General features: G+C 72.7%; 41 protein-coding genes and 1 rRNA gene. 28 read left to right on the top strand and 14 right to left on the bottom strand.

The window, feature by feature from the left end; translation table 11 throughout:
- The first annotated feature begins 32 nt into the window (after positions 1 to 32).
- The 4 genes from rrf to GQS09_RS07500 all read left to right on the top strand — a co-directional run bounded on the left by rrf (position 33) and on the right by GQS09_RS07500 (position 2,586).
- Positions 33 to 150: ribosomal RNA gene (gene rrf / locus GQS09_RS07515) — 5S ribosomal RNA — on the top strand.
- 92 nt (positions 151 to 242) lie between these two features.
- Complete coding sequence (locus GQS09_RS07510) at positions 243 to 1,415, top strand: acetoin utilization protein AcuC (RefSeq protein WP_165985205.1); 1,173 nt, start codon at positions 243 to 245, stop codon at positions 1,413 to 1,415.
- Between the two features lie 670 nt (positions 1,416 to 2,085).
- Positions 2,086 to 2,295, top strand: coding sequence for a helix-turn-helix domain-containing protein (locus tag GQS09_RS07505; RefSeq protein WP_093841768.1), 210 nt, complete (start codon positions 2,086 to 2,088; stop codon positions 2,293 to 2,295).
- Between the two features lie 192 nt (positions 2,296 to 2,487).
- Positions 2,488 to 2,586, top strand: coding sequence for a 30S ribosomal protein bS22 (locus tag GQS09_RS07500; protein WP_003948845.1), 99 nt, complete (start codon positions 2,488 to 2,490; stop codon positions 2,584 to 2,586).
- Positions 2,587 to 2,893: 307 nt separating this feature from the next.
- On the opposite strand, the gene GQS09_RS07495 is transcribed toward GQS09_RS07500, so the two are convergent.
- The 3 genes from GQS09_RS07495 to GQS09_RS07485 form a co-directional block, all read right to left on the bottom strand.
- The gene (locus GQS09_RS07495) at positions 2,894 to 4,228 is read right to left on the bottom strand and encodes a DUF5667 domain-containing protein (protein ID WP_399552437.1); all 1,335 of its coding nucleotides are present in this window, start codon (positions 4,226 to 4,228) and stop codon (positions 2,894 to 2,896) included.
- A gap of 165 nt (positions 4,229 to 4,393) precedes the next feature.
- Positions 4,394 to 5,185, bottom strand: coding sequence for an ECF subfamily RNA polymerase sigma factor, BldN family (locus GQS09_RS07490; RefSeq protein ID WP_165985203.1), 792 nt, complete (start codon positions 5,183 to 5,185; stop codon positions 4,394 to 4,396).
- A 345-nt stretch (positions 5,186 to 5,530) separates the two neighbouring features.
- Positions 5,531 to 6,451, bottom strand: coding sequence for an HAD family phosphatase (locus GQS09_RS07485; RefSeq protein ID WP_165985202.1), 921 nt, complete (start codon positions 6,449 to 6,451; stop codon positions 5,531 to 5,533).
- Between the two features lie 74 nt (positions 6,452 to 6,525).
- Between GQS09_RS07485 and GQS09_RS07480 the strand changes: the two genes are divergently transcribed.
- The 7 genes from GQS09_RS07480 to GQS09_RS07450 all read left to right on the top strand — a co-directional run bounded on the left by GQS09_RS07480 (position 6,526) and on the right by GQS09_RS07450 (position 14,366).
- Positions 6,526 to 6,822, top strand: coding sequence for a glutaredoxin family protein (locus tag GQS09_RS07480; protein ID WP_165985201.1), 297 nt, complete (start codon positions 6,526 to 6,528; stop codon positions 6,820 to 6,822).
- Between the two features lie 288 nt (positions 6,823 to 7,110).
- Complete coding sequence (locus GQS09_RS07475) at positions 7,111 to 8,004, top strand: redox-sensing transcriptional repressor Rex (protein WP_165985200.1); 894 nt, start codon at positions 7,111 to 7,113, stop codon at positions 8,002 to 8,004.
- The gene (locus GQS09_RS07470; RefSeq protein ID WP_165985199.1) at positions 8,001 to 9,467 is read left to right on the top strand and encodes a glutamyl-tRNA reductase; all 1,467 of its coding nucleotides are present in this window, start codon (positions 8,001 to 8,003) and stop codon (positions 9,465 to 9,467) included. The genes GQS09_RS07475 and GQS09_RS07470 overlap by 4 nt, the downstream gene beginning before the upstream one ends.
- Positions 9,464 to 10,495 (top strand): hydroxymethylbilane synthase, encoded by a 1,032-nt coding sequence (hemC, locus tag GQS09_RS07465; protein WP_165985198.1) that lies wholly within the window; start codon positions 9,464 to 9,466, stop codon positions 10,493 to 10,495. Before GQS09_RS07470 ends, hemC begins: the two co-directional genes overlap by 4 nt.
- Positions 10,492 to 12,279 carry a uroporphyrinogen-III synthase gene (locus GQS09_RS07460; protein ID WP_165985197.1) on the top strand — a complete coding sequence of 596 codons (1,788 nt, stop codon included), beginning with the start codon at positions 10,492 to 10,494 and terminating at the stop codon, positions 12,277 to 12,279. The genes hemC and GQS09_RS07460 overlap by 4 nt, the downstream gene beginning before the upstream one ends.
- 196 nt (positions 12,280 to 12,475) lie before the next feature.
- The gene (gene hemB, locus GQS09_RS07455) at positions 12,476 to 13,471 is read left to right on the top strand and encodes a porphobilinogen synthase (RefSeq protein ID WP_313896032.1); all 996 of its coding nucleotides are present in this window, start codon (positions 12,476 to 12,478) and stop codon (positions 13,469 to 13,471) included.
- Positions 13,472 to 13,616: 145 nt separating this feature from the next.
- Positions 13,617 to 14,366 (top strand): SDR family NAD(P)-dependent oxidoreductase, encoded by a 750-nt coding sequence (locus GQS09_RS07450; RefSeq protein WP_165985195.1) that lies wholly within the window; start codon positions 13,617 to 13,619, stop codon positions 14,364 to 14,366.
- A gap of 199 nt (positions 14,367 to 14,565) precedes the next feature.
- Here the strand turns inward: GQS09_RS07450 and argS are convergent, their stop codons facing one another.
- Positions 14,566 to 16,353 (bottom strand): arginine--tRNA ligase, encoded by a 1,788-nt coding sequence (gene argS / locus GQS09_RS07445; RefSeq protein WP_165985194.1) that lies wholly within the window; start codon positions 16,351 to 16,353, stop codon positions 14,566 to 14,568.
- A 234-nt stretch (positions 16,354 to 16,587) separates the two neighbouring features.
- Between argS and lysS the strand changes: the two genes are divergently transcribed.
- Positions 16,588 to 18,318: a lysine--tRNA ligase gene (gene lysS, locus GQS09_RS07440; protein WP_165985193.1), complete on the top strand. Its 1,731-nt coding sequence runs from the start codon at positions 16,588 to 16,590 to the stop codon at positions 18,316 to 18,318.
- A 106-nt stretch (positions 18,319 to 18,424) separates the two neighbouring features.
- Here lysS and GQS09_RS07435 read toward each other — a convergent pair whose 3' ends face one another.
- From GQS09_RS07435 to GQS09_RS07420, 4 genes are all read right to left on the bottom strand, one after another.
- A complete protein-coding gene (locus tag GQS09_RS07435; protein ID WP_399552436.1) occupies positions 18,425 to 19,867 on the bottom strand; it encodes a DUF2637 domain-containing protein in 1,443 nt (480 codons plus the stop codon).
- A gap of 162 nt (positions 19,868 to 20,029) precedes the next feature.
- A complete protein-coding gene (locus GQS09_RS07430) occupies positions 20,030 to 20,848 on the bottom strand; it encodes a DUF3558 domain-containing protein (RefSeq protein ID WP_165985192.1) in 819 nt (272 codons plus the stop codon).
- Between the two features lie 127 nt (positions 20,849 to 20,975).
- Entirely contained in the window at positions 20,976 to 21,896 is a 921-nt protein-coding gene (locus GQS09_RS07425) for a hypothetical protein (RefSeq protein WP_165985191.1), read from the bottom strand.
- A 74-nt stretch (positions 21,897 to 21,970) separates the two neighbouring features.
- Positions 21,971 to 22,411: a hypothetical protein gene (locus GQS09_RS07420; protein ID WP_243761196.1), complete on the bottom strand. Its 441-nt coding sequence runs from the start codon at positions 22,409 to 22,411 to the stop codon at positions 21,971 to 21,973.
- A 407-nt stretch (positions 22,412 to 22,818) separates the two neighbouring features.
- Between GQS09_RS07420 and hemL the strand changes: the two genes are divergently transcribed.
- The 6 genes from hemL (at position 22,819) to ccsB (ending at position 29,634) form a co-directional block, all read left to right on the top strand.
- Positions 22,819 to 24,165: a glutamate-1-semialdehyde 2,1-aminomutase gene (hemL, locus tag GQS09_RS07415; protein ID WP_165985189.1), complete on the top strand. Its 1,347-nt coding sequence runs from the start codon at positions 22,819 to 22,821 to the stop codon at positions 24,163 to 24,165.
- A 200-nt stretch (positions 24,166 to 24,365) separates the two neighbouring features.
- The gene (locus tag GQS09_RS07410; protein WP_165985208.1) at positions 24,366 to 24,995 is read left to right on the top strand and encodes a histidine phosphatase family protein; all 630 of its coding nucleotides are present in this window, start codon (positions 24,366 to 24,368) and stop codon (positions 24,993 to 24,995) included.
- Positions 24,996 to 25,173: 178 nt separating this feature from the next.
- A complete protein-coding gene (locus GQS09_RS07405; protein ID WP_165985188.1) occupies positions 25,174 to 25,848 on the top strand; it encodes a TlpA disulfide reductase family protein in 675 nt (224 codons plus the stop codon).
- An 11-nt stretch (positions 25,849 to 25,859) separates the two neighbouring features.
- Positions 25,860 to 26,630: a cytochrome c biogenesis CcdA family protein gene (locus GQS09_RS07400; protein ID WP_165985187.1), complete on the top strand. Its 771-nt coding sequence runs from the start codon at positions 25,860 to 25,862 to the stop codon at positions 26,628 to 26,630.
- Positions 26,627 to 28,522, top strand: coding sequence for a cytochrome c biogenesis protein ResB (locus GQS09_RS07395; RefSeq protein WP_165985186.1), 1,896 nt, complete (start codon positions 26,627 to 26,629; stop codon positions 28,520 to 28,522). Before GQS09_RS07400 ends, GQS09_RS07395 begins: the two co-directional genes overlap by 4 nt.
- Positions 28,523 to 28,578: 56 nt before the next feature.
- Positions 28,579 to 29,634: a c-type cytochrome biogenesis protein CcsB gene (gene ccsB, locus GQS09_RS07390; RefSeq protein WP_165985207.1), complete on the top strand. Its 1,056-nt coding sequence runs from the start codon at positions 28,579 to 28,581 to the stop codon at positions 29,632 to 29,634.
- A 132-nt stretch (positions 29,635 to 29,766) separates the two neighbouring features.
- Here the strand turns inward: ccsB and GQS09_RS07385 are convergent, their stop codons facing one another.
- Entirely contained in the window at positions 29,767 to 30,231 is a 465-nt protein-coding gene (locus GQS09_RS07385) for a PLD nuclease N-terminal domain-containing protein (RefSeq protein WP_165985185.1), read from the bottom strand.
- Between the two features lie 85 nt (positions 30,232 to 30,316).
- Here GQS09_RS07385 and GQS09_RS07380 point away from each other — a divergent pair, with 85 nt between their 5' ends.
- Positions 30,317 to 31,768: a menaquinone biosynthesis decarboxylase gene (locus GQS09_RS07380; RefSeq protein WP_165985184.1), complete on the top strand. Its 1,452-nt coding sequence runs from the start codon at positions 30,317 to 30,319 to the stop codon at positions 31,766 to 31,768.
- Positions 31,769 to 31,830: 62 nt separating this feature from the next.
- Positions 31,831 to 32,712 carry a menaquinone biosynthesis prenyltransferase MqnP gene (gene mqnP / locus GQS09_RS07375; RefSeq protein ID WP_243761199.1) on the top strand — a complete coding sequence of 294 codons (882 nt, stop codon included), beginning with the start codon at positions 31,831 to 31,833 and terminating at the stop codon, positions 32,710 to 32,712.
- On the opposite strand, the gene GQS09_RS28555 is transcribed toward mqnP, so the two are convergent.
- The gene (locus GQS09_RS28555; RefSeq protein ID WP_313896031.1) at positions 32,709 to 33,011 is read right to left on the bottom strand and encodes a DUF397 domain-containing protein; all 303 of its coding nucleotides are present in this window, start codon (positions 33,009 to 33,011) and stop codon (positions 32,709 to 32,711) included. The two genes, mqnP and GQS09_RS28555, sit on opposite strands and share 4 nt — an antisense overlap.
- 380 nt (positions 33,012 to 33,391) lie before the next feature.
- Between GQS09_RS28555 and GQS09_RS07365 the strand changes: the two genes are divergently transcribed.
- The 5 genes from GQS09_RS07365 to GQS09_RS07345 all read left to right on the top strand — a co-directional run bounded on the left by GQS09_RS07365 (position 33,392) and on the right by GQS09_RS07345 (position 39,559).
- Entirely contained in the window at positions 33,392 to 35,257 is a 1,866-nt protein-coding gene (locus GQS09_RS07365; RefSeq protein WP_165985183.1) for an ABC transporter substrate-binding protein, read from the top strand.
- Between the two features lie 4 nt (positions 35,258 to 35,261).
- Positions 35,262 to 36,365: an ABC transporter permease gene (locus GQS09_RS07360; protein ID WP_165985182.1), complete on the top strand. Its 1,104-nt coding sequence runs from the start codon at positions 35,262 to 35,264 to the stop codon at positions 36,363 to 36,365.
- The gene (locus GQS09_RS07355; RefSeq protein ID WP_165985181.1) at positions 36,362 to 37,282 is read left to right on the top strand and encodes an ABC transporter permease; all 921 of its coding nucleotides are present in this window, start codon (positions 36,362 to 36,364) and stop codon (positions 37,280 to 37,282) included. Before GQS09_RS07360 ends, GQS09_RS07355 begins: the two co-directional genes overlap by 4 nt.
- A 163-nt stretch (positions 37,283 to 37,445) precedes the next feature.
- Positions 37,446 to 38,489, top strand: coding sequence for an ABC transporter ATP-binding protein (locus GQS09_RS07350; protein WP_165985180.1), 1,044 nt, complete (start codon positions 37,446 to 37,448; stop codon positions 38,487 to 38,489).
- Positions 38,486 to 39,559: an ABC transporter ATP-binding protein gene (locus tag GQS09_RS07345; RefSeq protein WP_165985179.1), complete on the top strand. Its 1,074-nt coding sequence runs from the start codon at positions 38,486 to 38,488 to the stop codon at positions 39,557 to 39,559. The genes GQS09_RS07350 and GQS09_RS07345 overlap by 4 nt, the downstream gene beginning before the upstream one ends.
- 86 nt (positions 39,560 to 39,645) lie before the next feature.
- Here GQS09_RS07345 and GQS09_RS07340 read toward each other — a convergent pair whose 3' ends face one another.
- From GQS09_RS07340 to GQS09_RS07330, 3 genes are all read right to left on the bottom strand, one after another.
- Positions 39,646 to 39,987, bottom strand: coding sequence for a hypothetical protein (locus GQS09_RS07340; protein ID WP_165985178.1), 342 nt, complete (start codon positions 39,985 to 39,987; stop codon positions 39,646 to 39,648).
- 148 nt (positions 39,988 to 40,135) lie between these two features.
- A complete protein-coding gene (locus GQS09_RS07335; RefSeq protein WP_165985177.1) occupies positions 40,136 to 41,188 on the bottom strand; it encodes a hypothetical protein in 1,053 nt (350 codons plus the stop codon).
- A 294-nt stretch (positions 41,189 to 41,482) separates the two neighbouring features.
- The gene (locus tag GQS09_RS07330; RefSeq protein WP_165985176.1) at positions 41,483 to 42,193 is read right to left on the bottom strand and encodes a class I SAM-dependent methyltransferase; all 711 of its coding nucleotides are present in this window, start codon (positions 42,191 to 42,193) and stop codon (positions 41,483 to 41,485) included.
- Positions 42,194 to 42,331: 138 nt separating this feature from the next.
- Here GQS09_RS07330 and GQS09_RS07325 point away from each other — a divergent pair, with 138 nt between their 5' ends.
- Complete coding sequence (locus GQS09_RS07325) at positions 42,332 to 43,504, top strand: sorbosone dehydrogenase family protein (RefSeq protein ID WP_165985175.1); 1,173 nt, start codon at positions 42,332 to 42,334, stop codon at positions 43,502 to 43,504.
- Here the strand turns inward: GQS09_RS07325 and GQS09_RS07320 are convergent.
- Positions 43,501 to 43,809 carry a hypothetical protein gene (locus GQS09_RS07320; RefSeq protein WP_165985174.1) on the bottom strand — a complete coding sequence of 103 codons (309 nt, stop codon included), beginning with the start codon at positions 43,807 to 43,809 and terminating at the stop codon, positions 43,501 to 43,503. The two genes, GQS09_RS07325 and GQS09_RS07320, sit on opposite strands and share 4 nt — an antisense overlap.
- Before the next feature lie 268 nt (positions 43,810 to 44,077).
- Here GQS09_RS07320 and GQS09_RS07315 point away from each other — a divergent pair, with 268 nt between their 5' ends.
- Together GQS09_RS07315 and GQS09_RS07310 are read left to right on the top strand one after the other, a co-directional pair.
- Positions 44,078 to 45,073, top strand: coding sequence for a bifunctional lytic transglycosylase/C40 family peptidase (locus tag GQS09_RS07315; protein WP_165985173.1), 996 nt, complete (start codon positions 44,078 to 44,080; stop codon positions 45,071 to 45,073).
- A 185-nt stretch (positions 45,074 to 45,258) separates the two neighbouring features.
- A partial coding sequence (locus tag GQS09_RS07310; protein ID WP_165985172.1) for a hypothetical protein occupies positions 45,259 to 45,455 on the top strand: 197 nt, incomplete at its 3' end.

Below are 45,455 nucleotides of genomic sequence, written 5' to 3'. Positions count from 1 at the left end.
GTGCGTGTGTGTGGTGGTGTGGTTCATAGTGTTTCGGTGGTCATAGCGTGAGGGGAACGCCCGGTTTACATTCCGAACCCGGAAGCTAAGCCTTGCAGCGCCGATGGTACTGCACGGGGGACCGTGTGGGAGAGTAGGACGCCGCCGAACAAAACATGAGAAGAAGGGGCTCCGCCCGGTTTTACCACCGGGCGGAGCCCCTTCTTCTGTTTTCGGCCGGGGACTTCGTATAGCGTGGCCGCATGGGCAGCGGCAGATCCTGGCTCCTGTGGGACGAGGCGGTCACCGGGTACGACTTCGGCCCGGGGCATCCGATGGACCCGGTGCGGCTCGCGTTGACGATGCGTCTGGTGGAGGCTTTCGGCCTGGAGCGGGCGTGTGAGGTCCTGGCGATGAAACCGGCGGGCGAATCGACACTCAAGCTCGTCCACCGCGGCGACTATGTCGCCGCGGTGAAGCGGGCCTCGGCGATGCCCGCGAGCGCGGACGTGACCTATGGGCTGGGCACCGCGGACACTCCCGCCTTCCGCGGTATGCACGAGGTGTCCTCGCTGATCGCCGGACAGTCGATCGGCGGCGCCGAGGCGATCTGGGACGGAATCACCGATCATGCCGTGAACTTCGCCGGCGGCCTGCACCACGCCATGCCGGGCAGTGCGGCCGGTTTCTGCGTCTACAACGATGCCTCGCTGGCGATTGCCAGGCTGCTGGAACTCGGTGCCGAGCGGGTGGCCTACGTCGATGTGGACGTCCATCACGGGGACGGCGTCCAGGCGGCGTTCTGGGACGATCCCAGGGTGCTCACCATTTCCCTGCACGAGCACCCGAGGAGCCTTTACCCGGGCACCGGCCGGCCGGAGGAGACCGGGCACGGTGCCGGGACGGGATATGCGGTGAATGTGCCGCTGCCGCCGGGCACCGGCGATGCCGCATGGCTGCGCGCCCTGGACGCCGTGGTGCCCGAACTCCTCGCGGATTTCGCGCCCCAGGTGCTGGTGAGCCAGCACGGGGTGGACACCCACTTCGAGGATCCGCTGGCCCATCTGGCGCTCAGCGTGGACGCCCAGCGGACCGCCATGGAGCTCTGCCACTCCTGGGCCCACGACTTCGCCGGAGGCCGCTGGCTGGCCCTTGGAGGCGGCGGCTACGCCGTTGTGGACGTGGTGCCGAGGAGCTGGACGCACCTGGTGGCGATCGCCGCCCACGCGCCCATCGAGCCGGAGACGGCGGTGCCGGACGAATGGCTCGCCCAGGTCTACGCCCTGACCCGCATGCGCGGGCCGTCCCGGATGACGGACGGCCGCCGGCCCTCCTGGCGTGCCTGGGAGGACGGCTACGATCCGGCCGATCCCGTGGACCAGGCGATTCGGGCCGCACGGCAGGCGGTTTATCCGGCTCACGGCCTGCTTCCCTGACCACGCGGGGCGCACGCCCCTCGCGGTCTTCGCGCCCCGTACCCCGGTGTCGGGGGCGGGACCGCCGTATGCCTCCCCGGCTCCTACGCATCGTTGGCCGAGACGCCGTCGGCGGCTGATGGCCCCCTCTCCCCCCGCCGCAGGGGAGATCTATCGACATAACGACGAGATTCGGCGTACGTGGACCCGTCTGACGGACGATCAGCAAGTGACGGTTGTTGAAGTTCGGACCAACTCGTGCGCCTGCCACGTATCGGTCTGCGCAGACCCCGTGCGGAGCCCCGCACGGGCTGGGCCAGGGGCCTTTACCGACCGTTGCCCGGTGCGCGACGGGGCGGTGACGGCCGGCCAGGCCGGGCCCTGCGGTGCTGGTCAGCGGGGTAGTGACGGCTTCGGTCAGACGGGCGGGGACACGCTGGCGGTGTTCCTGGTGCGATGCGGGGGCATGGTCCCTCCGGCGGCGGCCGAGTGCGGGCCGTCCGGGGCCGCCTCCGGGGTGTCCAGACACCCGGTATGTGGCCAAACGTGGTTCCTGGCACGGGAAAAGCCAGTTCCGGCACCTCTTCCCCACTTGCATCATGCGCCCCTAACCTGGGGAGGAGCGCACATGCGAGAGGGAGTCACCGGAGGGGAAGCCGGTGTCCGACATGTGCGGAAGGTCAGGTGTGACATGGCAGCTGGTGAGAGGCTTCTCAGTGAGGCCAAGTTCCTGACCGTGGCGGAAGTCGCCGCGGTGATGCGAGTGTCCAAGATGACGGTGTACCGCCTGGTTCACGCCGGTCATCTGCCGGCGATCCGGGTGGGACGGTCCTTCCGGGTTCCCGAGCAGGCGGTGCACGAGTATCTGCGTGAGTCCTTCGTCGGCGCCGAGAGCGCGTAACGCAGGACACTGTCGGCGCGCAGTGCGCGCGGCACGCGTGGAGCCCTTCCGTAAGCCCACACGGCGCACCCTTCCGGTCCGTCCGCCCCCTCGATTAACCGATTGCAGGGGTCGGAAGGTAGGCTTGGCCGGGTGTAGGTCGTGTGGGCTCGGACGCCCCGCACCGAGTAATCGATAAAAGCGAGGGTAGTCGTGGGCTCTGTCATCAAGAAGCGGCGCAAGCGTATGGCGAAGAAGAAGCACCGGAAGCTTCTGAAGCGCACGCGAGTGCAGCGCCGCAACAAGAAGTGAGCGAGCGCCGCTGACGGCGGCTCTCTCTTCCTGCCCGGAGGGGAGGGCCGTGCTGACGAGCACCGTGCTCGCACGGCTCCGAGAGCCGTTGAGGGGCGGTCCCTGACACCGGCAAGGTGTCCAGGGACCGCCCCTCTGGTCGGTTCGGATGCGGCGATGTGCGTGCCGCGCACGGTGCGTGCCGGTTGCCGGTTGCCTTGCCCTTGCCCGCCCCCGTGCCCGGCCACTGCCCGTCGCGCCGGTCCATTCCTGCCCCCTGGTGCCCATTCCGCCCCGGTTGCCGTTTCCGGCAGCCGGGGCGGCGGGCTTATTCGTCCGGGCTCATGTCGAGGCCGAGGCTGGGGAGCAGACCTTCGATGAGCGGCGGGATGGTCACGTCGGGAGCCGGGACGCCGGAGCTCTCCCCGGTGGCCGGTGATTCGGTGGCGCCTCCGGAGACCGCCTCGGAGCCGGTACCGGTGCCGCTGCCGCTGCTCAGGCCCGGGTCGAGCAGGCCGCCGCTGCCGCCGCCCAGCAGGCCGCCGACACCGTCGGGTTCCCCGGTCTCGGGGGACGGCGAGGACGTGGTGGCCGGCTCCTCGCTGCGCGGTTCGCTCCCGCGGGTCGTCTCCGGGGCGGACTCGCTCTGCGAGGGGCTGGGCGAGGCCGGGTACGGGGACTCGGTCAGCGGACCGGCTCCGGTGGCCCCCTCGCCGGGCTGGGACGGCAGGGCCGGCCGGTTGTCCTCCCGCTGCGGCAGCACGTCCTGCAGGGGCTGCAGGTCCTGCTCTATGGCGTCGAAGAGTTCGCTGACGTCCTCGCTGACGTCGGACAGCTCGTGCGGCAGCTTGCCGCGCAGCTCCTGCCAGGTGGAGTCGTGGCGGTCGTGGAAGGACGACAGGGTGAGCATCGGGCCCAGCTCGCCGTCCCGTTCGTAGGCCTCGCCGAGCAGCCGGCGGCCCTCGGTGGCGTCGCCGTGCATGCTGGACAGGGCGGTGCGCACCTCGGCGACCTGCTCGGTGTCCAGCTCTCCCGCCCGTTGGCGCTCCATCAGGCGGCGGGCCTCGTTGAGCCGGGTGGAGGCGTGGTCGAGGTAGATCTTGCCGCGGTCGGCGTCGCCGTGGGCCAGGTCCAGGCGGAAGTCCTCTATGCCCCGCTTGAGGCCGTAGAGGGTGTCACCGGGCAGGGCGTTGGTGGAGGCCGCGGCGACCCCGCCGAAGGCGCCCGCGGCCACCCCGACGGTCAGTCCGCCCGCCGCGAGCCCTTTGGTCAGCCGGGACCTCGGGCGCAGCCGGGCCAGGGCATGCGCCGGGGCGGCACGGTGGATGCCGCGCCGGCCGTCCCGCTGGTCCGGCAGGGCGGGTACGCCCTCGCCGGCCAGCGAGCTCTCCATGGCGGCCACCAGCCTGGCCCGCTGGACCGCCTTGGTCTCGGCGCTGAGGGCCGGTCTGGGCAGGGCCCGGAGCCCGGCTGTCAGGGACAGCAGGGCGGTGCGTTCGGCGGTCTCCTCGGGTGTGGTGTGCTCCGCCGGGATGGGGTCCCTCGGGGCGGGGCCGTCCGCCGTCCGCCCGCCGGCTCCGGGGTCGCCTTGGGCTTGCTCGTCGAGAGCTCGGGCGAAGGCGTTGGCCCGCCGGCCCGCTACGGAACCGAGCACGGGCGGCACCTCCTCTCGTCAGCACGGTCGGCTCCCCGCTGCTCGTCCACGGCTTTCCGACCCGCGGTTGCAGAGAGCCTGCAACCCGACAACGACCGTCCGGGCACTCGGGTTACGGCTGGATGATGATCTGACTGATCGCATACGGGCGATTGCAATGCGCCAACAGAACGGCTATCGCGCATCGTCGGGCAGCAACCGGGCGAGGGTGCGGACCGCCCGGTATTGGAGGGTTTTGATGGCACCTTCGTTCTTGCCCATCACCCGGGCGGTCTCCGCCACCGACATGCCCTGCAGAAAGCGCAGGGTCACGCACTCCTGCTGCTGCGGGTTGAGCCGCCGCACCGCGTCCAGCAGGGCGGAATTGGACAGCGACTCCAGCACCGACTCCTCGGGACTGCGCTCCACCTCGTTGGCGTCGAGCATTTCCCCGGTGGTGACCTCCAGCCGGAAGCGGCTGGACTTGAAGTGGTCGGCGACCAGATTGCGGGCGATGGTGACCAGCCAGGCCCCGAAGTCGCGGCCCTGCCAGGTGAAGGTGCCGATCCGGCGCAGCGCACGCAGAAAGGTCTCGCTGGTGAGGTCCTCGGCGGTGGCCCGGCCCCCCACCCGGTAATAGATGTATCGGTAGACGGTGTCGGAATAGTGGTCGTAGAGGCGGCCGAAGGCCTCGGCCTCGCCGCTCTGCGCACGTTCGACGAGATCCATCATCCGGCGGCTCTCGCTCTCGGCGGCACGGCGCGCGGTGGCGGCCTCCGCCGGACGGGGGCCGGCGGTGCGGCGGGCTCGTCTGCGGACCGGTGCGGTGCCGGCCGCGCCTTCGGCCAGGGCATAGGCGGGCCCGGCGGGGACAGCGGCGGCGAGGTGGGGCCCGGCGGCGGTGGGGACGAGGCCGCGCAACTGGTCCATGACCGTCGTGCGCAGCGATGCCAGGCCCGAGGCGTCAACCCCGACGTGTGGGTACACGGGACTCCCAGAGGCAGAGCTTCCAACACATGCAGTGCGGGCGGCCCGGGCGTCACCTGGTGGGTGACGCACGAGCCGGGATGCGTCTGAGGAGAATAACGCTTCGTACAGGACGTGCTACGCCTAGTTGCGAAAATCGCCGATTAGGTTTGAAGTGTTACGCGTTGAGCGCGGCGCGCCATGCCATCGCCATGCCGAACCTGATCGGTTCGGGATTGCTTTGCCCCGACGGCGGACCGAGTTCCTTCGGTCGGGCGGTCGGGGTCTGCCGGTGCGGCGGCCGGGGTAGAACGGTCCGATGGGCCGTGTGCGCTGCGGCCCGCACCGCGCCGGCCCGGCGCGCGCTCAGCGGCGGCGGCGCTGCAGCGCCAGGGCGGCGAAGGCGCCGCCCACCGCGGCCCCGGCGCCGGCCGCGGCCGGCACCCCGACCCGGATGGTCTTGCGGCCGGTGCGGTAGTCCCGGAGCCGCCAGCCGTGCCGCCGGGCGTGGGCCCGCAGCCTGCTGTCCGGGTTGACCGCGTAGGGGTGGCCGACCATGGAGAGCATCGGGATGTCGTTGGCCGAGTCGCTGTAGGCGGCGCACCGGGACAGGTCCAGGCCCTCGGCCTCGGCCAGCGCCCGGACCGCCACCGCCTTTGCCGGACCGTGCAGCGGCTCGCCCACCAGGCGCCCGGTGTAGGTGCCGGCCACCGATTCGGCCACGGTGCCCAGCGCACCGGTCAGCCCCAGCCGGCGGGCGATGATCGTGGCCATCTCCACCGGGGCCGCGGTGACCAGCCAGACCCGCTGTCCGGCGTCCAGATGGGCCTGGGCCAGCGCCCGGGTGCCCGGCCACATCCGGCCGGCCAGATTTTCGTCGTAGATCTCCTCCGCGATCGAGGTCAATTCCGACACCCGGTGACCGCGGACGATCGACAGCGCGCTGTCCTGTGCATCCTGCATGTGACCTGCGTGCTCATCGCCGATCAACCGGAAATATGCCTGCTGCCAGGCGAAGCGCAGCAGTTCGCGTTTCCGGAAGAACTTGCGTTTGTACAGGCCGCGGCCGAGGTGGAAGATCGCCGCGCCCTGCATGATCGTATTGTCAAGATCGAAGAAGGCGGCGGCCAGCGGATCGCCGGGCACCGGGAATTCCCCGGGCTCGGTATCCCGCCCGCTGTCACCGCCGGAGCCGGGCTGCGGAAGGGCGCGCAGAGCCGCCTCGGCCGCGGCCGCACCGGCCAGCTCGCTCCGGTCGGCGGCTTCGGGTCGGGGCGGGCGGCGCATGTGTCGAGCATAACCATCCCGGGCGGACCGGGCGGTTGCGCACAAGTGTCGCGGGCATGGAGCGCCGCTGCACAATGGCTGCCATGACTCCCCTGCTGCGCCGCTCCGGCGGAAACCGCCCCCGCGACCCCGGTGACCGGCTCGTCACGCTGATCGGAAAGCCCGGCTGCCATCTGTGCGACGACGCGCGGGCGGTGGTCGCCGAGGTCTGCGCCGAACTGGGGGTGCCGTGGGAGGAGAGGGATATCACATCCGACCAGGCACTTCACGACGAGTACTGGGAGCAGATCCCGGTGGTGCTGGTGGACGGAAAGCAGCACGACTTCTGGCGGGTGAAGCGCGAGCGGCTGCGCGCGGCGCTGGGCGGCTAGCGGGGCGCGGCGCGGGTGGCGGGAATGTCTCCGCCCGATACCGGACCGATACCGGAAGGTGCGGTATGGCGGGTTTTCGCTTACCATTCGAGGTCGTTTTGTCTGCCCGGGGGTAAACGTGAGGAGTGTGGTCCGGTGTCCCACTGCGCACCTGTGGCACCGGTCACTTTGCGCGGACATAACGGACAGTATCTTTGTGCACGCGTTCACAAGGGCATAGCCTGGCACCTACTGGGCGGTCCGGAACTCAGGGGCCGCGCACCGCTTCGCTCGACCGGCAGGAGCACTGTGGCAACTGGCCGACCCCACCGACCGGCGACCCGCAGCCGAGGGATTCCCGAGGCGACGGTCGCCCGGCTCCCCCTGTATCTGCGTGCGCTGACCGCACTGTCCGAGCGCTCGGTCCCCACGGTTTCCTCGGAAGAACTCGCGGGCGCGGCGGGAGTGAATTCCGCCAAGCTGCGCAAGGATTTCTCCTACCTGGGCAGCTACGGCACCCGCGGGGTCGGCTACGACGTGGAGTATCTCGTCTACCAGATCTCCCGCGAGCTGGGCCTCACCCAGGACTGGCCGGTGATCATCGTCGGGATCGGCAACCTCGGCGCGGCCCTGGCGAACTACGGCGGCTTCGCCTCCCGGGGCTTCCGGGTGGTCGGCCTGATCGACGCCGACCCGGCCCTGGCCGGCCGGCAGGTCGCCGGCCTGGCGGTGCAGCACAGCGACGACCTGGAGCGGGTCGTGGAGGAGAACGGCGTGTCCATCGGCGTGATCGCCACCCCGGCGGGGGCGGCGCAGCAGGTCTGCGACCGGCTGGTGGCCGCCGGCGTGACCTCCATCCTGAACTTCGCGCCCACCGTGCTGGCCGTGCCGGACGGGGTGGACGTGCGGAAGGTGGATCTCTCCATCGAGCTCCAGATCCTGGCCTTCCACGAGCAGCGCAAGGCCGGCGAGAACGCCGCCGCGCTGCCGGAGCCCGACGCCGGCGCGGTCACCCCCGTGGAGCCGCCCGCCGCCGCGGTCACCCGTGGCCGGGCGGACCGGGGCGGCGGCGCGGCGGACGGCGATGCCGCGGAGAGCGGGGACGGCCGGGACGGCCGCGGTGACCGTGGCGACCGGCGGGCCCGGCCCGCGCAGGACACCGACGAGGGAACCGACAGCGCCCCGGCGGTGATGCCCGCATGAGTCTGCTGGTCGTCGGTCTCTCGCACCGCAGCGCGCCGGTCAGCGTGCTGGAACGGGCGGCGCTGGCTCCGGAGGTGCGCGGCAAGCTGCTGCGTGATCTGGTGGACGTCTCGGACGGTGACGGCGCCGTGGAGTCCGCGGTGCTGTCCACCTGCAACCGCATCGAGGTCTACGCGGCCGTCGGCCGGTTCCACGACGGGGTGTCCGAGTGCACCCGGCTGCTGGCCCGGCACAGCGGGGTCAGCGTGGACGAACTGACCCCCTATCTCTACGTGCACTACGAGGACCGGGCGGTGCACCACCTGTTCTCGGTGGCCTGCGGCCTGGACTCGATGGTGGTGGGCGAGGGCCAGATCCTCGGCCAGATCAAGGACGCGCTCGCCCTGGCCCAGGACGAGAACACCGCCGGCCGGCTGCTCAACGAGCTGTTCCAGCAGGCGCTGCGGGTGGGCAAGCGGGCGCACACCGAGACCGGCATCGACCGGGCCGGGCAGTCCCTGGTCACCTTCGGACTGCAGGAGCTGGCCGCGGCCTCCGGCGCGTCCGCCGGGACCGGCGGCCCGGGCCCCTGGCCGGCCGGCCGGCGGGCCCTGGTGATCGGCGCCGGCTCCATGTCCTCGCTGGCCGCGGCCACCCTGGCCCGGTCCGGCGTGTCCGAACTGGTGATCGCCAACCGGACCCTGGAGCGCGCCGAGCGGCTGGCCCGGAACCTGGGCGAGGTCTGGGGCGCGGACGGCGGCGAGGCCCGCGAGCACCGGCTGCGCTCGGTGCGCGCGGTGCCGATCAACGCCATCTCGGTGGCGGCCGAGCTGGCCGTGGCCGATCTGGTGGTGTCCTGCACGGGCGCCACCGGGCTGGTGCTGACCACCGAGGCGGTGCGCGGCGCGGTCGAGCGCCGCACCTCCGGCCGCCCGCTGGCTCTGCTGGACCTGGCCATGCCGCGCGATGTGGACGCCGGCGTGCACCGGCTGACCGGCGCCCGGCTGGTGGACATCGAGTCCCTGGCCGATGCCTCCGCCGACGCGCCGCTGGCCGCGGACGTGGAGGCCGCCCGCCGGATCGTGGCGGACGAGGTGGCCGCGTTCCGTGCCGCGCAGCGCGCCGCGCACATCACCCCGACCGTGGTCGCGCTGCGCACCATGGCCTCCGGGGTGGTGGCCGGTGAGCTGGCCCGGCTGGAGGGGCGGCTGCCCGGACTGGACGACAAGCAGCGCGCCGAGATCGCGCAGACCGTGCGCCGAGTGGTGGACAAGCTGCTGCACGCGCCGACCGTGCGGGTCAAGGAGCTGGCCGGCGAACCGGGCGGCGCCGACTACGCGCATGCGCTGCGCGAGCTGTTCAACCTCGACCCGCAGCGGGTCGCGGCGGTCAGCCGGCCCGGACACGGCGAGCCCGGCGGGGGACGACCGCCGGGCGCGCGGGCCCGGCCGGCAGCGGAAGCGGAAAGGGAGCGGCGGTCATGAGGGCGCTACGGCTCGGCACCCGGCGCAGCAGGCTGGCCCTGGCCCAGTCCGGGATGATGGCCGAGCGGGTCAGGGAGCTGACCGGGCGGCCGGTGGAGCTGGTGGAGATCACCACGTACGGCGATGTCTCGCGGGAGGAGCTGGCGCAGATCGGCGGCACCGGGGTCTTTGTCTCGGCGCTGCGGGACGCGCTGCTGCGCGGCGAGATCGACTTCGCGGTGCACTCGCTCAAGGATCTGCCGACCGCGCAGCCGGAGGAGCTGGTGCTGGCCGCGGTGCCGGCCCGGGCCGATGCCCGGGACGCGCTGGTGGCCAGGGACGGGCTGAGCCTGGCGGCACTGGCGGCGGCGTCCCCGGCGGGCGCGGCCGCGGGCGCGGCGGGGGACCGGCCCCCGCCGCGGATCGGCACGGGTTCGCCGCGCCGCCGGGCGCAATTGCATGCGTGGGCCAGGCAACTGGGTTGCGAGATCACAACGGTTCCCGTCCGGGGGAATGTCGACACCCGGATCGGGTACGTGCGCTCCGGCGAGCTCGACGCCGTCGTGCTCGCCGCCGCCGGGCTGCACCGGGCCGGCATGGCCTCGGAGATCACCGAGACCCTGCCCACCGACGCGGTCCTGCCCGCCCCCGGCCAGGGGGCCCTGGCGGTCGAGTGCGCCGCGTCCGACGCGGAGCTGATCGCCCAGCTCTCCGGGCTCGACGACCCGCCCACCCGGGTCGCCGTGACCGCCGAGCGAGCCCTGCTCGCGGCACTGGAGGCCGGCTGCAGCGCGCCCGTGGCGGCGCTGGCCGACCTGCACGCCGCCGAGCCGGGTCCGGACACGTCCGACGCAGAAGTAACCATGCTGCATCTGCGGGGCGCCGTCGGTACCACCGACGGCTCCACGCTGGTGCAGTTGTCCGCCACCGGTCCCGTACCGGCGTCCGGAGGGGAGGCGCTGCGCCATGCCGACCGCATGGGCCGTGAGCTCGCCGCCGAGATGCTTGCGAAGGGCGCGGCCGGTCTGATGGGGGAGCGAGCACATTGAGCCCCACCACCGCACAGCCCGCACAGCCCGCGCAGCCGGTCAGCCGTCTCGCGCAGGCGGCACACCCGGCCGCCCTTTCCCACGGGCACGTCACCTTCCTCGGGGCCGGACCTGGTGATCCGGGTCTGCTGACGCTTCGCGCCGTGGAGGCGCTGACGCAGGCAGACGTCCTGATCGCCGATCCCGGGGTGTACGAGGTGGTCGCCGCCCACGTCAGGCCGGGGGCGGACGTACCGCTCCGGCCCGCGCCGGACTCCGACGGCACCGGGCACACCGGGGACGCCGACGGGGAGTCCGCCCCTCCGGCCGGTACCGGCGGCGGACATGATCCCGGGCATGACGACATGTCACCGTCGGCCGTCGCGGAGCGGGTCGGCGATGCTGCAGATCTTGTCATGCGGGCCGCGCGGGGCGGCAAGCGGGTGGTCCGTGCAGTGGCCGGCGACCCGGTGCTGGACGCGGACACCACCGCCGAGATGCTGGCCTGCTCGGCCGAGGGCATCACCTTCGAGGTGGTGCCGGGCATCGCCGAGGCGGTCGGCGTGGCCGCGTACGCCGGGGTGCCGCTGCGCGCCGACGACCGCGCGGACGTGCGGATCGCGGACGCCCGCACCGCGGACGACCGCTGCTGGGCCGAGATCGGCGGCAGCGACGTCACGGCGGTGCTGTCCACCACGCTGGGCGGGGTGGGTGCCATGGCCACCCGGCTGATCTCCGCCGGGCGCAAGCCGGACACCCCGGTGTCGGTGACGGTGGGCGGCACCACCACGCGGCAGCGCACCTGGACCGCCACGCTGGGCACGGTGGAGCGGGCGCTGAAGACCGCCAAGGTGCTGCCCTCCCCGGAGGGAGAACGTTCCGTCATAGCGGTGGTCGGGGAGCGGGCCGCGGCCCAGCGGGAGTCGCTGGCCTGGTTCGAGTCCAAGCCGCTGTTCGGCTGGCGGGTGCTGGTGCCGCGCACCAAGGAGCAGGCGGGCGCGCTGAGCGAGCAGCTGCGCAGCTACGGCGCGGTGCCGAGCGAGGTGCCGACCATCGCGGTGGAGCCGCCGCGCACCCCGCAGCAGATGGACCGGGCGGTCAAGGGCCTGGTCACCGGCCGCTACGAGTGGATCGCCTTCACCTCGGTGAACGCGGTCAAGGCGGTGCGGGAGAAGTTCGAGGAGTACGGGCTGGACGCCAGGGCGTTCGCCGGGATCAAGGTCGCGGCGGTCGGTGAGCAGACCGCGCGGGCACTGATCGATTTCGGGGTGCGGCCGGACCTGGTGCCGAGCGGCGAGCAGTCGGCCGCCGGCCTGCTGGAGGACTGGCCGCCGTACGACCCGGTCTTCGACCCGATCGACCGGGTGCTGCTGCCGCGCGCCGACATCGCCACCGAGACGCTGGTGGCGGGCCTGGTGGAGCTGGGCTGGGAGGTGGACGACGTGACCGCGTACCGCACGGTGCGCGCCTCGCCGCCGCCCGCCCCGACCCGGGAGGCGATCAAGGGCGGCGGTTTCGACGCGGTGCTGTTCACCTCCTCCTCCACGGTGCGGAACCTGGTGGGCATCGCGGGCAAGCCGCACCATGTGACGGTGATCGCCTGCATCGGCCCGGCCACGGCGAAGACCGCGGAGGAGCACGGTCTGCGGGTGGACGTGATGGCGCCGGAGCCGTCGGCGCAGCGGCTGGCCGAGGCGCTGGCCGAGTTCGGCGCGAAGCGGCGCGCCGCCGCGCTGGCCGCGGGCGAGGTGCTCAAGCGGCCCAGCGAGAAGCGGCCCCAGCGGCGCCGCTCCCGGGCGAAGTAGGTCCCCGCCCGCCCGGCCCCGTTCCGGCCCGGCACCGCCGGGGCGGCGGGGCGAGCGGGCGGGCGGCTGCCGGGCCCGCTTGCGGTGCCTCGCCGCATGGCGCTGGGGCCATGAGGGCTTGTGGTCCATGGGGCCATGGGTCCGCACCGGGACGCGAGTAGCATCGGCGGGTGTCGGCCGGGTGAGGAGAAGCGCTGTGAGCAGTGGGTACGGGCAGTTTCCGGGGACGCGTCCGAGGCGGTTGCGGGCCACGGCCGCGCTGCGGCGGATGGTGGCCGAGCACCGGGTGCACCCGGCCGATCTGGTGCTGCCCGCGTTCATCCGGGAGGGAGCGGCCGAGCCGGTGCCGCTGGCCTCCATGCCGGGAGTGGTGCAGCACACCCGGGACTCGCTGCGCAAGGCGGCCGTGGAGGCCGTGGAGGCCGGGGTCAGCGGCATCATGCTGTTCGGCGTGCCGCAGACCAAGGATGCCGCCGGCTCCGCCGGCACCGACCCGGAGGGCATCCTCCAGGTGGCCATCCGGGACGTCCGCGCCGAGGTGGGCGACGCCCTGGTGATCATGTCCGACCTGTGCCTGGACGAGTCCACCGACCACGGCCACTGCGGGGTGCTGGACGCGCGCGGCCGGGTGGACAACGACGCCACCCTGGAGCGCTATGCCGAGATGGCGCTGGTGCAGGCCGAGGCCGGTGCCCGGGTGCTGGGCCCCAGCGGGATGATGGACGGCCAGGTCGGCCACGTCCGGCGGGCGCTGGACGCGGCCGGTCACCAGGACGTCTCGCTGCTGGCCTACACCGCCAAGTACACCTCCGCGTTCTACGGCCCCTTCCGGGACGCGGTGGAGTCCGGTCTGACGGGCGACCGCAAGACGTACCAGCAGGATCCGGCGAACGCCAAGGAGGCGCTGCGCGAACTGGCGCTGGACCTGGCCGAGGGCGCGGACATGGTGATGGTCAAGCCCGGCCTGCCGTATCTGGACGTGCTGCGCACGGTCGCCGGCCAGGTGGCCGTGCCGGTGGCCGCGTACCAGGTGTCCGGCGAATACGCGATGATCGAGGCCGCGGCCGAGAAGGGCTGGATCGAACGGGAGCGCGCCATCGACGAGTCGCTGCTCGCCTTCAAGCGGGCCGGTGCGGACGTCGTCCTGACCTACTGGGCGGTCGAGGCCGCCCGCCGCGCCGCGCGCGGCTGAGCCGCGCGCGGCGGTCGCGGGGCGGCGGGGCGGCCGGGGGACCCCGGCGGTGCCGGGCGGAGCGGCTGTGATCAAGTGGAGCGCACGGGACCGGCGGCAGCAGGGGCCGGCAGGGGCCGGCAGAGCGCGAGAGGCGGCGGTACGGATGCGTACGGCGGTGGTGACCGGGGCGAGCAGCGGGATCGGCGCGGCGACCGCGCGGCGGCTGGCCGAAGCGGGCTACCGGGTGGTGCTGACCGCCCGGCGGGCCGAGCGGATCGAGGCGCTCGCGGCGGAGCTGGCCGGGCAGGGCCATCGGGCCGTCGCCCGCCCGCTGGACGTGACCAGCCGGGAGGAGGTGGAGGCGTTCGGCGCGTGGCTGGGCGGCTGCGAGGTGCTGGTCAACAACGCCGGCGGCGCCCTGGGCCTGGACCCGGTGGCCACCGGGGACCCGGCCGACTGGCGGGCCATGTACGAGGTCAACGTGGTGGGCGTGCTGCACATGACGCAGGTGCTGCTGCCCGCGCTGCGCGCCTCGGGCGAGGGCACCGTGGTGGTGGTGACCTCCACCGCGGGACACGCCACCTACGAGGGCGGTGCGGGCTACGTGGCCGCCAAGCACGGGGCCCACGTGCTCGCCGAGACGCTCCGCCTGGAGCTGGTGGGCGAGCCGGTCCGGGTGATCGAGATCGCCCCCGGCATGGTGAAGACCGAGGAGTTCTCGCTGGTCCGCTTCGGCGGCGACCGGGAACGGGCGGAGAAGGTCTACGAGGGGGTGGACGAGCCGCTCACCGCGGAGGACATCGCCGACACCATCGCCTGGACGGTCACCCGGCCGCCGCACGTCAATGTGGACCTGCTGGTGGTGCGTCCCCGCGCCCAGGCGTCCAACACCAAGGTGCATCGCCGGCGCTGAGCGGCAGCCCCCGGCCGGGGGCTGCGGCCGGGGGCTGCGGGCCGCGGGTGTCGGGGCGGCCCGTCCCGGCGCGCGTCCGGGACGCGGGAGAAGCCCGGGGTGCGTCCGGGACACCGGTGGGGGGTGGACGGGCCGCCCCTGGGAAAAGATTTGCTCAGCCACAGGAATCCGGCAAGGGGGTCTGCGGCGGTGGAGTCGGTCAGAGCCGGTCGGGGGTGCGGATGCCCAGCAGCCGCATGCCCTCGCGCAGGGTCCGGGCGGTCAGCTCGCACAGGAACAGCCGGTTCTCCGACAGCTCCCTGGTCTCCGCCTGCAGCACCGGGCACTGGTCGTAGAACGGGGTGAACGCCGTCGCCAGCCCGTACAGATAACCGGCCAGCTTGTGCGGTTCGTGGGACTCGGCGGCGGCCTGCACCACCGCGCCGAACTCGTCCAGATGCAGGGCCAGGGCACGCTCGGCGGGGGCGAGTTCCAGCTCCGGGTGGGCCAGCGCGGTCAGCGGGGCCTCCCGCCCGGCGGCCCGCCGGATGATCGACGTGATCCGGGCGTGGGCGTACTGGATGTAGACGCTGGTGTCGCCGTTCAGCGAGACCATCCGGTCCAGGTCGAAGACGTAGTCCCGGCTGACCGAGGTGGACAGGTCGGCGTACTTCACCGCGCCGATGCCGACCTCGGCGGCCCGCGCGGCCACCTCCGCGTCGGCCAGCGACGCGTCCTTCTCCCGTACCACCGCGGCGGCCCGGTCGACCGCCTCCTGGAGCAGGTCCATCAGCCGCACCGACTCGCCCTCGCGGGTCTTGAACGGCTTGCCGTCCTTGCCCAGCACCGTGCCGAACGGGATGTGCAGAGCCGTCACCTCGTCGGTCAGCCAGCCCGCCCGGCGCGCCGTCTCGAACACCATCCGGAAGTGCAGCGCCTGCCGCGAGTCCACCACATAGAGAATGGTGTCGGCACCCAGCGCGGTGACCCGGTTCCGGATCGCCGCGAGGTCGGTGGTGGCGTAGCCGTACCCGCCGTCCGCCTTCTGCACGATCAGCGGCACCGGCTGGCCGTCCTGGCCGCGGATGTCGTCGAAGAAGACGCACAGCGCGCCCTCCGAGCGCACCGCCACGCCCGACTCCTCCAGCAGCCGGCAGGTCTCGGCCAGCGCGTCGTTGTACGCCGACTCGCCCACCACGTCCTTGTCGCGGATCTCCACGTCGAGCATCTCGTAGACGGCGTGGAAGTAGAGCAGCGACTCGTCCACGATCCGGTGCCACAGGGCGAGGGTCTCCTCGTCCCCGCCCTGGAGCTCGACCACCCGCTTGCGGGCCCGCTCCTTGAAGCCCTCGTCGCTGTCGAACAGCGCCCGGGACACCTTGTAGAGCCGGTTCAGCCGGGACATGGCCGCCTCGCCCTGCTCGGTGGCGCTGCGCTCCGCCTCCGTGTGGTCCAGCTCGTGCGGGTGCTCGATCAGGTACTGGATCAGCATGCCGAACTGGGTGCCCCAGTCGCCGATGTGGTGGCGCCGGATCACCTTCTCGCCGCGGTGCTCCAGCAGCCGCACCAGGGCGTCGCCGATCACCGTCGAGCGCAGGTGGCCGACGTGCATCTCCTTGGCCACGTTCGGCTGGGAGTAGTCCACGACCGTGGTGCCGGGGCGCTCGGCGTACGGAACGCCCAGCCGGCCGTCGGCGGCGCGCGCGGCCAGCGTCCGCAGGATGGCGGTGTCGGTGACGGTGATGTTGAGGAAGCCGGGGCCGGAGACCTCGGCCCGGCCGATCGGCCCCTCGCCGCCCTGTTCCAGCCGCTCCGCCACCCGGGCGGCCAGCTCGCGCGGATTGCCGCCGAGCTTCTTGGCCAGCGCCAGCATGCCGTTGGCCTGGAAGTCCGCCCGGTCGCTTCGTCGCAGCAGCGGATCGGCGGAGGCGGCCTCCGGCACGGCGGCCGAGAGGGCGTCCGCGAGACGCTGATGGACCGATGCGGCGAGGGAGGGGACCGTGGCCATGGATGTGTGCCGTTCCGTCTGGGGTGATGGTCGCGGCGGCCTCCGGGCCGGCCGTGGGGGAACGGCCCGCCGAGCGCACTGCCGTAAGAGCACTCAAGTATTCCACGGCCGCGGACGCCACCGTTTTCCGCCCGTCCCGGGCGGGTGGAACAATGGGGTGGCCGCCGCGCCCCGCGGCCGGCGGCGGCCGTTCGGACGTCAGAGCACGGGATACAGGAAAAGGAAGTAGCCGAAGTGGCTCAGACCACACCCGAGACCGACTGGGTCTCCCGTTTCGCGGACGAGGTCATCGCCGAGGCGGAGCGCCGCGCGCCGGGCAAACCCGTGGTCTGCGCCTCGGGCCTGAGCCCCTCCGGGCCGATCCACCTGGGCAATCTGCGCGAGGTGATGACCCCGCACCTGGTCGCCGACGAGATCCGGCGGCGCGGGGTGCCCGTGGAGCACATCATCTCCTGGGACGACTACGACCGGTTCCGCAAGGTACCGGCCGGTATCCCGGGCGTGGACGATTCCTGGGCCGAGCACATCGGCAAGCCGCTCACCTCGGTGCCGCCGCCCCCCGGCTCCCCGTACGCGAGCTGGGCCGAGCACTTCCGCCGCCAGATGGAGGAGTCGCTGGCGGAGCTGCGGGTGGAGTACCGGGGCATCAGCCAGACCGAGATGTACACCTCGGGCGCCTACCGGGAGCAGATCCTGTTCGCCATGCGCGAGCGGCTGCGCATCGACACCGTGCTCGACCAGTACCGCACCAAGGCCAAGCCGCGCACGGCCAAGGCGCAGGGCAGGCCCATGGAGGACGCCGAGCTGGCGGCCGTGGAGGGCTCCGGCGCGGCCGGCGAGGACGACGGCAGCGGCTCCGGCGCGGGGTACTTCCCGTACCGGCCGTACTGCACGGCCTGCGGGCGCGACACCACCTCCATCACCCGCTACGACGACACCACCACCGAGCTCTCCTACACCTGCGGCTCCTGCGGGCACGCGGAGACGGTGCGGCTGAGCGAGTTCGACCACGGCAAGCTGGTGTGGAAGGTCGACTGGCCGATGCGCTGGGCCTACGAGGGCGTGGTGTTCGAGCCGTCCGGGGTGGACCACCAGTCGCCGGGCTCGTCCTTCGTGGTCGGCGGGCAGCTGGTGCGCGAGGTGTTCGGCGCGCAGCCGCCCATCGGACCGATGTACGCCTTCGTCGGCATCACCGGCATGGCCAAGATGTCCAGCTCGCGGGGCGGGGTGCCGACCCCGGCGGAAGCGCTCCGGATCATGGAGCCCGCGCTGCTGCGCTGGCTGTACGCCCGCCGCAAGCCCAACCAGAGCTTCAAGGTCGCCTTCGACCAGGAGATCCACCGGCTGTACGACGAATGGGACGCGCTGCGGAAGAAGGTCGGGGACGGGCGGGCGCTGCCCGGCGATCTGGCGGCCTGGCGGCGCGCCGTGTCCACCGCCGCCGGTGAGCTGCCCGCCACGCCGCGCCCGCTGCCGTACCGGACGCTGGCCTCGGTGCTGGACATCACCACCGGGGACGAGCAGCAGACCCTGCGGATTCTGCGCGAGCTGGACCCGGAGCAGCCCCTGGACTCGCTGGACGAGGCCCGGCCGCGGCTGGACTGCGCGGCGTACTGGGTGGCCACCCAGCTTCCGGAGGAGTCCCGGACCCGGGTCCTCCAGGAGCCGGACAAGGAGCTGCTGTCCTCGCTGGACGAGCGGCAGCGGGAGGCGCTGCGGCTGCTGCTGGAGGGGCTGGACGAGCACTGGTCGGTGGAAGGGCTCACCGATCTGGTGTACGGCGTGCCGAAGCGGCAGGCGGGGCTGGCCCCGGAGGCGAAGCCGACGCCGGAGCTGAAGGCCGCTCAGCGGGAGTTCTTCGCGCTGCTGTACCGGCTGCTGGTCGGGCGGGAGACGGGGCCGCGCCTGCCCACCCTGCTGATGGCGGTGGGCGCGGACCGGACGCGGACCCTGCTGGGCGCCTGACACCGCCGGCCTGCCGCCGTGTCCGCGCCCGCCCCGTGCCCGTGACCGGTGACGGTCACGGGCGCCCGGCGGTACGGGCACGGCGGCGGTACGGGCGCATGGGCGGTCAGACGGCCGATCCGACCTCGGACTTGTAGCGCTGGCGGAACTCGCTGAGGAACGGGCGCAGGTAGCCCTCGCCGAGCAGATTGCCGTCGGTGTCGCTGACGCCGTGCTGGTCGTAGAGGGTCTTGGACATCTGCCGGGCGTTGGGGAACTGGCCGTTGTCGGCCACGAACTGGCGGAAGGCGTAGTAGAAGAGGTCTCCCGCGGAGATGCCCTCGGGGATGCCCCGGGGTTCCACGGCGGCGGCCGGCTCGGGCTCGGGCTCGGGCTCCGAAGCCGGGCCGGGCGGGGCGGGCGGGGTGAGCGGCCGGGAGCGGTTGGCGGTGACCGGGACGGTGACCTGGGGCGCGGGCTGCGGTGAGGTCTCGGCGTAGACCTGCTCCCGCCGCCGGGAGCGGTGCCGTCCGGGCTGCGGCTGCTGCGGCTCGGGCCGGGGTTCCGGCAGTGAGCCGGGTGCGGGTGACGGTTCCTCGGCGACGGCGGGCAGGGGCTCCTGCCCCCACAGCGGTTCCGGGACGGGCTCCGGCTGTGCCTGCGGCTCCGGCTCCGGCCGGGGCTCCGGCCGGGGTTCCCGCTGCGGCTCCGGCTGCGGCTCCGGCCGGGGTTCCGGGACGGCTGCCGGAGGGGGCACGGCATCGGCACCGGCCAGTGCGGCGTGACGTTCCTGCTGGGCCGTGCCGTTGGCCGCCGCCGGAGCCGGGCCGGCGACCGGCCGGTCCTGGCCCCGGGGCGGCGCGGGCAGCGCGGCGGACCGGGGCAGGACAGGGGCCGGGGCGCCGGCCAGTTCGCGGCCGTCGGCGAGCGGGACGCCCAGGTGGGCCAGGCGCAGCGGGAGGCGGGCCTCGACGGGGGCGCGGCGGCGCCAGGCGCGGCCGTACTGGGCGCGCAGCTGGGCCCGGTAGACCAGGCGGTCGCGTTCCAGGGAGATGACCTCGTCGTAGGAGCGCAGCTCCCACAGCTTCATCCGGCGCCACAGCCGGAAGGTGGGTATCGGCGCGAGGAACCAGCGCCACAGCCGCACGCCCTCCATGTGCTTGTCGGCGGTGATGTCGGCGATCCGGCCGATGGCGTGCCGGGCGGCCTCCACGGTGATGATGAACAGCACCGGGATGATGGCGTGCATGGCCACGCCCAGGGGATCGCCCCAGGCGGCGGCGCCGTTGAAGGCGATGGTGGCGCCGGTCAGCAGCCAGGCGGTCTGGCGCAGCAGCGGGAACGGGATGCGCAGCCAGGTCAGCAGCAGGTCCAGGGAGAGCAGCACGACGATGCCGGCGTCGATGCCGATCGGGAAGAAGGGTGCGAACTCCCCGAAGCCTTTGCGTTCGGCCAGGTCGCGCACGGCGGCGTAGGAGCCGGCGAAGCCGATGGCGGCGATCACCACCGCGCCGGTGAGCACGATGCCGACCAGCATGCGGTGCGCGCGTGTGAGCTTGATCGAGGCCACCCGCGGATTCCTTCCCGTATCGGACGTGTGTTCTGGCTGGCGGGCCCAGCCTTGCACACAACCCCGCCCGGATACGCGCCGGAGCCCGGTTCCTCCGCAAAAGCGGGGGGACCGGGCTCTGTTCGTGACGGGAGCGGGGGAGGGGGGAGGCCCGCGGAGGGCTCAGGCGTCCTCCTCGGCCCCTTCGGCGGCCTCTTCTTCCTTTCCGTCCTCCGCACCGCCCTGTGTGCCGTCCCCGGCCTCGGCGTCCTCGGCGGGGGTGTCGGCCGTGGCGTCCACCGAGGCCAGTGCCTCGGCGATCACCAGCTCGGCGGACTTCTTCACCGACTCCGCCGACGGCGGCTTGGTCTCCTGCATGCCCGCGCCGTAGTAATCGACGGTCACCACCACATTGCCGGTGCGGGCCACCACCCGCTGCTGCCGGTACTCGTTGGTCTCGTCGCCGTCCTTCTTCTTCACGGTGTAGGAGACGGTGACCGCCTCGTCGCCGACGTCCTCCAGATCGGCCGGCTTGGCGCCGGTGTTGGCCTCGTCGTCCATGATCTCGGCGACCTGGTCCTTGATGTAGAGCGAGGCGCGGTCGTCGCCGCTGCCGAGGGAGAGCTCGGAGTCGAAGCGCCGGAGCGAGACGGTCAGGGAGCGGAAGTGGTACTCCTGCTCGTCCTTGTTCTCCTTCAGCCCGGTCCACAGGCAGGCGCTGGACCGGGTGGTGTCCGCCGAGCTGAGTTCCTCGCCCTTGGCGTCCTCCGTGCCCGGCACCGCCTTCTTGGCGGTGTCCTCGCTCACCGTGCGGCAGGGGTTGGGAAGTTTGCTGAAGCGTACGGGCTCCGGCGTCGGGGTGGCGCTCGGCGAGGGCTTGGTGGGCGCGTTGTCGTCGGGGGGCGACGAGCAGCCGGCGAACAGCAGAACGGGTGCGACGGCCCAGACCAGTGCGCGGCGGGCACGTCGGCTGCGGCCAGGTGTCGAAGCGGTACGGTCCATGGGTCCTTCGCTCTTCCGGGTTGTGCGGGGGCGGCCCGTGCGGTCCGCCCACACCGGGAACGGTAGCGGCCCCCGGGCCGGGAGGGTGTCCTCCCGGTGCCGTGTCCCGTCGCGGTGCCCCGCCCGGCTACTCCTCCAGGCGGTCGGCGAGCTGGCGGGCCAGGTTCTGCACACGCTCCTGGAGCACCGCGCTGTCCGGCTCGGCGCCGGCCTCGCCGGTCGTTTCACGGTAGCTGATCGTCACGATGACATTTGCGTTGTGGAAGGTCAGCACGATGTCCCGGCGGGAGCCGGAGGCCGTGGGGGTCAGCCGGTCGTCGATGAAGGCGGCGTGGCCGATGCCGTCCAGGGCGCGCGGGGCCAGCTCGCCGCCGGGGGAGGTGATCCCGCTGCTGCCGGCCGTCGTCCCGGCGGTGGCGGCTCCGGCGGCGGCGGTGCCGTCCTCCCCGCCGGTGTCCGTGCCGGTGTCCCCGCCGGTGCCGGGGCCGCCGTCCGTTCCGGTGCCGGTGTCCGCGCCGGTGTCCTCACCGGTGTCCTCACCGGTGGCGTCGTCGTCGCCGTCGTCGTCGTCGTCCTCGGCGGTGGTGTCCTCGTCGCTGGCCGGCGGGATGCCCCGCTCGGCCGCGCGCAGGGCGAAGTCCGCCGCGGCCTGGTCGTCATCGCTGACCGCGGGGTCGTAGGAAACCACCCGCAGGAAGTCCACGGACAGTTCGCGGGTGCCGGTCTCGCCCGGGCTCCGCCACGAGCAGGCGGCCCGCCGCCCGGTGTCGAAGGTGAGCGCCGGCTCGCCGGTCAGCTCCTCCGGCCCGGCCTCCGGCAGCAGTTCCCGCAGCCGGTCCTCCTCCACCGCGCCGCACGGCTCCGGCAGCCCGGAGTGCCGGCCCGGCGCCGGCGCGGCCTGGCTGGCGGCGGCGCCCCCGGCGGTGCCGTCCGCGTCGTCGTCCATCAGGTCGGAGGTGCAGCCGGCCGCGGCGGGGAGCAGGGCCAGCAGCAGGGCGAGCGCTCCGGCGGGCAGCACGGCGGGCAGGCTCGTCCTTCTGGGTCGCACTGGCCGTCTCCTCGCTCCGCCGATCCGGTCCTTCCGGCCCGGGGGAGTCTACTGTGCCGGGCGGCGGCGGCCGGTCAGGGCCAGACCAGGCAGTACGGCTGGTGGCCGGCGTCGTGCAGCCGGCGGGAGAAGTCCTGCCACTCGGAGAGCAGCCGGTAGACGTCGAAGGCGTCGCTGGGGCCGTTGCGGTCGGGGACGGTGGACCAGATGAAGGCCGCCGCGCCGACCGCTTCCTCGCCGACGCCGTGCAGCGGGTCCACGGTGGTGGTGGGCAGCTTGACCACCGCGTAGTCGGAGTGCAGCACCACCAGCTCCAGCGGCGGCACCCGGTGCAGCGGTATCCCCTCGATGCCGGTCAGCACCATGGCGGCCATGGTCTCCGGCTTGATGTGGGTGAACATGCCCTGGCCCAGTTCGTCCCCGCCGAGCTCCTCGGGGCGCATGGACAGCGGAACCCGGGCGGCCGTGGCGCCGTCCGGGGCGCCGAAGTACTTGTACGTCACTCCCATACCCATACGGCCCGCCCGTCGGATCTCGCGTTCCTGGGGGTCGGGGCGGCGCCGGTGACGGCCGCGGGCCCGTGCCCGCGGTGCCTCGCGCGGGGTGTCCCGGGCACCCGGCCCGGGCGGCACACTCCCTCCGGTCCCAGGGGAGCCCGGAGCGGACGGCGGCGTGGCGGGCGAGGAGGGCGGAGAAGAGGCGGGCGAGGAGGACGAGGACGCGGCCGGCGCTGCGGGATCGTGCGAGGGAACGTCACGCCAGACGTCCCCGCTGCCCTCTCCCAGTCCGCCACCGCGCTGCATGTCACCACCCAACTCAGCCGCGACCCCCGCCGCGTAACCCGATCATCGTTCCAGAGACCTCCCCCGCCACGGCGGAACGAAACGCCCGGCAGGCGGCCGGAGGCGGTGTCTCTGTCACCATGGACCGCGTGACCCACGTGACCCACTCCGACAATGCTGCTTTCTCCGCACCAGTCTCGCAGACACTCTTCGACCGTGCTGCCCTTGTCACACCGGGAGGCGTCAACTCCCCGGTCCGCGCCTTCGGAGCGGTGGGCGGTACGCCCCGTTTCATGGCGTCCGGTACGGGTCCGTACCTCACGGACGCCGACGGCCGCGAGTACGTGGACCTGGTCTGCTCCTGGGGGCCGATGATCCTGGGCCACGCCCACCCGGCGGTCACCGAGGCGATCCAGGCGGCCGTGGCGCGCGGCACCTCCTTCGGCACCCCCACCGCGGGCGAGGTGGAGCTGGCCGAGGAGATCGTGGCCCGCATCCCGCCGGTGGAGCAGGTGCGGCTGGTCTCCTCCGGGACCGAGGCCACCATGTCGGCGATCCGGCTGGCCCGCGGCTTCACCGGCCGGGGGAAGGTGGTGAAGTTCGCCGGCTGCTACCACGGCCATGTGGACGCCCTGCTGGCCGCGGCGGGTTCCGGGGTGGCCACCTTCGCGCTGCCCGACACGCCCGGCGTCACCGGTGCGCAGGCCGGCGACACCCTGGTGCTGCCGTACAACGATCTGGACGCGGTGCGGGCCGCCTTCGCGCACCACCCGGACCAGATCGCCTGTGTGATCACCGAGGCCGCGCCCGGCAACATGGGTGTGGTGCCGCCGGCGCCCGGCTTCAACGCCGGGCTGAAGGAACTGTGCGCCGAGCACGGCGCGCTGTACGTCTCCGACGAGGTGATGACCGGCTTCCGGGTCGGCCGCCAGGGGTGGTTCGGCATCGACGGCGTGGTGCCGGACCTGATGACCTTCGGCAAGGTGATGGGCGGCGGCTTCCCGGCCGCGGCCTTCGGCGGCCGGGCCGATGTGATGGCGCAGCTCGCGCCGGCCGGGCCGGTCTACCAGGCGGGCACCCTGTCCGGGAACCCGGTGGCGGTGGCGGCCGGCCTGGCGCAGCTGCGGCTGCTGGACGACGCCGCCTACGGCACCCTGGACGCGGTCTCCCGGCAGCTGCAGGAGCTGGTGACCGAGGCGCTGGCCAAGGAGGGCGTGCCGCACCGGGTGCAGACCGCGGGCAGCATGTTCTCGGTGTTCTTCACCACCACCCCGGAGCTGCCGGTCGCCGACTACGCGGATGCCCGGGCGCAGGACACCCACCGTTTCACCGCCTTCTTCCACGCCATGCTGGAGCGCGGGGTGTATCTGCCGCCCTCCGCCTTCGAGGCGTGGTTCGTCTCCACCGCGCACGACGAGCGGGCGGTGCAGCGGATCGCCGACGCGCTGCCGGGCGCGGCGCGGGCGGCGGCCGAGGCGGGCCGCTGACCGTGGGGGCGGCGGCACGGGTGCGGCGGGGGTCGGCAACGATGGACGGCATGAGCAGCAGCAACGAGCACGGCAAGGGCGCCGGCGGCACCCCGGAGCGGGCCGGCACCGGGCGGACCGCGGCGGACGCGGAACGGACCGCCGCGCCGGCCCGGGCCACCGGGGGCGGCGCAGGTGTCACCAAGACGGTGGTGCACGTCATGAGACACGGCGACGTGCACAACCCGGAGGGCATCCTCTACGGCCGGATGCCCGGCTACCACCTGTCCGAGCTGGGCCGGGAGATGGCCGAGCGAGTGGCCGAGTACCTGGCCGACCGGGACATCGCGCATGTGGTGGCCTCGCCGCTGGACCGCGCCCAGGAGACCGCCGTGCCCATCGCCCGGGCGCACGGTCTGCAGGTGGCCACCGACCGGCGGCTGATCGAGGCGGACAACATGTTCGAGGGCAAGGAGTTCGGCGTCGGCGACGGCGCGCTGCGCCACCCGCGCAACTGGCGTCACCTGCGCAACCCGTTCCGGCCGTCCTGGGGCGAGCCGTACGTGGACCAGGTGGTGCGGATGAAGGCGGCGCTGGACGCCGCCCGGGACGCCGCGCTCGGGCACGAGGCGGTGGCCGTCAGCCACCAGCTTCCGATCTGGGTGCTGCGCAGCTTCATCGAGCGGCGGCGGCTGTGGCACGACCCGCGCCGGCGGCAGTGCACGCTGGGTTCGCTGACCTCCTTCACCTACCTCGGCGACGAGATCGTCTCGGTGGGCTATTCCGAGCCGGTGATCGATCTGGTGCCGCCGCATCTGCGTGCGGCCGGCGCCCGCGGCGCCGGAGCGTGAGGCCGTCGCCCGTCCCCCGTCCCCCGTCCCCGCCCCCGTCCGGCCCGCCGGCCGGGGCCGTCGGCCGGGGCCGTCGGCCGGGGCCGTCGGCACCGGTCAGCGGGCACTTATGCGTTCCTTACATTCCGGACAAGGGGGGCGCCAAAGATCGCCTGGAAGGGCATGGGAAACTTTTCACATGATCGAGACCCGTGACCGGATCGCATCGCGTGCCCGGCGGCTGGCCGCCGCCCTCCCGGCGCTCGCGGCGGCGGTGGCGCTCGCCGCCTGCACCGGCCAGGGCGCCGGTCAGTCGGGCGGCGGCACCAACTTCGTCGAAGGCACCGGCGTGGTCACCACCTTCGCCCCCGAGGAACGGCCGGAGGCCCCCGACCTGACCGGCGAGTCGACCTACGGCGAGCCGCTGGCACTGGCCGACTACGCGGGCCAGATCGTGGTCCTCAACGTCTGGGGCTCCTGGTGCGCCCCCTGCCGGGCCGAGGCCCCGGGCCTGGCCGAGGTCGCCGAGGACACCGCCGACCAGGGCGTGCAGTTCCTCGGCATCAACACCCGCGACCTGGAGAAGGTCCGCGCCCAGCGCTTCGACGACACCTACGGCATCGCGTACCCGAGCTTCTACGACCCCAAGGGCAAGCTGATCCTGGAGTTCCCGGACGGCACCCTCTCCGCACAGGCCGGCATCCCCTCCACGCTGATCCTGGACCGGCAGGGGCGGATCGCGGTGCGCGCGCTCAAGCCGCTCACCGAGGAGGAGCTGCGCGCCGCCCTGGACCCGGTCATCGCCGAGAGCGACGCCGCAGCGGGCGCGGGCGCGGGCGCGGGCACGGGCACGGACACGGGCGCGGAAGGCTGAGCGGGCCGGACATGACGACCGACGCACTGGCGGCCTATGCCGACACCAACGAGACCGTCCTCACCGGGGCCCTGATACTGGCCCTCCCGGTGGCGGTGCTGGGCGGCCTGGTGTCGTTCTTCTCGCCGTGCGTGCTGCCGCTGGTGCCCGGCTACCTGTCGTACGTCACCGGGGTCGGCGGCGCCGATCTGGGCGCGGCCCGGCGCGGCCGGATGCTGGCCGGCTCCGGCCTGTTCGTGCTCGGCTTCTCGGTGGTCTTCGTCTCCGCCGGCGCTCTCTTCGGCAGCGTGGGGAACGTCTTCCAGGAACAGCGGGAGGTGCTGACCCGGATCTTCGGGGCGCTCACCATCGTGCTGGGCCTGGCCTTCATGGGGCTGCTGCGCCGCGTCGGCCAGCGGGAGTTCCGCTTCCACCACCGGCCTGCCGTCGGGCTGGCCGGGGCGCCCATGCTGGGCCTGGTCTTCGGCATCGGCTGGACGCCCTGCATCGGCCCCACCCTGACCGCCGTGAACGCCCTGGCGTTCAACGAGTCCACGGCCGGGCGCGGCGCCCTGATGGGTCTGGCCTACTGTCTGGGGCTGGGGCTGCCGTTCATCGTGGCGGCCGTGGCCTTCCGCCGGGCGCTGGGCGCCTTCGGCTGGATCAAGCAGCGCTACGCCCTGGTGATGCGGACCGGCGGAGTGATGCTGGTGGCCACCGGCCTGCTGCTGGTGACCGGCGCCTGGGACCGCATCGTCTACGAACTGACCTACTGGACCAGCACCTTCGAGGTGGCCGTATGAGCGGCGGGGACGACGCCACAGAGCAGCGGCAGACGGACGGCGACGCACCCGCCGTCCGGGAGGAGGAGGCGGCAGCGCCCGGCAGCGGCAGCTTCGGCGGTGCCCGCGCCCCCGGCCTGGTGGGCGGCGCGGCCTGGACCGCGCGGGAGCTGACCGGCTGGGCCCGCTGGTCCTGGCGCCAGCTGACCTCCATGCGGGTGGCACTGATCCTGCTGTTCCTGCTCGCCCTGGCCACCGTGCCCGGCTCGCTGATCCCGCAGCGGGACGCCAACCCGGTGCTGGTCGCGGAGTTCAAGGAGCGCCACGGCACGCTGGGCGGCCTCTACGACCGGTTCCAGCTGTTCGACGTCTACTCGTCGGTGTGGTTCTCCGCCGTCTACATCCTGCTGTTCGTCTCGCTGGCCGGCTGCATCGTGCCGCGCACCCTGCAGTTCGCGGACCAGCTGCGCGGCCGTCCGCCGCGCGCCCCGCGCCGGCTGACCCGGATGCCCGCCTACACCGCCTGGCGGACCGGGCAGGCCCCGGAAGGCGTGGTGGAGGCGGCGCACGGGCTGCTGCGCCGCAGGCGGTTCCGCACCTCCCCGGCCGCGGACGGCGGATCGGTCGCCGCCGAGAAGGGCTACCTGCGGGAGGCCGGCAATCTCCTGTTTCATGTGGCGCTGATCGTGATGCTGCTGGCCTTCGCGGCCGGCCAGCTCTACCGCAGCGAGGGCGGCAAGCTGGTGATGGTGGGCGGCGGCTTCGCCAACACCCTGATCCAGTACGACGACTTCCGTTCCGGGGCGCTGTTCGACGTGGACGGCCTGGAGCCGTTCCACTTCGACCTCGACGAGTTCCACGCCAGCTTCCACCGCGAGGGGCCGGACCTGGGCACCCCGATCGACTTCCGGGCCGAGGTGACCTACTGGCGGGCCGGGGACGACGACAACGAGGGCCGCAAAGCCACCATCCGGGTCAACCACCCGCTGACCATCGGCGACGCCAAGGTCTTCCTGATCGGCCACGGCTTCGCGCCCCTGGTCACCCTCCGGGACGGACAGGGCGAGGTCGCCTTCGCCGGGCCGGTGCCGTTCCTGCCGCAGGACAGCGCGCTCACCTCCTCCGGGGTGATCAAGGTGACCGACTACACCGGCCCGGACGGCGAGCGCGACCAGCTCGGCTTCCAGGGCTTCTTCAGCCCCACCTTCCGGCTGAACGCCGAACGCGGGCCGCACTCCTCGTTCCCGGACCCCGACGACCCGGTGCTCACCCTCACCGGCTACCACGGCAATCTGGGCCTGGACTCGGGCATCCCGCAGAACGTCTACCAGCTCAACACCCGCTGGATGGAGCAGTTCACCGACGACAGCGGCGAGCCGCTGCGGGTCAATCTGCGGCCGGGCGAGTCCTGGGAGCTGCCGGACGGCCGGGGGACGCTGACCTTCGAGGGGTACGAGCGCTGGGCCAGCTTCCAGATCTCCACCCCGGCCGCCAACGGGTGGGCGCTGACCGGCGCGGTGGGCGCGGTGCTGGGGCTGACCGCGTCGCTGCTCATCCAGCGGCGGCGGATCTGGGTGCGGGCGGTGCCCGACCCGGACGGGCCGCCCGGCAGCACGCTGGTGGAGATGGCCTCGCTGGGGCGGGCCGAGTCCGCGAAGATCCCGGAGGAACTGGCCGATCTCGCCGCCGCCCTCCAGGACCACGCCCCGCCCCTGCCCGAAGCCGGCCGGACCGGCACCGGCGAGGCCGAGGAGTCCGGGACCGCGGAGCCGACGCCGGAGCCGGAACAGGAGCCGGAACAGGAGCCGGAGCCGGAGCAGGAACCGGAGCAGGAACCGGAGCAGGAACCGGGAACCGCCGCCGGGCCGTCCGCCGAACCGTCCGCCGGACACCGAGAAGGAGCAATGCCGTGATCCTTGCCGCCGAGGCCGGGCTTGCCGATGTCGGCAAGCTGCTCGTCTACAGCGCGATGGCCGTCTACACCGTCGCGTTCCTCGCCTACATCGCCGAATGGACCTTCGGCAGCCGCAGCAAGGTGGCGCGCTCCGCCGCCGCGCTCGCCACCGCGCCGGAAGGCGGACCGGCCGCCGGGGCCGGGGAGCCGGGCGGCGGCGTGCGGGTCACGGTCCGGGCGGCCGGCGGCGGCACGCGCGAGCTGACCCGGCCCAAGGTGGTCACCCGCTCCGCCGCTCCGGGCCGGGACGGCATCCCGGACGGGCCGGGCGCGGCCGGCGGCGACGAGCGCGGCGACACCTACGGCCGGATCGCCGTCTCGCTCACCGTGCTGGCCTTCCTGCTGCACTTCGGCGGCGTGCTGCTGCGCGGCCTGGCCGTGCAGCGGGCCCCGTGGGCCAACATGTACGAGTTCTCCACCACCTTCTCCATGGTGGCGGTCGGCGGGTTCCTGGGCTTCCTGGCGGCCCGCCGGAACGTGCGGTGGCTGGGCCTGCCGCTGGTGACCACGGTACTGCTGGACCTCGGCCTGGCGGTGACCGTGCTCTACAGCGAAACCGACCAGCTGCCGCCCGCCCTCCAGTCCGTCTGGCTGTGGATCCACGTCTCGCTGGCGATCGTCTGCGGAGCCATGTTCTACCTGGGCATGGTGGCCACGGTGGCCTTCCTGCTGCGGGACCGGTACGAGGGCCGGCTGGCCGACGGCGGCACCCCCGGCCGGTTCGCCGCCTCGGTGCTGGAGCGGCTGCCGTCCTCGGTCTCGCTGGACAAGTTCGCCTACCGGATCAACGCGGTGGTCTTCCCGCTGTGGACGTTCACCATCATCGCCGGGGCGATCTGGGCGGAGAACGCCTGGGGCCGCTACTGGGGCTGGGACCCCAAGGAAGTGTGGTCGCTGATCACCTGGCTCGGCTATGCCTGCTACCTGCACGCCCGGGCCACCGCGGGCTGGCGCGGCCGCAAGGCGGCCTACCTGGCCATCGCCGCCTTCCTGTGCTTCCTGTTCAACTACTACGGCGTCAACATGTTCGTCGACGACAGCCTGCACAGCTACGCCGACGTGGACGGCTGACGACTGACGGCGCCTGACGGCGGGAGCGCCCTCCGGGCGCACCGCTCACACGGCACGGAGACACGGAGCGGGGCCGGCCCCCGCCCGGCGGGGGCCGGCCCCTTCTTGTCCGCGACCGTGAAGCGGCGCGGATCAGCTCTTGGGCGGGCGGGGCTCGTCGCCCGAGCCCCCGGTGCCGCCGCCGTCGTCGTCGTTGCGCGGCTCGTTGTGGCGCAGTTCCTCCTCGCGGCGGCGCAGGTCCTCCTCCCAGCTCTCCAGGAGCTCCCGGTCCTCCTCGGACTCCTTGGGACTCCGCCCGTCGTCCAGCGAGCGCAGGAACTCCGGGTTGTCGTCCGGCGCCACCCAGCGGGTCTGCCGCCCGCGGCCGATCCCGCCTCCGCCGCGCCCGGCCAGGCCGCCGCCCTCGCCGCCGGCGAACGTCCGCCGTCGCCCGGCCATGATCCAGGCCACCGGACCGATGATCCAGGCGAACACGATCAGCAGGATCCAGACGATCTTGGGCAGGTGCCGCACTTCGTCGTCCTTGGTGCTGATGCAGTCCACAAGGGCGTAGATGGCCAGTGCGAGCGGCACCAGGAACATCAGGACCCTGAGCATGTCGTCCCCCTGGGAGAGGCGGGCGGGGCCGCCGCGGCGGCCCCCTGACAAGGCCAAGGGTAATGCGTCCGGAATACTGTCGCGTATGGCATACGACGACCTCCGCGGACTGCTGCGGGCGCTGGAACGCGACGGGGATCTCAAGCGGGTCAAGGCGGAGGTCGATCCCCACCTGGAAATCGGCGAGATCACCGACCGGGTCAACAAGGCGGGCGGCCCGGCGCTGCTCTTCGAGAACGTCAAGGGCTCGGATCTGCCGCTGGCCATGAACGTCTACGGCACCGACCGGCGGCTGCTCAGGGCGCTCGGCCTCACCTCCTACGCCCAGCTCGGCGACCAGCTCTCCGGCCTGCTCAAACCGGAGCTGCCGCACGGTTTCACCGGTGTGCGGGAAGCCTTCGGCAAGCTCGGCGCCATGGCCCACGTACCGCCGAAGAAGGTCAGGAGCGGACCGGTCCAGGAGATCGTCCTCCAGGGCGACGAGGTGGATCTGGATGCGCTGCCCGCCCTGTTCACCTGGCCCGAGGACGGCGGCTCGTTCTTCAATCTCGGCCTGACCCACACCCGCGATCCCGGGACCGGGGTCCGCAATCTCGGCCTCTACCGGCTCCAGCGCCATGACAGCCGCACCATCGGCATGCACTGGCAGATCCACAAGGACAGCCGCAACCACTACCAGGTGGCGGCCCGGCGCGGCGAGAAGCTGCCGGTGGCCGTCGCCTTCGGCTGCCCCCCGGCCGTCACCTATGCCGCCACCGCCCCGCTCCCCGGCGACATCGACGAATACCTCTTCGCCGGCTTCGTGCAGGGCAAGCGGGTGGAGCTGGTGGACTGCCGGACCGTGCCGCTGCAGGTGCCGGCCCGCGCCGAAGTGGTGATCGAGGGCTGGCTGGAGCCGGGCCGGATGCTGCCCGAGGGCCCGTTCGGCGACCACACCGGCTTCTACACCCCGCAGGAGCCCTTCCCGGCGCTGACCATCGACTGCGTCACCATGCGGCGGGACCCGGTCTTCCAGTCCATCGTGGTGGGCAGGCCGCCCACCGAGGACGGGCCGCTGGGCCGGGCCACCGAGCGGTTCTTCCTGCCCCTGCTGAAGATCATCGTGCCGGACATCGTCGACTACCACCTGCCGGAGGCGGGCGGCTTCCACAACTGCGCCATCGTGTCGATCGACAAGAAGTACCCCAAGCACGCACAGAAGGTGATGTCGGCGATCTGGGGCGCACACATGATGTCGCTGACCAAGCTCATCATCGTGGTGGACGCGGACTGCGATGTGCACGATCTGCACGAAGTGGCCTGGCGGGCCCTGGGGAACACCGACTACGCGCGTGACCTGCTGCTCACCGAGGGGCCCGTGGACCATCTGGACCACGCCTCCTACCAGCAGTTCTGGGGCGGCAAGGCGGGCATCGACGCCACCGCCAAGTGGCCGGAGGAGGGCTACACCCGGGACGGCGGCTGGCCGCGGATGATCGTCTCCGATCCGCGGACCGCGGAGCAGGTCACCCGGCGCTGGAAGGAGTACGGACTGTGAGCACGTCCCCGGCCACGGACCGGCAGGGCGGCGGCGGGGCGGCACCGGGCGGGCGGCCCGGGCTGGTCCGGTCGTTCCTGCGGCTGGTGATGATCGAGCACTCCGTCTTCGCCCTGCCCTTCGCCTACATCGCCGCCCTGACCGCGATGCAGACGGAGGGCGGCGACCGCCCGGCCGGGCGGATCGACTGGTGGACGCTGCTGCTGGTCACCCTCGCCATGGTGGCGCTGCGCACCTTCGCCATGGCGGCCAACCGGATCATCGACCGGGAGATCGACGCCCGCAATCCGCGCACCGCGGGCCGGGAACTGGTCACCGGCGCGGTGTCGGTGCGCACCGCCTGGACCGGGGCGCTGATCGCGCTGGCCGCATTCTTCGCGGCGGCGGCGCTGCTCAACCCGCTGTGCCTGGTGCTCTCCCCGGCCGCGGCGGTGCCGATGGTGGTCTATCCGTACGGGAAGCGGTTCACCACCTATCCGCACGCGATCCTGGGGCTGGCGCAGGCCATCGGTCCGGTCGGGGCGTGGCTGGCGGTGACCGGGGCATGGTCCTGGCCGGCGGTGGTGCTGGGGCTGGCCGTGGGCATCTGGATCGGCGGCTTCGACCTGATCTTCGCCTGCCAGGACGTGGCGGCCGACCGGGCGCAGGGGGTGCGCTCGGTGCCGGCCCGGTTCGGGATCGCCCCGGCCCTGTACGGGGCGCGGGTCTGCCACGGCCTCACCCTGGCGCTGCTGGTGTGGTTCGCGCTGCTGACCGAGGCCGGCGGGTTCTTCTGGGCGGGCCTGGCGGTGGTCGCGGTGTCCTTCGGCTACGAGCACTCGCTGGTGCGGCCCGGTGACCTCAGCCGCCTGAACCGGGCGTTCTTCACGGTCAACGGCTTCGTCGGGATCAGCCTGTTCGTCTTCGCGCTGCTGGACCTGACCGTCCGGGGCCTCGGCGTCTAGCGCTCGTCCGGCCCGGGGCGGACGTTCCCGCCTGCGGGCCGTCCGCCGGGCGGGCCGGGCACCCCGGCCCGGTAGCCGGGGACGTCGGCCACGAAGTGGTCGAACTCGTTGTTCTGCACGCCGAGGACGAAGGCGTCCCACTTGGCGCGGGTGGTGGTGACGATCTTCTCCGGCTCGTCGGTCTGCCGGATGAACACCAGGTCGCCCTCGGCGGCCACCTCGAAGCAGTGCTCGTCGCTGCCGTCCTCGACCTCGGCCCGCACCCAGTCGAGCCGTTCGTAATCGATCTCCGCCGCCACTCTCGCCTCCTCCGGGTCACGGTGCGCACACGGTCCGCGACAGCGGCCGCCGGCGACCACCCTACCGGCCGTCCGCGGCGGGCCGCCGCGGACGGGGCGGGCGGGCCGGGCGGCCGGCCGGGACGGAAAGATTTCGTGTTGGTAACAAAAACCGCAGGTAAAGGGGTTTCCTTCAGAGGTCCGACCGTTGATGTGTTCGTCTTTCCGGCTCCTGCGGCAAGGAGATTTCCCGCCCTTTTACGGCGTTTTCCGTGCCGATTCCGAAGGGATTTCTTTCCGCTGTATGAAAGTTTCCGCAATGGGCATTGACTTATTTCCGGCGGTGCTCGATCGTGCTCGGCACTCGCTGATTGTCCAGCTCGCGGAAGGGGAGAACTGCGGTGGCACACGGGCACACCAGGTCGTTCCTCAGGCGCACTGCCGCCGCCACGGTCGCCGGGGGCATCGCGCTGACAATGGCCCAGGCGGGCAGCGCCGGTGCCGAGGCGCCCGGCGCCAAGGAGCGGAAGGACACCCTGGTCGTCGGCAAGGTCGGCCTGAACGACATCCCGCACCTGAATCCCCTGGACTCCGGATGGGTCATCCAGGGCGAAATCAACAATCTCATGTACGACCCGCTGATCCAGTGGGGACAGGAGGATTACGCCCCGACCGCGGCACTGGCCGAGCGCTGGGAGCACTCCGAGGACGGTCTCACCTGGACCTACTACATCGACCCCGATGCCACCTGGTCGGACGGCGAGCCGGTCACCGCGCAGGACGCCACGTTCACCTTCGAGCTGCTGCAGAACAACGAGGTGTTCCACGAGCGCCACGGCAGTCTGGTCGACAACATGGCCTCCATCGAGGCGGTGGACGACAAGACGCTGGTCATCACCGTGGAGGAGCCCTCCGCGCTGATGAACCACCTCAACAACACCATGATCATGCCGGAGCACGTCTGGAGCGGCATCGAGAATCCCGAGGAATACCTGGGCGAGCCCGGGCAGCCCACCAGCGGCGCCTTCCGGCTCACCGAGTACAGCCCCGGCGAACGCGTGGTGCTGACCGCCAACGAGAACTACTGGGCCGGCCCGGTCGCCTACGACGAACTGGTCTTCCAGAGCTACGAGACCACAGAGGCCGCCGTCCAGGCGCTGATCAGCGGCGAGATCGACCTGCTGGACCAGCTGAACCCGGAGCAGACCGCGGCGCTGGAGGCCGAGGACGGCATCAGCGTCAACATCCAGCCCAGCCGCCACTGGGACTCCATCGGCTTCAACGTCGGGGCCCGGACCCGGGACGGCACCCCGATGGGCGACGGCCACCCCGCGCTGACCGACCCCGCGGTCCGCCGGGCCATCCATCACGTGGTGGACAAGGAACGGCTGATCGAGGTGATCCACGGCGGCAACGCCACCCCGGGCGTGTCCATCGTGCCGCCGATCTTCACCGCCCACTTCTGGGACCCGGGCGAGGAGACCGTCGAGGTCAGCGCCGAACTGGGCAACCAGCTCCTGGACGAGGCCGGATACACCGAGCGCAACGGCGACGGGCTGCGTGTCGACCCGGAGAGCGGCGAACCGCTGTCGTTCCGCCTCTACTACCACTCCGACCGCCCCTCCTACGCCGACATCCAGGACTTCCTGGTCGACTGGGTGGCCGGACTGGGCATCGAGCTGCGGCCCGAGGCCATGGAGACCACCCCGCTCAACGAGCAGGTGGAGGCCGGGAACTTCGACATCGCCTTCGGGAACTGGAACTACGGCCCGGACCCGGACGAGGACTTCGCCTACCACACCTGCGACCGGCTGCCCGCCGAGCCCGAGCCCACCGACCTGACCTTCTCCTTCTACTGCAACGAGGAGTTCGACGCCCTCTTCCGGCAGCAGAAGCAGGAGCCGGACCTCGACGCCCGTGCCGGCGCGGTCCGGCAGATGCAGCAGATCCTCTACCGGGACACGCCGCAGATCATCTTCTTCTACGACTTCGCCATGGAGGCGTACTCCGACGAGTGGACCGGCTTCGGCATGATGCCCGCCTCCGGCGGCTCCATCTCCCGGCAGCAGGCCGCCTACGGCTACGAGCAGGCCACCCCGGTGGCCGCGGCGGAGGACGGCGAGGGCGGCGAGGCCGCCGGCGACTCCGACGACGACGGCGGCCCGGGCGCCGGGCTGGTCATCGCCGGCCTCGTGGCCGTCCTGCTGGTGGCCGGTGCCGTGGTGTGGACGCTGCGCCGCCGCAGGACCGCCGACGACCGCGAGTGACGCGATGGGACACCTTCCCGCCGCCACGGTTCCGGAGCCTCCGGGCGGAGGCTCCGGAACCCCCGGCGGCCCGGACACCCCCGGCAGCGGCGGCCCGGACCCGGCGGGAGACCGGCGCGGCGCACCGGGCGGCGGCTTCTGGCGCTACCTCGGCGCCCGGGTCTCCGGCGCCGCCGTCTCCCTGGTGCTGGTGCTGTTCAGCGCCTTCTTCATCTTCCGGGTGATCGGCGGCGACCCGGTCAAGGCCGTGGTCGGGGAGGCGCCCACCACGCCCGAGCAGCAGCAGGCCATCCGGGAACGGCTCGGCCTGGACGACCCCCTGGGCGTGCAGTTCTGGGACTACGTGACCAGCGTCCTCACCCTGGACTTCGGCACCTCCTACGTCTCCGGGGCGCAGGTGACCGACCTGCTGTGGTCCCGGCTGCCGGCCACCCTGCTGCTCACCGGCACCGCGCTGGTGCTGGCCGCCGGGCTCGGGGTGTGGATCGGCGCCCGGGCCGGCTGGCGGCAGGGCAGCCGCTTCGAGCGGAGCCAGGTCGGGATCGCCCTCACCCTGTGGTCCGCACCCACCTTCTGGCTGGGCATGATCGTCATCATCGTCTTCTCGGTGAAGCTGGGGCTCTTCCCGGTCAACGGCATGCACTCGGCGCGCGGTGTCGCCGACGGCTTCTGGCCGGAGGCGGTCGACGTGGCCCACCATCTGGTGCTGCCCGCCTGCACCATGGCCGCCGTCATCTACGCCCAGTACGTGCTGATCATGCGGTCCTCCATCCTGGAGGAGAAGGGCAACGACTATCTGACCGTGGCCCGCGCCAAGGGGCTGCGGGACGCGGTGGTGCGCCGCCGCCACGCGGTGCCCAACGCGCTGCTGCCCACCGTCACCCTGATCGCCCTCCAGTTCGGCGCGATCTTCAACGGTGCCCTGCTCACCGAGACCATCTTCAGCTGGCCCGGACTCGGCCTGCTCTTCTACCAGGCCATCAAGGGGCCGGACATCCCGCTGCTCCAGGTGCTGTTCCTCTTCTTCGCCGGAACGACCGTCCTGGCCAATCTGCTGGCCGACGTCCTCTACCGCTTCCTCGACCCCCGAGTGCGGAGCTCCGCATGACCGACACCACCGCAGTGCAGAAGGCACCCTCCGCCCGGGGCATCGTGTGGGCGCGGCGGCGGGCCGCACTGGCCGGATTCTGGCGGCTGTACCGCAGGCAGCGCGCGGGGCTGGCGGGCCTGGCGCTGCTGCTGGGCATCACCGCCGCCACCCTGCTCGCCCCGCTCTACACCGACCGGGACCATCTGCGCGCCTCCGCCGCGCCCGGCGGCCGGATGGAGCCGCCCGGCGGCGAGTTCTGGTTCGGCACCGACCAGGTCGGCCGCCCCGTCCTCACCCTGGTGGTGTGGGGCGCGCGGGTCTCGCTCCAGGTCGGGATCACCGCCGCCGTGCTGGCGGTGGTGCTGGGCACCCTGGTCGGCATGCTGGCCGCGCACTTCGGCGGCTGGGTCTCCTGGCTGCTGATGCGGCTCACCGACTGGTTCATCGTGCTGCCCAGTCTGGTGCTGGCGATCGCGCTGGTGATCGCGCTCGGCCCGAGCAAGACCACCATCATCGCGGCCATCGCCCTCACCTCCTGGGCGGGCACCGCCCGGCTGGTCCGCTCCCAGACCATGGCCATCGAGGGACGGCCCTATCTGGAACGCGCCCGCGCCCTGGGCGCCGGGCACTGGCACCAGATGACCCGCCATGTGCTGCCCCATCTGATGCCGCTGGTGCTGGCCAGCGCCACCCTGCAGGTGTCCTCCGCGATCCTGGCCGAAGCCTCGCTGTCCTTCCTCGGGCTGGGCGATCCGAGCGAGTTCTCCTGGGGAACCATCCTGGAGCGGGCCTTCGACGCCGGTGCCGTCTCGGCCGGCGCCTGGTGGTACATGCTGCCGCCCGGGCTGGCCATCCTGCTGGTGGTGCTGGCCTTCACGCTGTGCGGACGGGCCATCGAGGCGGTGCTCAACCCGCGGCTGCGGGGCTCCACCTGACGCCACCGCGCGCCCGCACCGCGCGCCCCCACCGCCCGTTCCCCCGGCATGCCCCGTACCGCACGCCCGCACCGCACACCCGCACCGCACAGCCGTACCGCCCAGCCGTACCGACCGTTGCCGTCCGCCCGCCCACCGGACCCGGGTGAGGAGAGACCCGCCGATGACCCCCGCACCACAGCGACAGCCCGTACTGGAAATCGACGATCTGCGGATCACCTACCGCGGCTCCCGAGGCGCGATCCCGGCCGTGCGCGGCGTCAGCCTCACCCTGGGGCCGGGCCAGACGCTGGGCCTGGCCGGGGAGTCCGGCTGCGGCAAGTCCACCGTGGCCGCGGCCGTGCTGCGGCTGCTGCCGCCGGGCACCGAGACCGCCGGGCGCATCCTGCTGGACGGCGAGGACACCCTCACCATGAACTGGGGGCGGCTGCGGGCGGTCCGCTGGGCCGGGGCGTCCATCGTCTTCCAGGGCGCCATGCACTCCCTCAACCCGGTGCAGCGCATCGTCCGGCAGATCGCCGAACCGATCGAACTGCACGAGGGCCTGGGCCGGGAGGCCGCACAGCGGCGGGCCGTGGAGCTGATGACCCGGGTCGGGCTGCCCGCCTGGCGGGCGCGCAGCCACCCGCACGAACTCTCCGGCGGGCAGCGCCAGCGGGTCATGATCGCCATGGCGCTGGCCTGCTCGCCCCGGCTCGTCATCGCCGACGAGGCCACCACCGCGCTGGACGTGATGATCCAGGCCCAGGTGCTCCGGCTGCTGGGGGACCTGGTGGCGGAGCGGGAGATCGCGCTCGTCATGATCAGCCACGACCTGTCGGTGCTGGCCGAGACCTGCGAACGGATCGCCGTGATGTACGCCGGGCGGATCGTGGAGCACGGCCCCTCGCGGGAGGTGTTCGCCGCCGCCCGGCACCCCTACACCGGGGCGCTGTCCGCCGCCTTCCCCACCGTCGGCGACCCGGCCGGGCGGCGCAATCCGCGCGGCCTCGCCGGTGATCCGCCCGACCCCGCGGCGCTGCCCTCCGGCTGCGCCTTCCATCCGCGCTGCCCGGTGGTGCTGGACGCCTGCCCGGCCACCGCCGTGGACCTGCGCCCGGTGCCCGGCCGCCACGGCTGGCAGGCCGCCTGTCTGCACGTGCCGGAGGCTTCACGCGCCCCCGTACCGGCCGCCGGAACCGCCCTGCCGACCGAGGGGGACGCATGACCCGCCCCACCACCGGCCCCGCACCCGACGGCACCGGCCGGGGCCGCACCGCACCGGCCGCAGGCCCCGCTCTGCTCAGTGCACGGGACCTGGCGGTGCGCTTTCCCGCGCCGGGCGGGCGGACCGCCCGGGCGGTGGACGGGGTCAACCTCGATCTGCACCCCGGCGAGATCCTGGCCCTGGCCGGGGAATCCGGCTGCGGCAAGACCACCGTGGCCCGGACCCTGCTCGGCCTGGAACGGCCCACCTCCGGCCGCGTGCTGTTCCAGGGCCGGCCGCTGGGCCGCCGCACCCGCGAACTCAAGGCGTACCGGCGGCAGGCACAGCTGGTGCTCCAGGACCCGACCGGGGCCCTCAACCCGCGCCACACCGTCTACGACGCGGTGGCCGAGGGACTGCGCATCCACGGCATCCACGACGCCGAGCGGGAGCGGGTGGCCGAGGCGCTGTCCCGGGCCGGACTGCGCCCGGCGGAGAAGTTCTTCCTGGCCTATCCCCACGAGCTGTCCGGCGGTCAGCGGCAGCGGGTGGTGATCGCCGGGGCCCTGGTGCTGCACCCGAAGCTGATCATCGCCGACGAGCCGGTGGCCTCCCTGGACGCCTCGGTGCGCGGCGAGATCCTGGCCCTGCTGCTGCGGCTGCGCGACGAGCTGGGCCTGTCGGCCGTGGTCGTCACCCACGATCTGGGCCTGGCCTGGAACATCGCCGACCGGATCGCCGTGATGTACCTGGGCCGGATCGTGGAGTACGGCACGGTGGAGGAGGTACTGACCCGGCCGCGCCACCCGTACACCAGGGCGCTGGTCTCGGTGCTGCCGGACAGTCCGCTGGGCGAGCCGCAGGTGCTGAGCGGCGAGCCCCCGGACGCCACGGCCGTGCCCGGCGGCTGCCGCTTCCATCCCCGCTGCCCGGCCCTGGCCCGCGGGCAGGCAGAGGCGGCCGGGGTGGCCGGTGCCTGCCGGGCCGCCCCGCTGCCCGTGCTGCCGCCCGGGGTGCCGGGCGCGGCCTGCCACCTGGCCGCCGCCAGCGGCGAGGCCGCGGTCGGCGACGGCCGCCGGAAGCTCCCCTAGACCGGCCGGACCGCCCAGACCACCATGCGGCCGGAGGAAGCGGTTCAGCCGGAGCGGTTCAGCCGGAGCGGTTCGGTCGGAGCGGTTCAGTCGACGAAGACGCTGGCGCCGCGGGTGTGCTGGGCGGCGCCGGGTGCCAGCATGGCAAGCACCGGTCCCTGGCATTCGGGCAGCAGAAAGACCACGGCCAGTTCGTCCGTCCGGTTGGTGACGTGCATCATCCCCTTGTGGGGTTTGGCGGTGTAACAGCCGTCGACGTCGTGATGCACCTGGTGGTGGTTGAGGATCAGGGTGTCCTCGACAGCGTGCGCCGGGGGCGGCGCGGCCAGCAGCAGCAGGGCGGCGGCCAGCGGCGTGCCGACAAGGGCGGCGGCCCGGCGCAGCCCGGTCCGGAAGGGCTCCGCCCGGCGGCGGTGGGATGCGTACATGGTGGTCTCCTCGCCTCGGGCACCTTCCGCCGGTCCGGCACGAAAGGTGCTCGATTGATCACGAGAAGTAATCATCCGGGGCAGGGCGCGACCCCGCAACCACAGCAGTCGAACATCACTCCGACGAGTGAATATCCGTGCGAATCACTCATCCGCGCCTGGCGGCGCGAGCCACGCGCCGGGCTCCCAGCCGGGCCGGCGGCACCAGCCGCAGCCCGTGCCCCCGGCCGCGTGACTCCACCCGCCACTGCACGCTGACGCAGGTCCGCCACCAGTACACGAACCGCTCTTCCTCGTCCCAGTCCTCCGGCCACACCGGTGAGGCGTCCGGTCCGGCGTCCGCCCGGCAGTCCCGCAGCACCTGCGTCACCGCCGCCGGGTCGATCATGATCTCCGGCGCGGCGCGCGGACGCCGCCGCCCCTCGAAGAGCGTCACCAGTTCGTTCAGCAACTGACGAGCCGTCACCGGATGCCCGTCCCCGGCCACCGGCCGGGTCCCGGCCGGCAGCGCCACCCCGGACGGCGCGTCCGTGCGGAACACCAGCACCGCCCGCTGCCGGGGCCGCGGCAGCACCGCGTACTGCCAGGCCGCGCGCCGCGCCGCCGCCCGGGACAGCCGCATCCGCTCCACCGCCCGGCCCCGCTCCCGCTGCCAGGCGGCACGGGCCGTGGCCGCCTCCCGCAGCCGGCGTTCGATCTCACGCTGCACCGGCAGATAAGCCTCCCGGGCCTCCAGCACGCCCTGCCGGTAGCGGTGTTCGGCCAGCCGCAGCAGCAGCCGCCCCAGGAAGGGCACCCGGGACCGCCAGTGGCGGCGCGTCACCGACTGGAGCAGATACCGCTCCCACTCCTCGTCCTCCCGGAACCGCCGGGCGGCGTTCTCCCAGCGGCGGACCTCGGGCCCGAGGGCGGGCAGCACCGACTCGTACGGCTCCTCCTGCGGCTGCGGCGCCGGGACCTCCAGCAACTCGTGCCACTGCACCGGGCCGCCGGGCGGCGCGCTCAGCCACGCGGCCGCCGGATGCGGGGCGTCCCAGGAACGCAGCGGGCGGTCACGGGCCGCCCAGCGCAGTGAGTAGGGGTCCGCGGGCCCCGGATCGTCCCCCGGCCGCACCGTCCTGACGGCATACCAGCGGTACGGCGCGGCGAGAAAGACATCGCGCCGTTCCCCGGCAGCCAGGTTGTGCGTGCGGTCGGCCATGGGACTCCTCCTTGGCGGGAGGCGGCGTGCACCCAGTCTGCCCGAACCCGTGCTCAGACGGGCAGGTGGCCAGGACGCCTCGTAGCCGAACGTATGCGGAAACGGCCGCCGTCCGGCCCCGGCCCGGCGCCCGCACTGAACTGCTTGTCCATGTGGCGGCCGTCAGCCATCCGTACGGCCCCCGCAGTCCTCAACACCGGCGGACAACGGTTCCATTTCCGCAAACCGCCCGAAACTCGCCTTGTTCCCGGCCGCCCGGCCCTCCGGCCGCCCGGCCCTCCGGCCGCCCGGCCGTCAGCGCCGTACGCAGGTGTACGTACCGTAGATCCGGTCCTGGAACTCCGCCTCCAGCACCGTGAACCCCGCCGCGGCCAGCATGGGTTCGAACAGCCATCGGAAAGTGCTGAACTCCGTGCGCAGATGCTCCGCGTAATCCTGGCGCGTGTACCCCGCGGCGGGGTCCTCCACGGCCCCGGCCATCCACCCCTCCAGCACCTCCGGCGCCTCCTGCGGCCCGAAGTCGAAGATCAGGTCGCGCAGCCGCAGCACACCGCCGGGCCGCAGCAGGGCGGCGATCCGGCGCAGCGCCAGCGCCTTCCAGAAATCCGGCAGCTGATGCAGCGCATGCCGGGTGTACACCGCGTCCGCCGCCGGGCCGCCGTGGCGGTAGCTCAGGAACCCCGCCCGCACGACCGAGAGATTGCCCAGGCCCGAGGCCGCGGCCCGCTCCCGCACCAGCTCCGCCATGGCGGGCGACACGTCCACGGCCGTGACCCTCCCGAACTCCCGGGCCGCCGCGAGCGCGAACCGCCCGGTCCCGGCACCCAGATCCACCACGTGCGACGACCCGTCCAGTCCGTGCGCGCGGAGCACCGCCAGATCCGGCCCCGGGCCGGGCCACCCCTGCTTCCGGTCGAACCCGGCGACGAAACCGGCATCCAGATGCTCCGGCCCGGCATGCGCCTGCTCGTCCACCACCCAGTCGCTGTCCTCCCAGCTCACCATCCCCCCACCCTCCCCGGGACCCGGCCGGTCCCGCCACCGCATTTCCCCGCCGGGGTCGGGGCAAGGCCGTTGGACGGCCGAGACGTTGTGGCAGGCTAGGTGCCGGACCGGGGCAGAGCAGCGGGGAGGCACGGGGAGATGGCGCGGACGCAGGCGTACAGACGCATCCGCCGGGCGGCGGTCGCGCTGCTGCTCGGCGCGGCCGTCACGGCCTGCGCCGGCGGCCCCGCCGCCGACCGCGCATCCGACACCCCCACCTCCCCCCCCACCGAAACCACCACCACCCCACCCCCCACCGACGCCCCGTCTCCCGGATCCGGAACCGAGGGTGACAGCCCTGCCCGGGAACCCACCGAGCACGACCTCGAACCAGCCGCCCCCACTGGCACCGCGACCGTCACCGAAGAGCACCCGCTGACCGGCATCACCGACCCTTGGGGACTGGCCGTTCTGCCCGCAAGCGGGGATCTGCTGGTGGGCAGCCGCACCACGGGTGTCATCTACCGTGTGGCCAAGGACACGGGCGATATCACCGAGGTCGGGACGGCTGCTTCCCATGCGGTGGGGGAGGGCGGCCTGCTCGGCCTGGCGGCTGCGGACAAGACGTACTTCTTCGCTTACTACACCACAACATCCGAGAGCCGAGTGGTTCGCTCCGCCTACCAAACCGACAAACCTGAAGGCCAGCAGATGGAGACCTCGGGCCGGTTGACCGGACTGCCTTGGGGTGACACGCGAGTTGGTGGGGCTCTGCTCCTCACTCCGGACGGCAGCCTCTACGCCGGTGTGGGAGACCTGGGAGGAACGTCCTCGACTGCCCAGAGCGATTCGCCGGCCGGAGACATCCTCAAGGCTCCCGAGGTCCTCGGGGCCTCCTGGAATCCCCAGTTGCCCGATATGGAGGTGTATTCGGGTGCGCAGGGCAGCGTCGAAGGACTGGCTCTCGATGCGAATGGCCGCGTCTGGGCAGTCGGCCGAGGAGAGGAGGACTCGGCCGTGCTCGCCCTGGCCGACTCGGACCAACCACTCCATGTTTGGACGGACGGCGCAGCCCCGACGGGCCTCGCCTATACACCTCAGCGCTGCCTCTGGGTCTCCACGGCAGATGGAATCCTGTGGCGGGTGCCATTGGACGGCACGGAACTTGTGATTGACCCGCGACCGGCGGTCGATGTGGTAAATGGACCACCACGAGAGCTGAGTGGCCGGTACAGCAGCCTTCGGTCGCCTACATCGGCAGGCGAGGATGCGCTGTGGGTTCTAGCCACAGGTGATGAAGGTGCAGCCTTGCTGAAGTTGTCGGTCAGCTAAATCGCCATCCCATAGACGATGGTGAAAAGAGTGCCGAGTGAACCGATGATGAAGACACCGGTGAGCCCGGCCACGATGAGGCCTTTGCCCTGCTCCGCGCTGAAGCTGTCATGAAGTGCTGTTGCGCCGATTCGCTGCTTGGCGGCGCCCCAGATGGCGATTGCCAGGCAGATGATGATCGCCAAAGCCATGATGACCTGCACCAACGTGCGGGCCTCGCTGCCAAGCGACGCAAAAGGGCCCCAATCGGGCGCGATACCACCGATGATCTCGGTGATGTCGGCTTCCTCAGCTGCCAGATACATCCGCGTTCACCGCCTCCCGCAGTGCTGCCTCACTCGGATTGTGCCACGGCCGGCAGACATGTGTGACGGGCCGCCAGAGTCGGCAGCGTCCGCGGAGGAGCCATGGTTCTGGTGAGCACTGTTTCCGGCATGCCGGACTCATGAAGGCACGGGACCTCCCCGGCTCCGGCCGGCGGGGCGATGTCAGCCCGGTGCGGGAGAGGCGCCCAGCCCGCCGCAACGCGATCGGGGGCGGACAACGGCGGGGGGATCGGGCATGGTTGTGGGTATGCGCAAGGGGTTGGCGGCGGCCGGGATCGGGCTGGGAGGGCTGGCGCTGTTCATGGCGCTGCTGATCGTCGGCGTGTACAGCGCGGCGGCCGGACTGGGCGGCGGCGGGGGCGGCAAGGGCAGCGGGCAGCTCGCCGAGAACACCGTGCCCGCCCGCTACGCCGGTCTGGTGCAGCGGTGGGGCAACCTCTGCGAGACGCTCTCGCCGGCGTTGCTGGCCGCCCAGCTCAACCAGGAGAGCGGCTGGAATCCCCGTGCCCAGAGCCCGGCCGAGGCGCAGGGCATAGCGCAGTTCATCCCCGGCACCTGGGCGGTGCACGGCCTGGACGCCAACGGCGACGGCGTGGCCGATGTCTGGGACCCGGAGGACGCGATCCCGTCCGCGGCGTCGTACGACTGCTCGCTGGCGTCCTATGTGAAGGACGTGCCCGGTGATCCGGTGGACAACATGCTGGCGGCGTACAACGCCGGCCCCTATGCGGTGATCAGGTACCAGGGCGTGCCGCCCTACGAGGAGACCCGCAACTACGTGCGGATCATCCGTGCCGCCGAGGAGAGCTTCACCGCCCGCACCGGGCCCGGCGACGGAGGCGACCGGCTGCCGCCGCTCCGGGCCGCCGCCGGTGCGGTGAATTTCGCCCAGGAGCACCTGGGCAAGCCCTATCTCTGGGGCGGTGAGGGCACCCCCGAGGACGACGGCCGCTTCGACTGTTCGGGCCTGACCCAGGCCGCCTACGCGAGTGTCGGCATCGAGATCCCCCGGGTGGCCAACGACCAGTGGAACGCCGGGCCGCATCCCTCCCGGGACGAACTGCTCCCGGGGGATCTGGTCTTCTTCGCCACCGACCTCGGCGACTCCCGCTCCATCCACCACGTCGGTCTGTACGTGGGCGGCGGCTACATGATCAATGCGCCCTATACCGGTGCGGTCATCCGCTTCGACCCGATCGACGGGGCCGATTACTTCGGTGCCACCCGGCCTGTCGCAGAGTGACGCTACTATCGCTCTGAGTGATCGCATCGAGGTGGTGCATCTCTCTTGCGTAACGCCTGGGCTCCATGTGGGCCGCGGTGGGATGCGCTCTGTTCGGCGGTGCGTTCTCTGGTTTCTACTGGAGGGAGCGATTCCGCTCCCGGCGGCACAAGCACAAGGCACAAGCACGAGGGAGGAGTACGCGGATGACCGTGGTGGCCGGCTCCGACGCCGACGTGCTCCGCAGTGTCAGCGGCCTGGCGGACGGGCTGCCCGGCTGGGTCCAGCCGGTGCTGTCCGCGCTGACCGGCTTCGCTCTCTTCCCGGCGCTGCTGCTGCTCTGCGTGCTGGCCGTGCGCCGCGCGCTGCGGTCGGGCGCCGCCGGGGCCGCGCCGGCGCCGGC

Origin of the sequence: Streptomyces sp. YIM 98790 (assembly GCF_011421595.1) — a bacterium.
In the GTDB taxonomy this organism is placed as follows: Bacteria; Actinomycetota; Actinomycetes; order Streptomycetales; family Streptomycetaceae; genus Streptomyces.
Note: the sequence above shows the minus strand (reverse complement) of the source record. Positions and strands in the feature narration are given on the sequence as shown.

Bases quoted from the DNA above. Each gene is read 5' to 3' on its own strand.
- GQS09_RS07510 (WP_165985205.1), top strand. From the start codon at position 243: ATGGGCAGCGGCAGATCCTGGCTCCTGTGGGACGAGGCGGTCACCGGG.
- GQS09_RS07505 (WP_093841768.1), top strand. From the start codon at position 2,086: ATGGCAGCTGGTGAGAGGCTTCTCAGTGAGGCCAAGTTCCTGACCGTG.
- GQS09_RS07485 (WP_165985202.1), bottom strand. From the start codon at position 6,451: ATGCGCCGCCCGCCCCGACCCGAAGCCGCCGACCGGAGCGAGCTGGCC.
- GQS09_RS07480 (WP_165985201.1), top strand. From the start codon at position 6,526: ATGGCTGCCATGACTCCCCTGCTGCGCCGCTCCGGCGGAAACCGCCCC.
- GQS09_RS07470 (WP_165985199.1), top strand. From the start codon at position 8,001: ATGAGTCTGCTGGTCGTCGGTCTCTCGCACCGCAGCGCGCCGGTCAGC.
- hemC (WP_165985198.1), top strand. From the start codon at position 9,464: ATGAGGGCGCTACGGCTCGGCACCCGGCGCAGCAGGCTGGCCCTGGCC.
- GQS09_RS07450 (WP_165985195.1), top strand. From the start codon at position 13,617: ATGCGTACGGCGGTGGTGACCGGGGCGAGCAGCGGGATCGGCGCGGCG.
- argS (WP_165985194.1), bottom strand. From the start codon at position 16,353: ATGGCCACGGTCCCCTCCCTCGCCGCATCGGTCCATCAGCGTCTCGCG.
- GQS09_RS07430 (WP_165985192.1), bottom strand. From the start codon at position 20,848: ATGGACCGTACCGCTTCGACACCTGGCCGCAGCCGACGTGCCCGCCGC.
- GQS09_RS07420 (WP_243761196.1), bottom strand. From the start codon at position 22,411: ATGGGTATGGGAGTGACGTACAAGTACTTCGGCGCCCCGGACGGCGCC.
- hemL (WP_165985189.1), top strand. From the start codon at position 22,819: ATGGACCGCGTGACCCACGTGACCCACTCCGACAATGCTGCTTTCTCC.
- GQS09_RS07410 (WP_165985208.1), top strand. From the start codon at position 24,366: ATGAGACACGGCGACGTGCACAACCCGGAGGGCATCCTCTACGGCCGG.
- GQS09_RS07405 (WP_165985188.1), top strand. From the start codon at position 25,174: ATGATCGAGACCCGTGACCGGATCGCATCGCGTGCCCGGCGGCTGGCC.
- GQS09_RS07400 (WP_165985187.1), top strand. From the start codon at position 25,860: ATGACGACCGACGCACTGGCGGCCTATGCCGACACCAACGAGACCGTC.
- GQS09_RS07395 (WP_165985186.1), top strand. From the start codon at position 26,627: ATGAGCGGCGGGGACGACGCCACAGAGCAGCGGCAGACGGACGGCGAC.
- ccsB (WP_165985207.1), top strand. From the start codon at position 28,579: ATGGCCGTCTACACCGTCGCGTTCCTCGCCTACATCGCCGAATGGACC.
- GQS09_RS07385 (WP_165985185.1), bottom strand. From the start codon at position 30,231: ATGCTCAGGGTCCTGATGTTCCTGGTGCCGCTCGCACTGGCCATCTAC.
- GQS09_RS07380 (WP_165985184.1), top strand. From the start codon at position 30,317: ATGGCATACGACGACCTCCGCGGACTGCTGCGGGCGCTGGAACGCGAC.
- GQS09_RS07360 (WP_165985182.1), top strand. From the start codon at position 35,262: ATGGGACACCTTCCCGCCGCCACGGTTCCGGAGCCTCCGGGCGGAGGC.
- GQS09_RS07355 (WP_165985181.1), top strand. From the start codon at position 36,362: ATGACCGACACCACCGCAGTGCAGAAGGCACCCTCCGCCCGGGGCATC.
- GQS09_RS07350 (WP_165985180.1), top strand. From the start codon at position 37,446: ATGACCCCCGCACCACAGCGACAGCCCGTACTGGAAATCGACGATCTG.
- GQS09_RS07345 (WP_165985179.1), top strand. From the start codon at position 38,486: ATGACCCGCCCCACCACCGGCCCCGCACCCGACGGCACCGGCCGGGGC.
- GQS09_RS07340 (WP_165985178.1), bottom strand. From the start codon at position 39,987: ATGTACGCATCCCACCGCCGCCGGGCGGAGCCCTTCCGGACCGGGCTG.
- GQS09_RS07335 (WP_165985177.1), bottom strand. From the start codon at position 41,188: ATGGCCGACCGCACGCACAACCTGGCTGCCGGGGAACGGCGCGATGTC.
- GQS09_RS07330 (WP_165985176.1), bottom strand. From the start codon at position 42,193: ATGGTGAGCTGGGAGGACAGCGACTGGGTGGTGGACGAGCAGGCGCAT.
- GQS09_RS07325 (WP_165985175.1), top strand. From the start codon at position 42,332: ATGGCGCGGACGCAGGCGTACAGACGCATCCGCCGGGCGGCGGTCGCG.
- GQS09_RS07320 (WP_165985174.1), bottom strand. From the start codon at position 43,809: ATGTATCTGGCAGCTGAGGAAGCCGACATCACCGAGATCATCGGTGGT.
- GQS09_RS07315 (WP_165985173.1), top strand. From the start codon at position 44,078: ATGCGCAAGGGGTTGGCGGCGGCCGGGATCGGGCTGGGAGGGCTGGCG.